40 protein-coding genes and 1 pseudogene (1 of these 41 running past the window's edge) are annotated in these 57,194 nt (G+C 59.8%); 23 read left to right on the top strand and 18 right to left on the bottom strand.

What is annotated here, in order from left to right; translation table 11 throughout:
* From CGL56_RS18245 to CGL56_RS10555, 8 genes are all read left to right on the top strand, one after another.
* Positions 1-444: hypothetical protein (locus CGL56_RS18245; protein WP_222837667.1), on the top strand; the 444-nt coding region annotated here is incomplete at its 5' end.
* Positions 445-782: 338 nt separating this feature from the next.
* Positions 783-2,099 (top strand): sulfatase, encoded by a 1,317-nt coding sequence (locus CGL56_RS10585; RefSeq protein ID WP_209280274.1) that lies wholly within the window; start codon positions 783-785, stop codon positions 2,097-2,099.
* A 10-nt stretch (positions 2,100-2,109) separates the two neighbouring features.
* Positions 2,110-3,606 (top strand): sulfatase family protein, encoded by a 1,497-nt coding sequence (locus CGL56_RS10580; protein ID WP_099106506.1) that lies wholly within the window; start codon positions 2,110-2,112, stop codon positions 3,604-3,606.
* A gap of 73 nt (positions 3,607-3,679) precedes the next feature.
* Complete coding sequence (locus CGL56_RS10575) at positions 3,680-5,425, top strand: right-handed parallel beta-helix repeat-containing protein (RefSeq protein ID WP_209280275.1); 1,746 nt, start codon at positions 3,680-3,682, stop codon at positions 5,423-5,425.
* 2 nt (positions 5,426-5,427) lie between these two features.
* Positions 5,428-6,888: a sulfatase gene (locus CGL56_RS10570; RefSeq protein ID WP_167641547.1), complete on the top strand. Its 1,461-nt coding sequence runs from the start codon at positions 5,428-5,430 to the stop codon at positions 6,886-6,888.
* 6 nt (positions 6,889-6,894) lie between these two features.
* The gene (locus CGL56_RS10565) at positions 6,895-8,466 is read left to right on the top strand and encodes a sulfatase family protein (RefSeq protein WP_099106503.1); all 1,572 of its coding nucleotides are present in this window, start codon (positions 6,895-6,897) and stop codon (positions 8,464-8,466) included.
* Positions 8,467-8,504: 38 nt separating this feature from the next.
* Positions 8,505-11,291, top strand: coding sequence for a PQQ-binding-like beta-propeller repeat protein (locus tag CGL56_RS10560; protein ID WP_099106533.1), 2,787 nt, complete (start codon positions 8,505-8,507; stop codon positions 11,289-11,291).
* A 49-nt stretch (positions 11,292-11,340) separates the two neighbouring features.
* Positions 11,341-12,939, top strand: coding sequence for a sulfatase family protein (locus CGL56_RS10555; RefSeq protein ID WP_099106532.1), 1,599 nt, complete (start codon positions 11,341-11,343; stop codon positions 12,937-12,939).
* 18 nt (positions 12,940-12,957) lie between these two features.
* On the opposite strand, the gene CGL56_RS10550 is transcribed toward CGL56_RS10555, so the two are convergent.
* From CGL56_RS10550 to CGL56_RS10525, 6 genes and pseudogenes are all read right to left on the bottom strand, one after another.
* A complete protein-coding gene (locus tag CGL56_RS10550) occupies positions 12,958-14,847 on the bottom strand; it encodes a right-handed parallel beta-helix repeat-containing protein (protein ID WP_099106502.1) in 1,890 nt (629 codons plus the stop codon).
* 16 nt (positions 14,848-14,863) lie between these two features.
* Positions 14,864-18,982 (bottom strand): hybrid sensor histidine kinase/response regulator transcription factor, encoded by a 4,119-nt coding sequence (locus CGL56_RS10545; protein WP_143470683.1) that lies wholly within the window; start codon positions 18,980-18,982, stop codon positions 14,864-14,866.
* Between the two features lie 175 nt (positions 18,983-19,157).
* A complete protein-coding gene (locus CGL56_RS10540; protein WP_099106500.1) occupies positions 19,158-20,786 on the bottom strand; it encodes a hypothetical protein in 1,629 nt (542 codons plus the stop codon).
* A gap of 79 nt (positions 20,787-20,865) precedes the next feature.
* Positions 20,866-22,614 (bottom strand): RagB/SusD family nutrient uptake outer membrane protein, encoded by a 1,749-nt coding sequence (locus tag CGL56_RS10535; RefSeq protein ID WP_167641548.1) that lies wholly within the window; start codon positions 22,612-22,614, stop codon positions 20,866-20,868.
* 21 nt (positions 22,615-22,635) lie between these two features.
* Positions 22,636-25,638, bottom strand: coding sequence for a SusC/RagA family TonB-linked outer membrane protein (locus tag CGL56_RS10530; protein ID WP_167641549.1), 3,003 nt, complete (start codon positions 25,636-25,638; stop codon positions 22,636-22,638).
* A 299-nt stretch (positions 25,639-25,937) separates the two neighbouring features.
* Positions 25,938-26,168, bottom strand: a pseudogene (locus tag CGL56_RS10525) (helix-turn-helix domain-containing protein); the annotation flags it as partial.
* A gap of 38 nt (positions 26,169-26,206) precedes the next feature.
* On the opposite strand from CGL56_RS10525, the gene CGL56_RS10520 reads away from it, so the two are divergent.
* Entirely contained in the window at positions 26,207-27,223 is a 1,017-nt protein-coding gene (locus CGL56_RS10520; RefSeq protein ID WP_099106496.1) for a hypothetical protein, read from the top strand.
* A gap of 33 nt (positions 27,224-27,256) precedes the next feature.
* On the opposite strand, the gene CGL56_RS10515 is transcribed toward CGL56_RS10520, so the two are convergent.
* The gene (locus CGL56_RS10515) at positions 27,257-28,534 is read right to left on the bottom strand and encodes a mechanosensitive ion channel (RefSeq protein WP_099106495.1); all 1,278 of its coding nucleotides are present in this window, start codon (positions 28,532-28,534) and stop codon (positions 27,257-27,259) included.
* Positions 28,535-28,869: 335 nt separating this feature from the next.
* Here CGL56_RS10515 and CGL56_RS10510 point away from each other — a divergent pair, with 335 nt between their 5' ends.
* The gene (locus CGL56_RS10510) at positions 28,870-29,484 is read left to right on the top strand and encodes an MCP four helix bundle domain-containing protein (RefSeq protein WP_099106494.1); all 615 of its coding nucleotides are present in this window, start codon (positions 28,870-28,872) and stop codon (positions 29,482-29,484) included.
* Here CGL56_RS10510 and CGL56_RS10505 read toward each other — a convergent pair.
* From CGL56_RS10505 to CGL56_RS10495, 3 genes are all read right to left on the bottom strand, one after another.
* Positions 29,475-31,064 carry a sulfatase-like hydrolase/transferase gene (locus CGL56_RS10505; protein WP_099106493.1) on the bottom strand — a complete coding sequence of 530 codons (1,590 nt, stop codon included), beginning with the start codon at positions 31,062-31,064 and terminating at the stop codon, positions 29,475-29,477. The genes CGL56_RS10510 and CGL56_RS10505 overlap by 10 nt on opposite strands.
* A gap of 141 nt (positions 31,065-31,205) precedes the next feature.
* A complete protein-coding gene (locus CGL56_RS10500) occupies positions 31,206-32,834 on the bottom strand; it encodes an alkaline phosphatase D family protein (RefSeq protein ID WP_099106492.1) in 1,629 nt (542 codons plus the stop codon).
* A 137-nt stretch (positions 32,835-32,971) separates the two neighbouring features.
* On the bottom strand, positions 32,972-33,682 hold the full coding sequence (locus tag CGL56_RS10495; protein ID WP_143470682.1) for a hypothetical protein: 711 nt from the start codon (positions 33,680-33,682) through the stop codon (positions 32,972-32,974).
* 195 nt (positions 33,683-33,877) lie between these two features.
* Between CGL56_RS10495 and CGL56_RS10490 the strand changes: the two genes are divergently transcribed.
* Complete coding sequence (locus CGL56_RS10490; protein WP_099106490.1) at positions 33,878-34,702, top strand: ZIP family metal transporter; 825 nt, start codon at positions 33,878-33,880, stop codon at positions 34,700-34,702.
* Between the two features lie 68 nt (positions 34,703-34,770).
* Here CGL56_RS10490 and CGL56_RS10485 read toward each other — a convergent pair whose 3' ends face one another.
* Together CGL56_RS10485 and CGL56_RS10480 are read right to left on the bottom strand one after the other, a co-directional pair.
* Positions 34,771-35,574, bottom strand: a complete 804-nt coding sequence (locus tag CGL56_RS10485; protein ID WP_099106489.1) for a ferritin-like domain-containing protein — start codon at positions 35,572-35,574, stop codon at positions 34,771-34,773.
* Between the two features lie 20 nt (positions 35,575-35,594).
* A complete protein-coding gene (locus CGL56_RS10480) occupies positions 35,595-36,305 on the bottom strand; it encodes a ferritin-like domain-containing protein (protein WP_099106488.1) in 711 nt (236 codons plus the stop codon).
* 179 nt (positions 36,306-36,484) lie between these two features.
* Between CGL56_RS10480 and CGL56_RS10475 the strand changes: the two genes are divergently transcribed.
* Genes CGL56_RS10475 through CGL56_RS10460 form a run of 4 tightly spaced genes read left to right on the top strand, consistent with a single transcriptional unit; the run spans position 36,485 to position 40,798 of the window.
* Positions 36,485-37,255, top strand: coding sequence for an SDR family NAD(P)-dependent oxidoreductase (locus CGL56_RS10475; RefSeq protein WP_099106487.1), 771 nt, complete (start codon positions 36,485-36,487; stop codon positions 37,253-37,255).
* Positions 37,256-37,301: 46 nt separating this feature from the next.
* A complete protein-coding gene (locus tag CGL56_RS10470) occupies positions 37,302-37,781 on the top strand; it encodes an acetyl-CoA carboxylase biotin carboxyl carrier protein subunit (protein WP_099106486.1) in 480 nt (159 codons plus the stop codon).
* Positions 37,778-39,241: an acetyl-CoA carboxylase biotin carboxylase subunit gene (locus tag CGL56_RS10465; RefSeq protein WP_099106485.1), complete on the top strand. Its 1,464-nt coding sequence runs from the start codon at positions 37,778-37,780 to the stop codon at positions 39,239-39,241. The genes CGL56_RS10470 and CGL56_RS10465 overlap by 4 nt, the downstream gene beginning before the upstream one ends.
* Positions 39,242-39,259: 18 nt before the next feature.
* Complete coding sequence (locus CGL56_RS10460; RefSeq protein ID WP_099106484.1) at positions 39,260-40,798, top strand: acyl-CoA carboxylase subunit beta; 1,539 nt, start codon at positions 39,260-39,262, stop codon at positions 40,796-40,798.
* Between the two features lie 177 nt (positions 40,799-40,975).
* On the opposite strand, the gene CGL56_RS10455 is transcribed toward CGL56_RS10460, so the two are convergent.
* Complete coding sequence (locus CGL56_RS10455) at positions 40,976-41,227, bottom strand: hypothetical protein (protein ID WP_143470681.1); 252 nt, start codon at positions 41,225-41,227, stop codon at positions 40,976-40,978.
* 47 nt (positions 41,228-41,274) lie between these two features.
* Positions 41,275-42,546 (bottom strand): PQQ-dependent sugar dehydrogenase, encoded by a 1,272-nt coding sequence (locus CGL56_RS10450; protein WP_099106482.1) that lies wholly within the window; start codon positions 42,544-42,546, stop codon positions 41,275-41,277.
* Between the two features lie 374 nt (positions 42,547-42,920).
* Here CGL56_RS10450 and CGL56_RS10445 point away from each other — a divergent pair, with 374 nt between their 5' ends.
* The 3 genes from CGL56_RS10445 (at position 42,921) to miaE (ending at position 47,211) form a co-directional block, all read left to right on the top strand.
* Positions 42,921-43,796, top strand: a complete 876-nt coding sequence (locus CGL56_RS10445; protein WP_099106481.1) for a M57 family metalloprotease — start codon at positions 42,921-42,923, stop codon at positions 43,794-43,796.
* 254 nt (positions 43,797-44,050) lie between these two features.
* Positions 44,051-46,609 carry an alpha-glucan family phosphorylase gene (glgP, locus tag CGL56_RS10440; RefSeq protein WP_099106480.1) on the top strand — a complete coding sequence of 853 codons (2,559 nt, stop codon included), beginning with the start codon at positions 44,051-44,053 and terminating at the stop codon, positions 46,607-46,609.
* Positions 46,609-47,211 (top strand): tRNA-(ms[2]io[6]A)-hydroxylase, encoded by a 603-nt coding sequence (miaE, locus tag CGL56_RS10435; RefSeq protein ID WP_099106479.1) that lies wholly within the window; start codon positions 46,609-46,611, stop codon positions 47,209-47,211. Before glgP ends, miaE begins: the two co-directional genes overlap by 1 nt.
* Here miaE and CGL56_RS10430 read toward each other — a convergent pair.
* The 3 genes from CGL56_RS10430 to CGL56_RS10420 are packed head-to-tail and all read right to left on the bottom strand — an operon-like array spanning position 47,208 to position 51,035.
* Positions 47,208-48,110, bottom strand: a complete 903-nt coding sequence (locus CGL56_RS10430) for an MBL fold metallo-hydrolase (protein WP_099106478.1) — start codon at positions 48,108-48,110, stop codon at positions 47,208-47,210. The genes miaE and CGL56_RS10430 overlap by 4 nt on opposite strands.
* 27 nt (positions 48,111-48,137) lie before the next feature.
* Positions 48,138-48,755 carry a dTMP kinase gene (gene tmk / locus CGL56_RS10425; protein WP_099106477.1) on the bottom strand — a complete coding sequence of 206 codons (618 nt, stop codon included), beginning with the start codon at positions 48,753-48,755 and terminating at the stop codon, positions 48,138-48,140.
* A gap of 3 nt (positions 48,756-48,758) precedes the next feature.
* Positions 48,759-51,035: an SDR family NAD(P)-dependent oxidoreductase gene (locus CGL56_RS10420; RefSeq protein ID WP_099106476.1), complete on the bottom strand. Its 2,277-nt coding sequence runs from the start codon at positions 51,033-51,035 to the stop codon at positions 48,759-48,761.
* A 129-nt stretch (positions 51,036-51,164) separates the two neighbouring features.
* Here CGL56_RS10420 and CGL56_RS10415 point away from each other — a divergent pair, with 129 nt between their 5' ends.
* On the top strand, positions 51,165-52,808 hold the full coding sequence (locus tag CGL56_RS10415) for a S41 family peptidase (protein ID WP_099106475.1): 1,644 nt from the start codon (positions 51,165-51,167) through the stop codon (positions 52,806-52,808).
* Positions 52,809-52,814: 6 nt separating this feature from the next.
* Here CGL56_RS10415 and CGL56_RS10410 read toward each other — a convergent pair whose 3' ends face one another.
* Complete coding sequence (locus CGL56_RS10410) at positions 52,815-53,513, bottom strand: RluA family pseudouridine synthase (RefSeq protein ID WP_099106474.1); 699 nt, start codon at positions 53,511-53,513, stop codon at positions 52,815-52,817.
* Between the two features lie 81 nt (positions 53,514-53,594).
* Here CGL56_RS10410 and CGL56_RS10405 point away from each other — a divergent pair, with 81 nt between their 5' ends.
* The 4 genes from CGL56_RS10405 to ribB form a co-directional block, all read left to right on the top strand.
* A complete protein-coding gene (locus tag CGL56_RS10405) occupies positions 53,595-54,437 on the top strand; it encodes a menaquinone biosynthesis family protein (RefSeq protein ID WP_209280277.1) in 843 nt (280 codons plus the stop codon).
* Positions 54,438-54,480: 43 nt separating this feature from the next.
* Positions 54,481-55,554: a class II fructose-bisphosphate aldolase gene (fbaA, locus tag CGL56_RS10400; RefSeq protein ID WP_099106473.1), complete on the top strand. Its 1,074-nt coding sequence runs from the start codon at positions 54,481-54,483 to the stop codon at positions 55,552-55,554.
* Positions 55,555-55,621: 67 nt separating this feature from the next.
* Positions 55,622-56,791, top strand: a complete 1,170-nt coding sequence (locus CGL56_RS10395) for a glycosyltransferase (protein ID WP_099106472.1) — start codon at positions 55,622-55,624, stop codon at positions 56,789-56,791.
* Positions 56,772-57,194, top strand: partial view of a 3,4-dihydroxy-2-butanone-4-phosphate synthase gene (ribB, locus tag CGL56_RS10390; protein ID WP_245183957.1) — the 5' end (the start) only. The gene runs 726 nt beyond the window's last position; the window shows 423 of its 1,149 coding nt (coding positions 1-423); the start codon lies at positions 56,772-56,774; its stop codon lies off the right edge, out of view. Before CGL56_RS10395 ends, ribB begins: the two co-directional genes overlap by 20 nt.

The following is a 57,194-nucleotide window of genomic DNA, read 5'->3' as shown; positions in this document are numbered from 1 at the left end:
GTACGGGCGCTCCGCCCGGTAACCGACGGAGGGGAAGAACTGCTGAAGGAAATCCTCGGGACGCTCGACGTCCGCAATGCCCCCCAACTGGCCTACCTGGCCGAACACCACGAGCGCGGTCAGCCCCTCCGCTTTGCGCTGACGCCCCGCTTCGGGTTTCTGTTCTTCGTGCGGGGAAACGAAATGCATCACTTCCTGCTGGAGCTGCTGGACAGCCACGCCACCTACGTCTGGAGCCTGCCACGCGATAGCGGTACCCTGGCCGACCACCTGCAGCGAATCACCCAGGAAGTGCAGCACCTCAATGCGCTGGGACGGAGCAACTACCGCCGTTCGAACACCTTCCCCTACCCTTTCTGGACGGTGCGCCACGAACACATTGGCTCCAGCTTCGTGGATGGCTTCCCCCGGTGGAAGGCCCGGGTGGAGGAAGGGGTACTCTGAGTGTAGTCTCCAGGATGTCTCTCTATATGTTTGGAGGCCAGCTTGTGGAAGAGCCAAGGTGATTGGCGTCCCACCATTGGGTTTCTGGTGTCAGATTGCACAGAAGTTCAAGGCCTGGGCATAGAGCATCCAGTTTTTGGTTGCCAGTTGGCCGACCCCGGGGGGGGGCACCAGGCCGGTGCGCCAGCCAGTTCTACCAAGCTTTTAACCTTATTGAATGTACGCTGGGCAACCTCCAATTGACGGAGGGGCACACCCTCGGCTACTATTAACGGCTTCTTGCATTCAGCTCGAAAGCTTACCCCCGGATGCGACAATCTCACCTACTTTTTCTGCTTATGCTGTGCGCCAAGGGCACGGTTTCCGCCCAGGAACCCGCTCCGCATATCGTTCTCTTCTTCGTGGACGATCTCGGGTGGATGGATGTCGGCTTCCGGAACGATCGCCTCCACACGCCGAACATCGACCGGCTCAGAGCCAGCGGACTTTCCTTTGAAAGAGCTTATATACCTACTCCCACCTGTAGTCCTAGTCGCGCGTCGCTACTCACTGGTAAGGAGGCCGCCAGAATGCAATTCTACCGCCACATCCCGAATACGACGAAGCACGGATTCACCCCGGAAGGCAGAACCACCGAAGCCTTCAGTAACTGGCCCGGCGACCCCGTACAACTGCCCACGCGGAACTGGCTGCCCCTTGAGGAAGTCACATATGCGGAAAAGCTGAAAGCGCACGGCTACTACAATATGTTCGTCGGCAAGTGGCACCTCGGACACGAGCCGTACCATCCTATACACCAGGGCTTCGATCGCCAGTTCGGAACCGGAAACCAGGGCCATCCGGGTAGCTACCTCGCGCCCTTTTTCCGTCACGGCAACCCCTTACCGGAAGCCACCGAAGGAGAGTACCTCACAGGAGTACTGACCGACGAGAGCGTCCGCTTCATCACCGAATACGATCGCTCAGGACCATTCATGCTCTCCCACTGGTACTATACCGTACACGGGCCCCACATCGGCCGACCGGATCTGGTGGAACGGTATACTCGCGAAGGAATGTCCGGGAAATACGCCGAATACGCCGCGATGGTGACCGCCCTGGATGAGTCCGTCGGCCGCATTCTCAAAGCCGTTGACGACAAGGGAATAACCGACAACACCGCCATAATTTTCATCTCCGATCAGGGGGGATATTTTGACAATGCCCCGCTCAGCGGCGGTAAGACCGGAGGAGACGCCCTCGGTGAAGGCGGAGCCCGCGTTCCGCTGATCATCAGCTACCCGGGCGTCACTACTCCAGGAACAAGGACCAGCGTTCCCGTGCAATCCATTGACATCTACCCTACCCTGCTGGAAATGGCCACGGGTAAATCGTTTCGGGGCGAAAATGTCCAGGGAGTGAGCCTGCTGCCCCTCCTCCGAGGAGAGAAGATGAAGCCACGCAAACTCTACTTTTTCCGCAGCTACGAAGACCAGCGCTCTGCGGTCATCGAGGGAGACTGGAAGCTCAAGCGGTACCATAGCGGAACCTACGAACTCTTTAACCTCCGGGAAGACCTCGTGGAGGAAAACAACCGCTACGCCGACTCACCGCAAGTCGCCAAAAAACTACGCCGGGCACTTCAACGCTGGGAAGAGCAGGTAGGCGTACGGTAAACGTCAAATCATGATCAGGAAAATACTCTTATTGGTCCTTATCGTCTACGGAATCGGCACGCCGGTCTCCGCTCAGTCCCCGCAACCTCCCAACATCATCTGGTTGATGGCGGAGGACATCAGCACCGACTTGGGTTGTTACGATTTCCCCGACGTCCGGACACCGAACCTGGACCAACTGGCCGCGGAGGGTATCCGCTTCGAAAACGCCTTCATCACGAATCCGATCTGCTCGCCCAGCCGCTCGGCGATGATGGTCGGGGCCCACCAGGTCAAGACCAATACCCACCACCACCGCAGCAACCGGGACGTTCCGCTCTCAGCGCCCTACCTGCCCTTCACGCAGCTGCTCCGGGAAGCGGGCTACACCACCATCCTCGGCCACCACGGGGTGATGGGAAAAGGCCGCAAGACGGACGTCAACTTCAAGCACGAACCGCTGGGAACGTGGGATGGGAAGACCAACTTCGGCCTGTTCGACAAATACGATACGTTTACGGTGGCCGACGAACCGTTCTTTGCCCAGATTCAGCTCAACGTCACCCACCGGGGCGACTGGTGGGAGGAGATCAGCCAGCAATCACCCGACCGTCACGATCCGGCAGCGGTCACCCTTCCGCCCTATTTGGCGGACCACCCGGTTGTCCGGGCCGACTGGGCCCGGTACCTCGACCAGCTCGAGTACATGGACCGGGAAGTGGGCATGATCCGCCGCGAACTCACTGACAAGGGCCTGGCCGATAACACCATCATCATCTTCATCGGCGACAATGGGCGGTGCAATATCCGTGGCAAGGGATACCTCCACGACCCGGGCTTGCACATTCCACTGATCATCTTCGATCCGCGCGATACGGAGGCGGGGCCGCGGGTGCAAAGCGAAGTGGTAAGTGCAACGGACATTACGGCCACCGTCCTCGATTACGCGGGAGCTCGGTTACCGGATTTTCTTACCGGCACGCCAATCTTTGGGGAAGGATTTGACCGGGAGGTAGTTTATGCGGCCCGCGACCTCTGGGACGAAGTCGAAGATAGATCCCGGGCCATCACCTCCGATAGGTGGAAATACATTCGCAACGACCTCCCGGAGGTACCTTTCGATGCCCACCAGGCCTATCTCGAGTTTTACCGACCGGCCGTCCACATCATGCGGGAGCTCAACGCCGGGGGCAAACTCCTCCCCCTGCAAGCACTCTTTTTCAGCGCCACCAAGCCCGCTGAAGAATTGTACAACCTGATCGAGGATCCTTACGAACTGAATAACCTGGCCGCCGACCCGCACTACGCGGAGCAGCTCCACGAGTTCCGTAGAATGACCGCACAATTTGACGAAGAAATGGAGCCGGTCGATGACACCTATCGCCCCGTATCCGCAAAAGCGGTCGAGGTGCTGCACTACATCCGCGAATTCCACCCCGAGCTCCACCGGCGCATGTTGAACGGAGAAGAGATCGGCTACAAAATGGCCGCCGGCCTGTACCATGAAAACACCCAGAAAAGTGAATAGCAATATTTATCTCCAACTGTATGCCATACTACTGCTTAGCCTCATCGGGCACTCCGGTTTATCAGCGGCATCAGTGGTCCACCTTTCTCCCTCGGCGGACGACATGACCCCGGTGGTCCGGGAAGCGCTCGCCGGAGTGGACGATAAGGAACTGACCATTATCCTGGCCCCGGGCACCTATTATTTTCTTGCCGATTATGCCTTCAACGAATATCGTTCGATAACCAACCACGATAATGGCCTGAAGAACATCATCTTCCCGCTCAAGGGATTCGATGCCGTATCCATTGAGGGGAATGGCGCGGAGCTGATCTTTCACGGACAGGTACAACCCTTTTTGTTCGAAGATTGCCGGAAGGTGACGATGAGGGACCTGACGATGGACTGGGACGTTCCCTTCCTCTTTCAGGGCGAGGTCCTGGCCAGCAATCCGGAAGAGGGCTGGTGGGATATTAAACCCTCGACGGAAGGATTCAGCTGGGAGTTGGACAAAAAGGGCGTACAGTTTCCGGGGATCGACGGATTCTACTTCGACGATTTAGGAAACACCCTCTCCTTCGACCCCGAAACCCGGCAGGTAGCCCACGGGGCCTGGGATATATCTCTCGACCCTACCCGCGTAGAGGATAAGGGGGACGGCATCCTGCGGTTTTACGAAGACATCCGCCATTACCCAAAAGTAGGGACCATCATAAGTTCCAAGGGGACCAAGGGCCAGAACCGATACGCACCAGCGGTTGAAGTGGCTGCCTCGGAAGATATTCTATTCGAGGAAGTGACCATCCACCATGCACTGGGGATGGGCTTTCTCTTCGGACGAACTGAAGGAATCACCATTCGAAACTGTGGTATCTACAGTCGCGAAGATTCTCCCCGCATGGTATCCGTCACAGCGGATGCTACTCACTTTGCCAACTGCATGGGAGACATACTCATCGAAGGCTGTCGGTTCGAAAACATGCTTGACGACGGTACGAACGTGCACGGCACCTACGTTTCGGTCGATTCAGTGCTCGGGAAGCGGAAAGTACGCGTACAGCTGGAGCATTTTCAGCAACTGGGCTTTCAGTTCGCGGGAGCGGGTGACGAGGTGTGGTTCATCTACCAACCGGATCCGGCCCGCAAGGAGACAAACAAGGTCGTCGGCGTCGAAACCGTCAATGACCGCTATACCGACCTGATCTTTGAAAACGACCTCTCCGGCGAACTCAAAGCGGGAGACATCCTGGAGAACAAGACCTGGAACCCGAATTTTACGATGCGGGGCTGTACCATCCGCAATCACCGTGCCCGGAACATCGTGCTGAAAACGCCCCTGAAGATCGTTATCGAGGACAACGATTTCTCTTCCATGATGTCGGCCATACTGTTCCGGGGAGAGACTTACTTCTGGTACGAATCCGGTGCGGTGAAGGACGTACTCATCCGTAACAACCGCTTCGAACACTGCGCGTACAGCGGGGCCGAGCACGCCGTACTCTACATCACCCCTCGACTGGGGGAAAGCTTCGATCAATCGGCCATCTACGACCGCAATATTCGCTTTGAAGACAACAGCATCGCCACCTTTGACAACCGGATCGTATGGGCCGACCGGGTCGACGGGCTCTCCATCACGGGGAACCGCATCACCAAGACCCATACCGCCGTTCAACTCCATCCGGATGCGCCGGTCTTTGAGTTATCCAACTGCCGCAACGTCACGATCGACGACAACCGCTATACGGGCGACTACAACTACGCGCTGGAGGCCGATGAACGCTCTAGGAAAACGCTTCGGATCGGCCGAAACGAGGGCATCAAGTTCAAAGTGAAATGACCATGGCGCGCATCACTCAGCTTACCGGCTGCCTACTCATTCTGTTGTCCTGCGCGGCTTCCGTGCCAACCGGTGGGACAATTGCGGCCACCGAAGTTATTACGGCGCAGATCCCCCGTGACAGCACGCCCAACGTCCTGCTGATCATGATCGATGATATGAACGACTGGGTGAAGGCGTACGGAGGTAATCCCCAGGCAATCACCCCCAACATCGACCGATTCGCCGCCCGCGCCGTACGCTTCGACAATGCTTACTGCTCGGCCCCCCTCTGCAATCCTTCCCGCACCAGCTTGCTGACCGGATACTCTCCCCTGAAGACTGGCGTCTACGGCAACAGTACGCACTTTCGGGACGTGGCGGGACTGAAAGACGTGGTGACACTACCGCAGTACTTTGCCGCAAACGGCTACGCCACCTTCGCCGCAGGCAAGATCTTTCACAGCCCCCGCGGGCCGTCCGGAAAACCCCGCCCCGGGAGTGACCCCGGTTCGTTCCAGGAGGAATGGCGGGGAGGACTCGGGGTCCCCTTCCCGGCGGAGGAGGACCGCTTCCGGGCACTCGGCAAGGGCTCGGTAAAGACTCCCAAAAATCTGGACTGGGCACCCATTGCCATCGCCGACGAGAACACCAACGACTGGCAGATCGCCGACTATGGTGCCCAGGTGCTGGCGCGTGAACACGATAAGCCTTTCTTCCTGGCTTGTGGCATCTTCCGCCCCCACCTGCCCTGGTACGCTCCCGAAAAATACTTCAACCTGTACGACGCAGATACGCTGCAGTTACCCGAAGTCATCGCCAACGACCTCGCCGACGTACCGGTGCTCGGTCAGCGCATGGCCAAGCAAGAGGCACACGAGATGATTATCAAACAGGGGAAGTGGAAGGAGGCCATGCGCGGCTACCTGGCTTCGCTTTCGTACGCCGATGCCTGCGCCGGTCACCTACTCGATGCACTGGAGAATAGCAAGTACGCCGACAATACGATCGTAGTACTGATGGGCGACCACGGCTGGAACCTGGGGGAGAAACGCCACTGGAGCAAGAACGCACTCTGGGAAGAATCCGCCAAAACGCCCCTGATTATCTTCGATCCGGCCCGTCCGGAACCCATCGTCACCGATCGGGTGGTATCGTTGCTAGACCTCTACCCCACCCTGATCGGCCTAAGTGGCCTGCCCCCCAAGGAGGATCTCGACGGTACCGACCTCTCGCGCTTCCTCCTGGATCCGACCGCCGACACGCCCGGATTCGCGTTGACCACCAAGGACGAAGGCAACCACTCCCTGCGTACCGACCGCTACCGCTACACCCGCTACCGGGACGGCGGCGAGGAACTCTACGATCACCAGTCGGATCCCATGGAGTGGAAGAACCTCGCGGATGACCCGGCTGCTGCCGAAGTGCTTGACCGGCTCCGTAAGCAGCTCGATCGCTACACGGCCACCCTGACCCCTAACTAAAAGAATATGCGATTTATCCACGTATTGACCTTTGCTATCTGCACTGTACTTTTCTCGTGCGGCCCCGCCCCAACCGACCGGACCGGGGGCGAAACAACACCAGCCGGCGAAAAGCCGAACATCGTGTTTATCTACCTGGACGATCTCGGCTACGGCGACGTCAGCGCTTACGGGCAAACCACCCTAAAGACCCCGAATATCGACGCCCTTGCCGCCGGTGGCGTTCGGTTCACCAATGGCTACGCCTCCTCCGCTACCTGCACGCCCAGCCGCTATGCCCTGCTGACGGGCGTATACCCCTGGAGAAACGAAGATGCGGCCATCCTGCCCGGCACCGCGCCGCTGATCATCGATACGAACCAAATAACGGTACCCGGAATGCTCAGAGACGTAGGGTACCATACGGGCGTGGTCGGAAAATGGCACCTGGGCCTCGGTTCGGGGAACGTGAACTGGAACGAGCGCGTGAGTCCGGGACCTAACGAAGTCGGCTTCGATTACAGCTATATAATGGCGGCCACCCAGGACCGCGTCCCGACGGTCTACCTGGAAAACGGCACGGTGGTAGGGCTCGACCCAGACGACCCCATCGAAGTCGATTACCAGAAAAATTTCCCCGGTGACCCTACGGGTTTGGATAACCCTGAATTGCTGACCATGCGGTGGCACCATGGACACAACCACAGCATCGTCAACGGCATCCCCCGCATCGGCTACATGAAGGGAGGCGAAGCGGCAAAATGGAGCGACTTCGACATGGCAGATCACTTTCTGGAGCGCGCGCAGCAGTACGTACGCGACCACAAGGACAAGCCCTTTTTCCTGTATTACGCCATGCAACAACCGCACGTGCCGCGCACGCCCCACCCGCGGTTCGTGGGTAGCTCGGGTCTCGGGCCCCGGGGCGACGTAATCGTAGAGGCCGACTGGGCCGTGGGTGAATTCATCAAGACACTGCGTGAAGCAGACCTGCTGGAGAATACCCTGATCGTTCTATCCTCCGACAATGGACCGGTGCTCAACGACGGATACTTCGACGATGCGGTAGAAAAGCTCGGAGACCACAAGCCAGCGGGACCGTTGCGGGGGGGCAAATACAGTCTTTACGAGGCTGGCACCCGCGTGCCCTTCATCGCGTATTGGAAGGGGCGGATCGATCCAACGGTTTCCGATGCCCTGATCAGTCAGTTGGACTTGTTGCCTTCCCTGGCGGAACTGGTGGGTGGTAACCTGTCGACAGCAAGCGGGGCAATGGACGGTCAAGTGCTGTTGCCGGTACTCCTTGGTGAGTCTCAAGAAGGCCGGAGGGATCTGGTCCTTGAGGCGACCTCACGTACCGCCCTGCGTCGGGACGATTGGCTGATGATTCCTCCTTACACCGGGCTGGCACTACTCGAGGAAGTCCAGATTGAAACGGGCAACAACGACAGCTACCAGCTCTACAAACTCAGTGAAGACCCCGGACAGCGGATAAACCTGGCTGAGGAACTGCCGGAAAAGCTGACCGAAATGGTAACGGCCTTCGAGAATATCAGGGGAAAGGACTACGCGAACACCAAAAAATTAAAACTGGAGTGATCCACTCGGACCCCGTCAACGTAAAACCCAAACAGCCCATGCCGCTCCTCTTTCTCACCCTCCTCACCGCCCTGCTGTATGCTGCGCCGCCGGCCCTGGTAAGTTTTGATACGCCCTACACTATATCGCTGGTTCGATCTGGGGTGCATCAGGGAGCCGCCGAAATCGTTGCCAGTAGTTACGAGGGTACCGTCCTGGCGCTTACCACCGAAGGGGAGATCCGGTGGCAAAATGAGCTGTCAGGTTACACCAACCACGACCTCTGGGTCGCTGACCTCGACGGCGACGGGAACGATGAAACGCTGGTAGCCAACGCTGACGGGAGCATTTACTGTTTGGGGCAAGACGGCGCATTGATCTGGACCTTCCAACCCAGTCAGGCGCCGATGATCAGCGTAGCGACCGTCGTGCAAGACGGAATCACATACGTTGTTGCCGGGGGGAACGATTTGTCTTTCTACTATCTCGACGGCAAGGGCAAGCTCGTGAAGAGACTGGATTCGCGCACCTACTCCCGAGAGCGAGCTGGAAATAGAAACAACAGTAAGGCGACGCCGGAAAACAACACCCACGTCGTCAATTTCCTGCGACCTTTTCTGCGGGGCGACGGACAGGTCGGCCTGGTACTACACGCGTTCAACAACCACATGCAGGGCAAGGGTTCCCTTTACCTCTTCGAGCCGCTGGCGGACGCCCCGTATGCTGTGGTGGAGCCAAAAGAGAAGGGTCCCTACGGCCACCTGATGCCGGTGGATACGGACGGAGACGGCGTGGATGAATTCCTGATGGGTACCAGCAGTATGATCCAGGTGGCAAGCCTGGCCGTTGTGAAGGCGACGGGGGAGAATTCCGAAATCTACCCGATGGACCAATACAAGTCACAGCTCGACGTGTTCGGCTACCGGGTAGCTCAGTCGGTACTGATCGAGGAGGCGGGGCAGCCCACCTACCTAACGCTGTTCGGATCGCGGATCATCCTGCAAGCCGTTGGCCAGACCCCCGGCGCGGGGGAAGTGCTGGTTTGCCGGTACTCCTTTAACGATATGTGGTTTAACAAGGCTACCAATCAACTCATCCTGGCCAGCAGCCAGAGCGGGGGAAGCGGCATACACCTTATCGACCTGAACGACGGTAACTGGAAGACCGCCTACGAGCAACTAGCACCGGAAGGTAAACTCGCTAAGCTGATCAACGTACGCAAGGTTCTCGAACGACAACTCAGTGACTTTGACCGTCCGGATTGGGAACGCTCCCCGCTCCCGGTGTACCTGCTGGCGGAAAATACCAAGGAACCGGCCGTACGCGATCTGGTCAACGCAATGCAGGCTACCTCCGATAGCCCGGTTTTCTTGGAGGGTGCCACGCCCAATGAAAAGGAGAACTGGGACCGGTCGACGCTGGGTAATGCGGTCTACGCAGCAAAGCGCGATCGCCGGATGAAGTATACCGCCGATGCCCAAGGCATCATCGACCAGATCGTGCCGGAGTACAGCAAAGGGCCGGGCCTGGCTTTCTGGGCGGGCCACGGCAACGATCCATACATGATCAGTACGCCAACCCTCAAGCGGGTGCTCGATGGTGCAAAAGGTAAACGGACCGTGTTAATCTATCCTGAGCTGGAAGCACACGACGAGAATTTTTCCTTCGTACTGAAGAACCACCTCTACCCCATCGCCGAGCACGCCCGCAAAACCAACGCGAAGATCTTCGTACGCAACAAGCACACCTTCTGGCACGCCGGGGTGTACCTGCCGCAGTGGAGCAAGCTAGTATCCGGAGAATATGCCGACGTTTTCGTTCCCGCCATGGAGGAAACCACCGACAAATCCATGGAACTCAGCCTCGCAGGTCGATTGGGTCTGTGGGCCGCAGGTTCGGTCGACGACTGGGGCACCCGATGTGCCCGCGATAATGCCAGCTACTTCCGGGCCCGCCAGCACAGTCACCAGATGGTGCCGAATCATTTTCTCCGGACGATGGTGTATCACGCCTCCCTGGGAGCGCGGTACATGCACAACTTTGCCGTTGATCAGGAATACATAAGCGTACTCTGGGAGCTGATTGCCCGCGGTGCGCTCTACGTTCCCCAAAAGAATGAGTTGCTCAGTATTTCCCCCGTACACCTGAGTATGTTGCCGCCCGACGACTACGTGCTGCAGGAAGGGAGCAACGTCAAATGGTCCACCTTTTACGACGAGAAGAGAGAGGCCGACAATAAGCTCGTCTTCAGCCGGCTAAATGGCACCTGGCCGGCCGCCCCTAATACGGAATACGACTTTTCCCGCTACGCGGCCAACGTGAAAGACCGGAAGTTGAATTTCCTGCCAAATTACCCCGCCGGAATAGTGCTGTTGACGCCCCCGCAAAACGGTCCCCTGTCTCCCCGGACAAAACAGGCACGCGGCCTGCTTGCTGACCATCTGCACCCACTTTACCGGGACATCCTTACCGAGTACTACACGGACGGGCGAGATTATTTTTCCAGCGATGGAAAGGAAAAGTTTCCGGCGGAAACCTACTATAAGAAGGTAGCTGACGACATTGACGCTAAAGCCAAACTCCTGCCCATTACCGTGACCGGTGAGGTGGCATGGGTCGTCAGCCAAACCTCACCGACTCACCTCCGGCTGACCCTGATCGATAACGGTTGGGTAAACCCGGACGACCGGATGGCCCAGCTTACCTTCAATACGATTGCGCCCGTGAAAATTACCGATTTGCTAAGCGGGGAAACGTTTACGACAAGTGACAATGAACTTTCGGTACTGATCGCTACCGGTAGTTTCCGGTTTCTGGATGTCGAATTAGGTAAGCCGCTGGAGTAGGCTACCTGGGGCAGGGAAGAACTCAAATAAATCACGCTAATTGTCCAACATGAAAAGCTTATATCCAGCCGCCGTCTTACTCTTATTCGGTCTCTTCACATCGTGCGGGGAGGGGGAAGCGGCCGGTACGACCGATACTGAATACGACCGCCCTAATATCCTGTTTGCCATCGCCGACGACGCTTCCTGGAAGCACTTCAGCGCTTACGGCTGCGACTGGGTATCCACCCCGGCCTTCGACCGGGTGGCCGCCGAGGGGCTGCTGTTCAACAACGCGTACGTGCCGAACGCGAAATGTTCGCCCTCCCGCTCTTGTATCCTGACCGGACGCAACAGTTGGCAACTGGAAGAGGCCGTAAACCATTCCCCCTACTTTCCGGAAAAGTTCATCACCTACGCCGAGGCACTGGACAGTAGCGGATACTTCGTGGGTGCGACCGGGAAAGGCTGGGCCCCCGGTGAGCAGGGCTCGCTCGACGGCCGGCCCCGGGAACTTGCCGGACAGAAGTTCGATGAATACACCCTCGATCCACCCGCCAAATTCATTAGCAAGATCGACTACGCCCGGAACTTCGAAGACTTCCTACAGAAACGTCCCGCCGGGGAACCCTTCTGTTTCTGGTACGGAGGCACCGAACCCCACCGGGCCTACGAGTACGGTGCGGGCCTGCGGCTGACCGACAAGAATCTTTCCGATATCGACGAGGTGCCTCCCTTCTGGCCGGACGTGGACAGCGTGCGAACGGATATGCTGGACTACGCCTACGAAATCGAGTATTTCGACGGTCACCTTGGCCGCATGATCGAAGCGCTGGAGGCGGCAGGGGAATTGGACAACACCATTATCGTAGTGACCGCGGATAACGGCATGCCCTTCCCCCGCATCAAGGGTCAGGTCTACGAATACTCCAATCACCTGCCGCTTGCCATCCGCTGGCCGAAGGGCATCAAGAAAGCGGGTAGGCGGATCGAAGATTTTGTCAACTTTATCGACCTGGCCCCCACCTTCATGGAGGCGAGCGGCGTGGATCCCGCCTCGACCGGGATGCAGCCCATGACCGGCCGCAGCCTTTTCGACATTTTCGGTACGGAAGAAGAAGGTACCGTTACTGAGGAGCGCAACTACGTGCTCGTGGGTAAGGAGCGGCACGACGTGGGCCGCCCGAACGATCAGGGCTACCCCGTGCGCGGCATCATCCAGGGTGACTACCTCTACCTGCGCAATTTCCATCCCGATCGCTGGCCGGTGGGGAACCCGGAAACCGGCTACCTAAACACGGATGGCAGTCCGACCAAATCCTACCTCCTGAATACCCGCAGAGCGGGCGGAGAACAAAAGTGGTGGCAGCTCAACTTCGGCAAGCGAGTAGCGGAAGAATTGTACAACATAGCCAACGACCCCTACTGTCTCAACAACCTGGCCGAGGAAACGGCGCAAGCCGATCGCAAGGACCAGATGCTCAATGACATGACCGAAAAGCTGATCGCCCAGGGCGATCCCCGTATGACCGGTAATGCCGAAGTACTGGAGACCTACCGCTACTCCGGCGATCCGGTGCGGGATTTCTACAACCGGTTTATGGCGGGTGAGAAAATGAAGACGAATTGGGTGAACGATACGGATTTCGAGAGCGAGCCGCTGGACTAGCAACTACACAAACCGGCCTTACTCGAAGGTCAGCTCGGTATCGTTGTTATCTGCATCCAAGATGACCCTGGCCCTGCCGCGGTAGTCGTTGTTCCGAAACTCGAGGTTGCGGGAAGCCCGCACCCTGATGGCTGGCTCACCCGGGTACAGGGCGGGAAAGGACCCGGAGTCGATGATCGTATTCCCGGCAAACCGGAACCCGTTTACGTTATTCACCTCTAGGAAGAGGTTGTCGAAGTGCCGGAATTCATTGTCCGAAACGTTGACGTTGAGGAAGGCGATGTTTTCGTTTTCGTCGTCGGGGATAAACCGGATCACGCCGCGGTTACGACCGCCGTAGTTGCAATTATCGAAAGTATTGTTGGTGACGGTCAGGTCGGTCACGCTACCCGCTTCGTACCATTTGCCGCTCTCCACGGGGACGAGAATCGCTTCCATTTCAGTATGAAAATAATTGCTGTCGATGACAATTTTCCGGGGGGTGGACAGCAACAGGCCGCGGGCACGGTTGCCGCTGATGGTGCAGTTCTTGACTACTAATTCGGGGTAAGCGTCCAGGTTTTCCAGTAGGTGACCCCGGGCGAGTGCCGTCGGCAAGGGCTCCCGGAACGTGAGGATGGAGTAGCGACTGTTTACTTTCTCTACGGACTCGATCGTCATCTCCGCGTAGCTAAAGAACGAGCTATCCAGGTCGACCGCCCCGATCCTTTCGCCAGGATACCCAAGTTGCGAACCCTGCTGCTGGTGGTGGCCCACGCGCATTCCGAGCGAATGAGTGGAAAGGATGTCTTCCACTACCTGGTAAGTGCCGTGTACATTCGTGGCGTCATCAAGCTGGTTGAAGAATCGGCTGTTTTTTATTGTCACTGTGCCCCGGCAACCGACGAAGTGGGTCGCGTCGGCACTGGTAGATACCATCCTGCCGTTCGAGGGGCTTACTTCGTAGTTATCCAGCGTGAGGTCTGTGGAGTTTTCCGCGATCAAGCCCATGCCCCCGGCGTGGTGAATGGTGACGTTCTCCGCGAGAAAGTCCTGGCAGTGAAAAATGCGGATGGCGGGCGCGATCCGGTTGTCCCAGGGATATCCTTTGGCGGTTAATATCAGCCCCGGTTCGGGTAATAATTTGTTGTGACCGTGGATGCGAATCAGTCCCGGAGACAGTTCCTCCGCCCGGAGCCGGCGCTCGGTTCCCCGCACGAGCAATTCTCCCGGCAGGGCATCCAGGGGATACTTTCTCGCATCCGGGAGGCCCCTGCCGTTTAGCCGTTTTGCAGTAGTCAGTGGGGTGTACGCTTCGGTGTTGTAGGCCACCCCTCTGGTTTCTGGATCGAATAAAATGGTCTGCCCGAGCGGGTGTTCGTAGTACTCCTTCAGGAAGATCAACTCACCGTTGCGGATTTCGTAGGGGTACTCCTCCCCTATCCTGAGGTCGAATGTATTTTGATTCTGGTCGTTGGCAACAACCAGGGCTTCGCTGTGAAACGGTTCCGCCCAGTCTACCGTCACGTTTTTTAACGTTATGTCGGAGCTTTCCTCCAGTAAGAAGGGAATCATTCGTCCGTGAAAGATAAAAGTCGCCCCCCCGCCGTCGATGACGAGGTTTTGAAGATCGATGATCGGAAAAGCCGTCCAGACCTGTACGTCCTTATGGTTGGAGATATAACTGAAGAATTCCGCTCCTTTTTCGGGATAGAAATGATAGGTCCCCTTCGCAAATTCCATCCTGCTGATCCCCTCCGACCGATTCCGCCTGAATTCGGCCAGCACGTGAGGCGTAGCATCATCGGCGATACTGAGGTCAAAACTGATGACCCCGGTGGGTTCAGGGGTTCTCTCTACCGTAAAGCTCAGGAGGAGGCCCGCCAGTAGCAGGCCGACGATGGATATTCCGGCTAATTGGTTAGACATGGTTGCTTACTTTTTGTTATTCGGTGTCGGTGCCCAAAGTTGCTTTGGCAGCTTCTGCCGCATATTGGCTGGGGGGCACTCCGTATTTTTTCTTGAACGCTTTACTGAAGTTTGAGCGACTTTTAAAGCCGGTAGTCGGATACACTTCGTTGACGGTCAGGCCATCCTGCACCAGCAACTCGGCTGCCCGCTTCAGCCGGTATGCCTTGAACAGTTCGTGAGGTGTCATTCCGGTTATTTCCTTCGTCTTCTGGTAGAAGTGCGTCCGGTTCAGCAGCAGTTGCTTGGCAAAAGTATCCAGGTCCGCGTCAGCATTGTCCACGTTCGCCCGCATGATCTCGTAGAGCCGCTCCAGGAATTCGTTGTTTCCTACGTTTTCCTTATTCAGTGTCAGGGGCAGGTCGACGTTGAACCGGTGGCGCAGTTTATCCCGATTCTTGAGCAGGTTTTCGATGGTGGAGATCACCACCGGTATGCTGAAGGGTTTGTTGATATAGGCGTCGGCGCCGGAGCCCATACCCTTTATCCTGCCCTCGTCGCGGCCAAAAGCGGTAAGCAGGATAACGGGAATATGACTCGTTTTGAAGTCTTCCTTAATGGCAGCGGTCAACGACAGCCCGTCAACTTTCGGCATTTGCACGTCACTCAGGACAAGGTCCGGCCACTCTTCTTCCATCGCCTGCAGACAGGCTTTCCCATTGGTAAAGGAGGTTACCTCGAAGTATTTACTCAGAAAGCCTTCGATGAATCTCCGCATGTCGGTGCTGTCTTCTATCAGGTATATCCGTTTGCCCCTGAACTCGGCAGCTACTGCAAGCTCATCTTCTCCGAGCGTTATGTTGGGCAATAACTGAGGAACCACCTCCGCATTCATTTCATCGACTGATTCTTCATCGGCCTCATACTCGTCGCGCGGGTGCAGCACGGGAAGCACGACTTCTACGGTAGTCCCGTCACCCTCGGCCGAGGTAATAGAGATCGTTCCCTGATGTAGTTCGACCAGCCGCTTCGTGAACGCCAGACCAATTCCCGAACCCGCTACCGGGTTGGTACCGCTATCTTCCGCCTGGTAGAAGCGGTCGAAGACGAAGGGCAAATCCTCCGCTTTGATTCCCGTGCCCGTATCCTTGACGACCAGCACCAGTGCATTTTCAGTTGCCGTTGCCGAAACGGTCACCACGTCACCCATATCCGTATGCTTCAGCGCGTTGGTGACCAGATTATCGATGATCTTTTCGAGCTTGTCCCGATCGGCGCACACCCGGATGTGGGGGGCGGCACAATTGACGATGACCGCTTTCCCTTCACTCTTTGCAAAGAAGGCGAGGTCCTGCGTAGCCTCTTGCAAGAACCGCGCAAAATTGAAAGGCGTCGCTTTCAGCTTGAGTAGGTTGGCGTCAGCTTTCTGAAAGTCTTGTATCTGTTCCACCAGGCGGGTCAACTTCTTGGCCTGCCGTTCGATAAGGCTCAGGTTATCGCTAATGATCTTATCCTTCGAAAATCGCCGCGCCAGCAATTGAATCGGGCCATAAATCAGACTTACCGGCGTCTTGATTTCGTGAGAAATATTGGAAAACAGGCGAAGCTTTTCCGCATTAAGCTGTTGGGCACTGCTTCGTTCCAACTGTTCGATGGCGATCGAGTGGCGCAAGGATTGAAACCGGGTAATCCAGTACACTATCGCGGCTGATACCCCGAGAAAGATCACTCCATAGAGGACATACGCCCAGGTAGATTTCCACCAGGGAGGAATAATGTCGAAGTAGATCGTACGCGGTTCGCTGCAGCCCGCTCCCGTTTTGCACGACCTTACCTCAAGTTCGTATTCTCCCGGAGGCAGGTTATTAAAATTGATGGTGCGCTGTTCCGGGGGAAGTTTCAGCCAATCCGCATTATCGGGCAACAGTCGGTAGCTCAGATAATAGCTGGCAATCGATTCAAAATGCAGGGCATCCACTCCAAATGAAAAAACGCTTTGGTTGTGGGGAAAGCGCAATCGGGATCCGTCACGCAGGCGCTCCGTCAATAATACCCTGCCGGCCACGGTATCTCCTACGTTAATAGTACGGTTGAACAACCGCAGATCTCCGAACTCGACGGCGGGAGCAACGACCGGATCGGGAATGCGGCGTGGGTCAAATAGCGTAAAGCCGTTGACCCCGGCGAACAGCATTTTACCGTTTGCCATTTTTTTGGCCTCGTAGCTGAAGTCCTCAAACGGTAGTCCATCGTCGCGGCGGTAACCGGTGATCTCCCGCGTGTCCAGACTCAGCCGGTTGAGACCCACGTTCGTACTTACCCATAGGTTATCCTGGTCATCGGCCAGCAGGTTCTTCACCACGTTGTTCGTGAGTCCATCGGCGGTAGTCACCGCTTCAAAGGATAGCTCACCTTGAGCCTCCGTTATCCGGCAAACGCCACCACGTTCGGTTCCGATCCAGAGTGCTCCCTCCCTCGTGCGTAGCATACTGGATACGAAATTACTCGGCAGCCCGTTCGCCGTAGTGTACCTGTCCACTGCGGCGTCCCGTAGCAAGTCCGCCGTTTGGTAGTCAATCCGGACCAGGCCCGATGAGCTCGTGCCCACCCACATTATCTTCCCGGCCGGGTCGGCGTAGAGGTACCTGATTCGCGACAGCGGGTCGGTCGAAATAGAGGGATGGTCGCGTAAAAATTCCCCCCGTTCGACTACGCCGAATTCGTTGATCCCCAACCGGACTACCCCCTCCTGAAAGGCCAACCACAAATTTCCTTCCGAATCTTCGGTCATGGAGTCGAACCGGTAGTCTTCCGGTATCTCGACATCCGCAAAATTCACTTCCCGAAGGGGACCATCGCTGGATTCAGCGTAGTATAAGCGATTAACCCGGGCGTCCTTGAACCAGAGTCTCCCACGGCGGTCAGCATAGACGCAGTGCATCCGACCGGCCACCCCAGCTAAGGAGGCCGGCAGAGGTTCGAACGCTTCGGACGCGGTATTAAATACGGTAGCCAGCCCATTGCTGCCTCCCAGCAAGACCCTGTTGCTGTCCACCACGGTTGCAAAGGCTATACTCTTTCGAAACTCTACCGGCCCGGAGGTCTGTAGACTGTTGAAGAAGGGATTAGAACGCAGGCTAAAGCGGAAACTGCCCCGATCAAAGCTTCCCACCCAAAAATCATCCTCGCCTGCTGGTGTCAGGCAACTGCTTCGGAGCTGACCGTCCGCTGTATTGAAGTCCAAGACATTGGCGGTACCGCCTTCCAGGAAATGCTCTAAGTTCGTGATCACTGAGATACCTTGCCCGACCGAAGCGAGCCAGAGATTACCCCGTTGGTCGGTGCGCATATCAACGGCACCCATCACGGTGGGGTAACTGCCCCCCCACTGAAATTCGGGAAGCTGTTTCCCGGTCTTTTGCAACCAACAGAGGCGGTCATCAGTCGCCACCAGCACCCGGCCGTCCTCCATCACGAGGGAAGAGAAACTCGTGCGAATCTCATCCTTCAGGACGCTCTCGAAACTGCAGTTTTGAGTATTGAACACCAGCAGCCCGGTAGAAGTAGAAAGCAGCAGGTGGTGCTCGTCGAGTGCGCTACCGAAGAGGATCTTGATCTTTCTCTCGTCCCCCAGGCCCGCCGGAATACACTGTTTCAGATACTGATAGTCCACGTCGAAAATCAACACCCCGCTCTCTTCGGTAAGCGCCACGATCGTTTTATCATCCGGCATGGGCAGGATTTTCCGGACCAGCGGACCGTTAATGCCCCTGCTGAACATTGTGTTGGAGTAGATGGTCTCGAACTTGTCCTGCCGGTAGTGGTATACGGAGACCCCATCGTCGGTACCCAGCAATAGGTTTCCCCGCTTGTCCTCCCTGATGTTTCTGATTCGGTTGCTGACCAGCATTTTACGGTCGGGCAAATTCTGATAAACGTCTACGTCGTACCCATCGTATCGGGCGAGGCCATCGAAGGTGGCCACCCACAAATAGCCCCGCGAATCCACCAGCATGGAACTGACGCCATTATGTGGCAGCCCTTCCGAAATCGTAAGCCGCTCCTTAGGCACCATATCGATCACCTGACCGTCCGACTTCCCGGGCAGGAACAGCCATAGTATACAGATGAGCAACAGGTAGCGGTAGCGGCGCAAAGTAATGTATTCTATTAATTAAGCAGAGCTAATTTCAGCAAACATTGGTCCAATGAAGGTAAGATTCCCGGCGGATGCCCGGAAAGGGATTGCTTTCGATTTTTACTTTGCACCTGCGGCCCCGCCAGGTAGTTCGGCGGGTACGCGGGTGCGATGTACACGGTGAAGCCCAAAGCTAGGGACGCAGCTCCCGCTGGACAAAGGAAATGTCGTCGAGGAAAAGGGTGGCAGAACTGCTCGTAATGTCCGCTCTGCGTATGCCGATCACGAACTTCGAACCCTGGGTATTGTCGTTGGCTTCCAGGGTCATATTTTGCGTCAGGCTTACCCACTCATCCCGTTCCGATACACTGGTCAGGTCCCACACGATGGCCTGGAACGGTTTCCCCAGGTTGGTATTCATCTTTACGATGTCGGTGCCGGACGGGATATACACCTTGATGCTGAGGGCGTAGTCACCCGCCGGGAAAACCATCGGGACCGCATCGGGCACCGTTTGGATTCTCATGTTGCCGGGTGAGGACGAAGGATCGTCTACGAAGAACTTAGCACTGGCGGCGCCGGATGCAGCTTGTTCCGTAGAGATCGACCATTGCGGCTGTTGGAAAAAGTACGCATCGGGCCCGGCCTCGAAACGGAGTGCGTCGTCGGTCAGCACGTTTGCACCTTCCGCGAATACCACCGGCTCAGGGCCGAATGCATTCAGTATTCTACCGTCGACGGACCCGATCGCGCCGCCACCATAGCTCACCTTAATGGTATCCGAAGTGTATATCGGTTCCGCCAAGACCAATTCTATAAAGGTAGGGTCCTGGGCATTCACCCGCGCCTTCTGCACGGCGATGGCCTGGTTAAAGTTAGCCTCCCCGTTTTTCACTTGTACGGTAAAGTTGGCTTCTTCCCCGGTGAAGGTTTTCGCTTCGCCACTGACCCGGAAGGAGAGCACGTCGTCGGTGCGCTCACTTAGCTCTCCGGTAAAAACGAAAGGCTGTGATGAAGGGATAACGGTAACGCGAATAGGGATCCATTTTTCCGCGTTGGCCGCAGGAACATCGGCCCCTTCGCGAATTACCCGCAGTGTACCACCAACGTGCTCCCCAAGACTGGGGTAGCTGATCGTTGCCGTGGAATCGCTGCTGGTAGCGGGTGCACCACCCGTGAGGGTCCACTGGCGACCGGTCGGGGCACCTGCGGTAGTCAGGTCCACGAACTCCAGGTCCTGCCCCACCTCCAGTGTTACCGCCGTCCAGTTGGCGGCGTTAGCCTGATCTGGCTCATCGTCCTCACTTACGGACAGAATCTCTTCTCCGTCCTTTAGCACCTTGAATGCCGGGCGAAGATCACCGAAAACATTCACCAGATAGGTGGTATCGACTACCCAGTTGTTTCCCTCCCGCACGGCGGTGGTGCCGGTAGCGGTAAAGCTCACCTGACGATCGAAAACATTGCGCAACCTTACCCGCTGCAGCCCTGCCGTCTGGAACAGGACGTAAGCCGTGGGGTCTTGGGTACTGAGCTGACCTGGGAGGATATATTGTGAGTAGGTAGTGTCTTCCGCCTTGAAATCATTTCCAAGGAGGGCGTTACCCCCCTCAATAATCCATTCGTGGCTGATGGCGCCCTGGGAAAGGTCAGCGAAAGCTAAATGGTCACCGACTTCGGCAATGTACTGGCCTAGATCATTCTGATTGCGACTGCCCACGATGGTTTTTACGTCAGTCAAATCGTTAGGGACGACGAATTTCTCCTTTTCGCAGGCGAAGATTAGAGTACAGGACAGGAGTGCCAGGAGTAGCTTATTCATGGTATATTTTTTTAGCGCACCTGCGGGAAGCAGAGTCGGGACACACTGGTAGCGAGGTGACGCACACGCATGGGCGGAATTAATTATCGATGGAACTGTTGTTCTGGACCTCACCCAGTGGGATGGGGTAATAGGCATGCACGTCCGGATTGTAGTTCTCTGCGGTAAGTTCATACTCTACGATCGGCGTACCCGACGGGGTGGCTTCCCCCTCCACCAGTAAGCTTTCCCGGTGAGTGACTGTCGATCCGTCCTCGGCCGTGTAATCGTAATCTACCACGCTGAATTTCCGCTCCGCTAACTCCCGGAACCGCTGTTGGGTAATTCCCCAGCGGCGCAAGTCGATGGCTCGGATGGCGTGGCCCTCGAAGGATAGCTCCAGGGGTTTTTCCACGTACATGAGTCGGTTCATCAGGCTGGTAGCGTCATAGGCAACGCCATCAAAGGTGCGGTCGGGGGTGGTTGACGGTCCCAATAGTATGAGCCCCCACCGTGCCCGTATCGCGTTGATGTTCGCCAGGGCGGCATCGATTTCACCGGTCTTGATCTGGCACTCGGCCAGGTTGAGGTGCACCTCGGCCAGGCGGTTGACGACTACGTTACGACCCGATTTCCACCCCGTCAGGCCCGTTTCACCTTCATCCGCCACGATATCGTGGTTCGTGTACTTCTTCAGGTAAGTAAACGTCAGGCGGGCGAAATTCGCAGCCCGGGCCGCGAACGCCTGCAGGTAGTAGGGCGTGTCAAGATCATCGACCATGGCCATCATGGCGCTGGTCCGCAGCGTTGCCGTGCGCAGGCGTGTTTGACCGTCATCGCCAACGACGTAATTCCGGTCGTCCAGGGTGTCCATCTTTTCCGTCCGGTAGGCATGCGTAAGCCAGGCAACGGGGGTAAAGGTTTCCTGTCCGCCCCCGCCCAAATTGATGGGGGCGGTGAAGCGGGCCAGTCGACTGTTGAAGCTTTCTTCGTCGAACTGGCTGTCTTCCAGTTGGAAGTCCAACGTATAATTAATCTCGAAGATGGATTCCTTGTTGAATTCACCAGCTTCCGTCCAGAGCAGATTCATATCCTCTACCAGCTCCAGACCGTAGTCCGGGTTTTCGATCACGTCCTTGTAAAGGGTCTTGGCTTCCTCGTACTCCCCTTCGTACAGATAGCTATTAGCCAGTACCGTTGCGGCGGCGGCGGCTGTTGCCCGACCTTCGTTGCCCGGAGGATAGGTTGCCGGCAGGTGGTCGTAGGCATACTTGAGATCATCACGAAAAAAGGCGATGACCTCCTCGGAAGAAGCTACCGGCTTATTGAAATCGGCCAGCGATTGGGGCACCTTGTCGCGGATAATGATGCGACCTTCGTTGAAGGTACTGTGCAGGTAGTGGTGCACCAACCCCCGCAAGAAGCGGGCCTGGGCCATTTGTAGGACCCAACGGTCCTCATCAACGCTTCCTTCCAACTTCTGCAGTGCTTCGATGACCTGATTGGCCCGGAAAGCGACTTGGTAACAGGCATCCCACTTATCGCCGATGGTTGAATTACTGCTATTAAATTGTTGATAGTAGAATGGGACACCCGCTCCCGTTATCCGCGTCCTTTCCCGGGGGAAGGCCATATCCGCCCGTAGGTTTTCCGCGGGTATATTCAGCAGGTAGGTATTAAGCATTCCCCCGTAGACGGAGGTTAGGGTTGACTCGGTTTCTTCCAGGTTTGCCCAGTAAATATCGGTTGATACTCCGTTGGGGTTGGCTTCGTTCAGAAATTCTTTTTCGCAGGAAGTCATCGCCATAAGGGCAATGAGCACGAAGCCTACGTTTTTGATAAACTGCATGATCATCGTATTTATCGTTGGTTAAAAGCTGATTTGCGTGCCGAAGAGGTACTGCGCGCCGACGGGGTAGTTTCCCCGGTCGAGTCCCCTAATGGCTACGTTGTTTCCCCCAACTTCCGGGTCGGCGCCGGTGTAGTCCGTAATCGTCAGAGGATTCTGGGCGGAGAGGTAGACGCGGCATCGTTCGATCCCCACCCTTGCCAGTACCGTGGGGGGGAGTTGGTAGCCCAGGGTGACCGTGCGCAGGCGCAAAAACGTTCCGTCCTCCAGCCACAGGTCGGTGTTGCCCGCATAGTTTGGGTGGGAGTTGCCCCGGTCCCGCCGCAGGGGGATATCCGACTCCGGATTGGCGGCCGACCACTGGTATACGAGGTCACGGTGGCGGCCGTTGCTGTAGGCAAATGCCGCACTGCCGTTGATGATTTCGTGGCCGACGGCGGCGTACCACTGGGTCGACAGATCGATACCTTTGAACGAGAAGTTAGTATTGAAGCCCGCCTCGAACTCGGGGAGAGCGCTGCCCCGGTACTCACGGTCCTGTTGGGTGATCGCTCCGTCTCCGTTGACGTCGACATAGATCAGGTCACCGAGGTTCGCTGTCGGCTCGATCTCCCGGTAGGCGGCGAGTTCTTCTTGGTCGTTGACTACCCCGTTCGTGCGGAACAGGAAGTAGGATCCGACCTCACGACCGACGGCAAGTGTCGTAACCTGGGAATTGTTCTCGCCCGGAACCGCGACCCCGTTGTCGTTGTAGATCAGCTCGGTTTCCCCATTGATGCGGGTGATCTCGTTGATGTTGCGGGTGAAGGTGAGGCCCAAGTCCATTTTTACGGCACCAAGTCTGGTCCGGTAGCGGCTCGTCACCTCGATGCCCGTATTGGTCATGTCGCCCACATTGAGGGTTAACTGCGCATTTCCCCCCGAGAGAACGCCGGCGGAAGAGGGCAACTGCACGGGGAAAAGCATGTCCTCCTTATCCGTTACGTAGTAATCGGCGGTGATGAGGACCTTGCCCTGTCCGAAGCCGATGTCGACCCCCAGGTTGCGCTGGATCGAAGTTTCCCACTGTACCAGGCTATTGGCGTAGTTGCGTTGTGCACTGCCGAAGAAGATGTTATTTCCGAAGACGTAGTCCGCCTCCTGCTCCACCACAGTGGAGAACCGGTAGGCCGGGAAGCTTTCGTTGCCGGTCTGGCCGTAGCTCGCCCGTATCTTGAAGTTATCGATCTTTTCTGCAATGCCTGCCCAAAACTTCTCGTCGGCTACATTCCAGGCCGCGGAAAAGGAGGGAAAAACGCCGTACCGGTTGACCTCGGCAAACTTAGACGATCCATCCCGGCGCACGCTGGCGCTGAACAGGTAGCGGCCTTGGTAATCATATTGCACACGCCCTATCGTGCCTACCGTCTTGATGGTGTACCCAAAGCCTGAATGGGCAAAGGGGTTAATGGTGCCGATATTGATTACCGAGATGTTGTTGTTCGACACGCCCTGACGACCGGCTTCGAACGATTCGAAGTTTCGTTCGTCTACGGAAAAAGAGGCAAGAGCCGTCAGGCGGTGATCGCCGAATCGTTTCGTGTAGTTCAGCCCGGCGTCGAACAGATAGGTATTGGCTCTTCCGCTGATGTTTTCCACCAGACTACGGGTGGGGTCATTTTCAAATTCTCCGGTGCCGACATCGAAGGTTGTAAAGCTGGGGCTGAAGTTCTTGGCGCGGGTATTGGTGATCGACCCACCTAGGTTGCTCACGAAGGAAAGGTCATTGGTGAGGTCGTACCGCAAATTGAGGCTGGCGTTTGCCCGGTCCCGATCCTGTACGGACCGGCGGCGCAGGGAGGTAGCCAGTCGCACGAGGGCAAACTCGGCGGCACCCCCGTCGACTTCCAGAATGTCCTGTCCCGAGGTAAAGAACGGTTGGTAGGGTTGGTAGCGAATCCCGTTGAGGAGGAGGTTGCCGTCCGTTTCATCCGTATTCTCCGTGGAGAAGGCCAGACTACCGGAAACGCTGAGTTTGTTCTTCCGGTACCGCGTGGAGGCACGTCCGTTATAACGTTTGAAAGAGGAATTGATTAGGGTACCCTCCTGGTCGTAGTAGCCCCCTACCAGGCTGTAGGACAGTTCATTGTTTCCGCCTGATATATCTAGGGAATAGTTTTGGGTAGCGGCGTTGTCCACCTGCACGAACTCCCGAAGATCATTGTCATTTTGCAGCCATTCGGGTCGCTGGGTGATCAGGGGTTCGAAGGATCCGGCGACGTTTTCGAAGACCGTCTGCTCGAAGTAAAGTTGCTCCTGCGTATTCATGAGCGCAACGCCGTCATTGATAGTGTTGATGCCGTAGCTCTGATCGAGGTTGATCTGCATTCTGCCCGACTGGCCGGTCTTGGTGGTGATCAGGATCACCCCGGCGGATCCCCGCGTTCCGTAAATGGCCGCCGAGGCTGCGTCCTTGAGGATGTCGATCGTCTCGATTTCATTAGGGCTGAGGCGGGGATCGCCGTCCTGCGGAATGCCGTCCACCACGTAAAGTGGAGCGTTGCTGCCGTCTAGGGAAGTGATGCCCCGGATTTGAATGTTGGCCGCGGCACCGGGAGCGCCAGAGGCTGCCGTAACGTTTACGCCCGCCACGCGACCCTGGATCGCCGTACCTATATCGGGGGTCACGAACTCTTCCAGCTCGGCTCCGCTCACCTGGGAAACCGCGCCGGTCACTTCCTTCTTCTTCACTGCCCCGTAACCGATCACCACTACCTGTTCCAGGTTTTGCACCTGCTCGTCCATCCGCACAGTGAGACTCGGCCCGTCAACCACTACTTCCCGGCTCTGCATTCCCGTGTAGGTCAGTTTCAGGGTGTCTCCCATCTCGGCCAGAAGCTCGAAGTCGCCATCCAGCCCCGTGATCGTGCCCTGGCCGGTGTCAGCGATCTGAACGGTTACGCCGATGAGCGGCTCCCCGGACTCCGAGGATGTGACGATACCGGATACCTCTAATTCCTGGGCGGAAAGTGCTCCCCCTGCCACGAGTATCAGCGCAGTAAGGAGGAGGCGGGGGCACTTAAGAACTTCAATAATTCCGATCGACTGATGATTCATCTCACTGGTACTAGATAGTGGTGTAATGGGGAACTGAACCTAATCGATCCGGCACCCGAAACTTCTGGTATCAAAGATGTGAATGCCCCTTTTCCTCCCCGTGTCCCTCGGTACAAAAGGCGTGTGTAAGCGTAAAAGGCAGCAGTTTATGGCTCGCTCAAATGACTATTTTCCGGGGGCACAAGCCGGTGAATTTAACCCCACGAGTAAATCTTAGTCACGGCCCCTCAGTTCAATTGCCGAAACCGGCTCGGCGGCATCCCCACCTTTTTCTTGAACAGGGTGCCGAACGACTGCGGGTGCCCGAAGCCCAGATCGTAGGCGATGGCACTGACCGGCTCGTCGGACGCCAGCAGAGCATTATTCGCCCGCTCGATCAGATGATAGTACATGTGTTCCTGGGTGTTCATACCCGTCTCTTTCATTAAGAGGTCGCTCAGGTAATTTGGCAAAAGGTTAACTTGCTCGGCGCAGAATTTTACCGTGGCGCAGCGGTTTGTCGGAGCTGAAAAAGTCGAGCAGTAGGGTGCGCAGCGTCACCTTCGCCCCCCTGGACCGCGAGGCCTTCTGCGCCCAACTGACCTTCTACCGCGCGGTTGCACTGCCCCTGGCCGCTCCTGACCTTCCCACTGCCGCCGAGGAATGCACGCCGCCCCCTGCCCCCGCGGAATCTCGCAGTGGGCGCAGCTATCCCCTGACCTTCCGGATCCCGATGACGGAGTTGCGGCTGGAAGACGGCCACGCCAGCGGCAGCTATACCGACTGGTTCGGTACGGTTCCTTACCGGATCGCCAATCCCTGGCTGCGCAAGGAGTTCCACCCCATCCGTACCTACTTCGCCCGTCACCTGCGGCGGTCCACCGTGGAGGTTAAGGCCGACCTCTGGTTTAACGAGGCGGATGAGCCCGTGATCCGGCGGGCCCGGTCCCCACAGATCGACCGCATCGACGATAAGACGATTGCCGTACTGCGGGCGCGGACGCTCCGGGACCTTATCCGGACCGAACCGGTGGACCAGCGTCTGTTCACCCGCGAAGACCTGATGGCGAACTACGCAGCCGACGACCCCGTACGGGCGCTCCGCCCGGTAACCGACGGAGGGGAAGAACTGCTGAAGGAAATCCTCGGGACGCTCGACGTCCGCAATGCCCCCCAACTGGCCTACCTGGCCGAACACCACGAGCGCGGCCAGCCCCTCCGCTTTGCGCTGACGCCCCGCTTCGGGTTTCTGTTCTTCGTGCGGGGAAATGAATTGCATCACTACCTGCTGGAGCTGCTGGACAGCCACGCCACCTACGTCTGGAGCCTGCCACGCGATAGCGGTACCCTGGCCGACCACCTGCAGCGGGTCACCCAGGAAGTGCAGCACCTCAATGCACTGGGACGGAGCAACTACCGCCGCTCGAACACCTTCCCCTACCTTTTCTGGACGGTACGCCACGAACACATTGGCTCCAGCTTCGTGGATGGCTTCCCCCGGTGGAAGGCCCGGGTGGAGGAAGGGCTGCTCTGAATTTCGGAGGACAAGCTAATCCAGTGTATATGCCTACACCCGCGAAGGCGGCGGCGGCGGCGGGGTCTCCGTAGGTGGCTTCGGCGTCCGGCCGGGATCGGGTTTGCCGGGGTCGCCGGAGCGGTCGATGGCTTTATCCTGGTGAAATTTCTCGAAGAATCGCTGCATCTCCTTGCCGGCGGCTTCCCGGCCGCCCAGTCCGAAGCTGAGGGCTACGGCCACGGCGACGGCGCCCAGGGTCAGGCCGAAGGCGAGGTTGACGATGTCGTCCGCGATGCCCATGGTGCGCAGGGCGATGGCCAGGAAAAGACCGAGGATCACGATGCGCGCCAGTCCGGCCAGGAAGGTGTCCGTACGCCCGCTGCTCATCGTCCGGTAGGCCAGGTTGGCCAGGTAGTTGCCCAGTACCAGGATGACGAGTCCGAAGGCGATCTGCCCGGTTACCTCGAATACCTCGCTGAGAATGTAGCTGAGGCGGTCGAATTCCAGTTGCTCCACGGCCGTGATGATCCCCAGGAACATGATGAAGAAGAAGGCCACGTTGGCCAGGAGGGCCGACAGCCGGTTGCTGCCGATCATCTGGTGTAGTTCCAGCCGGTCGGCCAACTGGTTGGCACCCATACTCTCGAGCAGGGTCTGCAGTAAACCGGTGACGAACTTACCCCCGATGTAGAACAGGGCGATGATGATGGCGGCGGCGAAGATCCGGGGAATGGCTTCCAGGAACGACCGCAGCATATCGTTAGCCGGCTCCGTGATGCTGTCCAGCCGCAGGGCGTCCAGTGCCGCGATGAGGAAGGGAATGAAGATGAGAATGAAGACCAGGGTCTGGACGATTCCCGTGAGATTGATGTCGCTGCTGAGCCCGGCCTTACGGCCCAGCCGCTCCAGGAAACCAGCCGCCATGGCCACAAGCCCGCTGACTACCTTGGCGATGACGTAACCAATGAAGCCGATGAGTACCGCTCCCACAATATTGGGGATGAAGGCCAGGAAGTCCGCCACCATATCGTTCAGGGGGCGCAGTACGGAATTGATGCCCAGCACGTCCAGGGCCGCCAGCAGCACCAGGACCATGATGATGTAGAACACCAGCTTGCCCAGGGCCCGCTCGGTGGATACGGCGGCCGAGCCGGTCCCGCGCGCCACCCGGTTGTCCAGGTCGGTCTTGCGGAGTAATCGCTCGGTGAGTCCTTGCAGCAATTTGGCCACGAAGTAGCCGATGATCAGGATGATAAGGGCGGCAATGATGTCGGGTACGGCGTTGCCGAGCCGGTCAAGCCAGAGCTCCAGGCGGTCTGAGAAATCCATAGTGCAGTTGAATGGTTGGTGTATGAAGGGTGATCCGCTAGTGATCCCTCATAAGATATGGGTTTTCAGTTATATAGCGCCACTCACTTTCTGTGTCTGCCGAAGTAGGCTACATAGGGCATCCCCGCCGGGCCACGTAGCGGTCAATCCTAAGGGGCGCGGACGCAGGTGCCATGCCATCCATCAACCGCCCGTTCACCGAGCCGTCTCCCCTCCCCTACCTCCGGCCTGGGTGCATCAGGCATGACGGGTTTCTCGGCACCTGCGGCACCTGCAATTCCAGGATTTTGATAGCTTTACTTTTATCCGCACTGTATATCATCTAGTTTTCCCGCATGACCCTTTTCAATAAGATCAAATGGATACTGGGCGTCGTCCTGGTTTTCCTGCTTGTATTGACCACCAACCTCGTTGACCGCCACCACTTCAGTGCCATGGCGGATACGGTGGAAACCATCTACGCCGACCGTTTGGTGGCCCACAGCATCATTTATGACCTGTCCGAACAGCTGTGGCAACTGGAAACCGCCTATGCGACCCGGGAAGGGGATCGGCTGAGCCGCGCCACCGCCGCTACCCACGAAGAGATCGAGGAGGCCGTGGACCGCTTCGCGGCTACCAAACTTACCGAGCGGGAAAGCCTGGTGTTCGACCGCCTCCGCCGGGGGCTGGGGGACCTTCAGGAACGGGAGGAAGCCCTGGTCAACGGGGAGGTGGGCAGTGAAGTGTTGCAGGCGGAGGCCGCTGCCGTCCGGACCATTCTGCGGGAGCTATCCGACATTCAGCTCACCGAAGGGGAAAGGCAGCTTACGCTCGGCCGCAAGGCCCTGGGGCTGGTCCACTTCTTTACCCAGGTCGAGATCGTGGGCCTGGTAGTGCTGGCCATCATCGTCCAGTTCATCATCCTGTACCCCACTGGAGAACAAAGGGATACGGACACCTACCGCTGATCCGGTCCGGGGAGTTCTTGCGGCCCACGCCCATTACCTAGGTCTCCACCACAGGCCGCCAACAGTTCAGTCGCCAGACTGTCCACGCGATCCGGATGGGCCGCCGACAGGTCTCTTTCTTCCGCGTAATCGTCGGGGAGGTAGTACAGCTGGAAGCGGTCATGGGCCGTCACGTACCGCAGTTTCCACCCGTCCTGGGTAACTACGGCAGGCCCCATTGGTGCGGAGGTGAAGGTGTAGGGCCGTGGGTGGGCCGAGCCACCGAACAGGGTGGCGGCGTAGGACCTGCCGTCCTTTTCCGGCCGGGTGGGCTGCCCCACGATCTCCGCCAGGGTATTCAGAAAGTCGTAATTGCTCACCATCTGGTGGCTGACGGATCCCGGCGCAATGCGGCCCGGGGCATACCAGAACAGGGGCACCCGGGTACCGCCCTCCCAGTTTGAGCGTTTGTGGCCCGCCATCCCGTCGTTGCCGTCGAAGACATCCCCAACCCCTGCCGTGGTATAGCGGGTGGTGAGGTTGTCGAAACGGTTGCCGGCCAGGTCGGTCCGGTTGCCCTTGGCGGTCCGCCCGGGCTGGGCGTAGTAGATTTCGTGTCCGTTATCGGAGGTGAAAACGATGATGGTGTTCTCCAGCTCCCCCATCTCCTCCAGCTTGCGGAGGATCCGGCCCACGTCGTCGTCGAGCATCTTCACCATACTCGCGTATTCTTTCTCGATCTGGGTGAGTTCGGGATGATCTTCGAAATCCGGGTGCACGGCGGGGATCATCACGGGTCCGTGGGGCAGCTGGGTAGGAAAATAGAGGAAGAAGGGACGCCCGGTGTCCCCGGGATGGTGATGATCCAAGAACCCCAGCAGCCGATCCATGATGATGTCCTCGGAGTAGACGGCCTTGCCGGTCATGTCCCACCGATCCCGGTAGGCTTCATCGGAAATCTCCTCCTTGGTTTTCGCGCAGTCAGCGTGGGTATTGCCGGGAATGACCACCTTCTCTCCGTTCTCGAAGAGAAAAGGGGGGTAAAAACCATGACAGCGTACATGGTCGTAGTACCCGAAATGGTGGTCCCAGCCGTGGCGCCGCAGCCGGTCGGCGGTGGTGGCGAAGCCCCATTCCAGTTTCCCGAACTGAGCGGTGGTGTAGCCGGCGCGGCGGGCCACCTCGGCGAGGAATACCTCATCCGCCGGGGCGGGCGCGACGGTAGCGGCGATGCGGGCCTCAATTTCTTCCTGGTCCAGGGGGTTGTCCAATCGGGTGTAGATGCCGCCCCGGGTGATGCGTTGCCAGGGTAGGTTGGCTACGTCGTGTCGCCCGGTCAGCAGGCTCATCCGGGCCGGGGCGCAGTAGGTTCCGCCGTAGGCCCGCTCAAAGCGCATGCCCCCGCTGGCCAAGCGGTCTATGTTGGGGGTGGTGATGATGCGCTGCCCGTAGGTGCCCAGCAGACCACGGCCCAGGTCATCGGCGTAGATGAGTACGATATTGGGCCGGTCGCGGATCGGCGACCCGGTGGATTGCCCCGGCAAGGCGGTGGTAAGCCAGATGAAGAGGAGGAGTAAGGGGAAGACGGGACGGGGGACCATGCGTATTGAGCTTTTCCCGGCGGGCGGGATTACCAAAGCTAAGTAGCATGCCCTCCACCTCCGGTCGAACCGGCACGGTATTCGAGCGTCTGAACGGCCCGTACTCCCCGATTGATACGCGCGGACACTTACCTGCGCTGGCTACCGCCCGCTCTCCTCGGGAAGTACCGTTACCGGCCAGCCGGGAAACTGTCGGGCTGCTTCGTCGGTCACGTCCACCTCCCGGGGCCAGCAGGCGAAGGTCACCTCTCGGCTTGTAGGCCGAAAGTAGATGACCCCGAAGCCGGCGCCGGCGGAAACGTTCTCGGGATTGGCGTAGGCAACCATGCTAATGGGGTTACCGAAGCCATCGCGGTAGTCGCCCGTCCACGGCAGCGGCGAACCCTGTACCGGGTTGTCGCCGGCACGCTCCCCGGCCGGCCACCACCAGCGCGAGTAGTAGTCGTTTACGGAAGCGGGAACCACGAAGGCCCAGGGGCCGTCGCGGAATTCGTCGATGCCGTGGTGAATGACGGTGGCCAGGTGCTGGTCGCCGGCAATGTGTACGGCCTGGGCGTCACGGATGGCGCGCAGGGCGGCATTGCGGCCGGACTGCGGCCAGCCGTTGGAATCGAGGTCGGCGTGCAGGCGGTTGGATTTGCTGCCGTGGAGGTGGGCCCCGCCACAGAAACCGGTGGCCGAAAGCACGGCCTTCATGGGGTTGCCGGCCCGGTCTTCGGCCCACTGGTCCAGGAAATCCAGTTGCCGCTGCCCGAGAAGTTCCAGGCCGGGCAGGTCGATCGAGGCCGGATCGTAGCTCGGGTCGTTGATGTGGTCCGGGCGGGGTCCAAGTTGGGGGATTTTTCCGGCCGGGCCGGACTTGAACTTGCGATCCTCAATTATGGCAAAGTCAACCCCTCCCAGGCGGTAGCTGGTATAGTATACCCCGATGCCCTGGCCGACGGGCGTGGGATCGTAGGGGTCCGGGAGGTGGGCGGTCTGACAGCGCTCGACCATTTTCACGTATTCGGGATGGTAATAATAGCCACCGTCGTTTCCGGCTTTCACCCGGGAAGCTTTGCCTCCCTCGCCCCACAGGTTGCCCTGGCCAATGTCGTGGTCGTCCGGAATGGACACCATGGGCCGGTGGCGGAAGGTTTCCCGAAACTGCAGACCGAACTTCAGCCAGGCCGCCGTGTGCTCGGTGTGGTCGTACGACTGGTCACCGGCAAAGAACATCAAGTCCGGATCCAGGGCGGCAACGTTATGGACGTACTGCTCCCGTCCGCCGCGGTCCTGGTTGCTGTTGCAGCTGAACGCGGCCACCACTACTTCCTCCTCCGGGCCTGGCAAGGCGCGGATACTGCCGGAAAACACGGCGCCGTCACCGTGGCGCATGCGGTAGGGTACGGTAGTCGTTCCGTCCCAATCCGGCACCCGAAACAGGGCCGACCATCCCAGGGGATTTACTTCCTCCTGGCCGATCATTTCCCACTCACCGCCGCGGAGGACTTCCAGGCGTACCTGCCGATCCTCGTCAGGGTATAGCGGATAGAACTGGGCGCTGAGTTTCAGGGTACCATTAGCAACGGTATAGGCTCCGAAGGCGATCACCGAGTCGCGATCCACCCGCAAGTTGATGATGGGGTTGTCCGCCCGCTTCCACCATTCGCCGGTAGCCAGGGTATCCAGGCCGGAAAAGGGCGGGTCAGGATCCTGGGCGGTTGCAACATTTGAAAACAACAGGCCCGAAAGGAGCAGAAGTCCAGCCAGCGGATGGGAAAAGGTCATGGGTTGGGGTGTTCAATTGCCCTCGGAAGGTATGATTTCTCTGCAGTTCCTCCTTCCCGACAAGCCATGGATGAATGACCGGTCCTGGCACCCGCGTTCGCGCCCGGGTATCTGGTCGGGTTAGGCCCCTCAACTGTTCAGTCGTGGTGATGGGTAAACTGCCGCTGGGTTCTGGCCCGCTGCTGTGTTTCGTAGTGGTGTTGGTGAGGAACTGTTCCGAGGTAGTCATCAACCGGCCTCCGCAGCCAGTTGCGTCCCATCAGGTACTGGTAGAGCGTCCAGAAGATGATGCCTGCCAGTTTGCTCCCGTCCTCGAGCAGAAACATCTCATCGTAGCCGACGTAGTTGGCCAGTCCCGGGGTCTGGTCGATCCCCATGGAGACGGCGAACAAGCCCAGGGCGATAACCATCAGGGGCCAGGGAGAGTGCAGGATATGGCGGGGATAAATGGTGAAATAGCCAGTGATCAGCAGGAAATAGATCGCGAAGGCCAGCCCCTCGCCCACCCCCAGGACTTCGGCGAAGAGGGTCTCGTGGATACGGAACGCATCGTCGAGGGCGAGGGTGAGGGTTACCACCATGGAGTAGCACACGAATCCCCGCGACCATCGGTAGTCGTAGGGGGCCGTGAACAGCACCAGCATCAGCGAACCGATGCCGAGCGACCACAGGATGATGCCTAGCTGGGAAAACAGACCGTGGGAGACGGGCATCTCTACTTCGGCCCCTACGTCGCGGAACAGCAGGCTGTAAGAGGTGGGTAAACTCCAGTGCACCCATACGGATGCCAGCAGGAAGAGCAGGCAGGCGACCATCCCTAATGAAATGGCCGGCAGCGTGCTGCGCACGGAGCGCAGCAGCAGTTTGGTGTAATAGTGTTTGATACGCTGGTGTAATTGGGGTTCTCAACAAAAACTAACCCAAATTTAATGTCCTGATATACATCCGTTCACACTTTAACACTAGATGGAGGCACCGGGGCGGCGGTTTCGGCGGGGGGACGCGGCAAACATTAATAAAGAATTCGCGCTTACTTTGTCGCTATGCTATCCAGTGTCACCTCCTACCTCGCCTCCATTGATCCCATCCTGGCGGCCTTTTACGCCTCCCTGTTCACCTGGATCCTGACGGCCAGCGGGGCGGCGCTGGTGTTTTTCTTCCGCGGGATGAACCGGACCCTCCTCGACGGCGCCCTGGGCTTCACCGGCGGTGTAATGGTGGCGGCCTCCTTCTGGAGCCTCCTGGCGCCCGGTATCGAGATGAGTCCGGGAGAAGGATTCGTTAAGGTATTTCCGGCCGTGATCGGCTTTGCCTCCGGTGCCTTGTTCATCTTCGGACTGGACAAGGTGCTGCCCCACCTGCACATCAACTTCAAATACAGCGAGAAAGAGGGGCTGGAGTCAACCTGGCACCGCACTACCCTGCTGGTGCTGGCCATCACCCTCCACAATATTCCGGAGGGCCTGGCAGTAGGTGTGCTGTTCGGCGGCATTGCCGCGGATATGCCGGGGGCCTCCATCGGCGGCGCGGTTGCCCTGGCCCTGGGCATCGGCATCCAGAACTTCCCCGAGGGCCTGGCCGTCTCCATGCCACTGCGGCGTCAGGGCGTCAGCCGTTTCAAGTGCTGGTGGTACGGACAGCTGTCGGCCGCCGTGGAACCTATTGCGGCCGTGGCAGGTGCGCTGGCGGTAACCTTCTTTACCCCCATTCTCCCCTACGCCCTGGCCTTCGCGGCGGGTGCCATGATCTTCGTGGTAATCGAGGAGGTGGTGCCGGAAACCCAACTGGAAAGCAACACCGACATCGCCACCCTCGGATTTGTCCTCGGCTTCATTGTAATGATGACGCTGGATGTGGGACTGGGATAAGTCCGGGGGATAAAAAAACGCGCAGCACCAATGGTACTGCGCGCGTCGATAGTGTTTGTCGGGTAGCCTTAATCCTCCAGGAAGAGAGAGGCAATTCCGAGTACTTCGGATTTGTTCAGGGGCTCATCCCAAGCTTCGGTGATGTGGTTGCGGTTGACCTGGGTAACGGTGGTCACGTTGAACCCGAGTTGCATCACGTTGTCCTCTCCGGCGTAGACCGCGTCGGCGGCACCGGCACCGGTGGTGTTCTCGGCGTTCGTGATCCAGCCCTTCGATCCGCGGATCCGACGGATCTCGGAAGCGTGGCGAGCTTCTACTGAGTGGATTTGCAGGGCGGCGGTCAGCACGTCCTTGTTTCCCATCAGGTTGGCGGCTTGTCCTTTGTAGGCACGCACGCCGGTGTCTTCGAAGGCCTGGGCGATGGCCAGGAAGATGGTCTGGTTCGAGAAGACGTTGTTGAAGTTTCCTCCGGCCGTGAAGTCGAATTCAGGCTTGTCGACGGGGGTACCGCCGGATCCGCTGATGGCGGACTTGAGGAATTCCACGTGGGCGGCTTCGTGGTCGCCAATCAGGGCAATGGTTTCCCGGATGTCGCCGGTCAGCAGGCCGTTTGCGTCGAGTCCCATGGCGTAGTACTCCGCTTCCAGGTACTCCAGGGTCAGGGCGAAGTTGAGCACGTCGATGATGCTGTCGCCGCTGGTCTGGGCGTGGACGTGGTTGGGTTTCAGGAAGGCGGCCAGAGGCAGGGCCAGGGTGGCCGCTTTACCGACCGTGCGTCCGATCTGGCCGAAGGCCTCACGGCGGGTGGTCAGCTGGGGAGCCGATCCGTTCGCCCCCCGTTCAAATTCGTTGAAGAGATGTAGCAGTTTCATGGTTGTTTCTTTTTGGGGGACTACTGGGGCAGACCGCTTGCGTCAATGGGGGTGGTGATGTAGGTACCGGCGATGCCAAGCACCTGGGAGGGCGTACGTGCGAGGTCCAGGCCGTTGGAATCCACTACCTCGCTGCTGGCGAATGCCCGCGGCGAATTGCTGTTGATGCTGCGGATGGCGGCGGCGTGGCGGGCCTCCACACTGACGATCTTGCCGGCGATCAGCAGGAAGTCGGGGTTGGTAAGGAGACGTCCGGCACCGTTGTAGGCGGAGACACCAAGGTCTTCAAAAGCCTGAGCGGTACCCAGTACGCTGGCGCGGCTGTCGAAGTCGATGCTGGAGAAGTCCACCTCCAGGGCGGGGATGGCGGTGGCCACCGAGCTGATGGCCGCCTGGAAGAATTCGGCGTGGGCCCGCTCGTGGGCTTCCAGATCGGTCATGATCTGCTTTTCCTCGGCCGAGGCGCTGGCGAAGTAGCCACCCTGGAGTACCTGGGCGTAGAAGGCTGCCTCGAGCTGCTCAAGGGCAAAGGCGTAGTTAAGTACCGCTACGTCACCGCTGCCGAGGTTCACGGTGTTGTCGAACATGATGGGGTCGTCGTCGTCTTCACATCCGGCGAGGAAGAGGCCGGCCGCGGCGAGTCCGAGACCGGACTTGCGCAGGAAGGACCGGCGGCTGTGGGGATCCCGCTCGGCGACGACGCGCGACTGGGAGAACTTTGGTGTCTTCATAAGGTCAATTGGTTTCTTGTACCTACGTAAGTTGTTACCCATTGGATCGGCGATTGAGAATTTACTTTCCTAAATGTGTCCTTGCTTGCATAAGCCATTTATTTTAGAAGTTTTCTCATATGTTGGTGAACACCGTCCCGGTCCCGACGAGTTGCTGCCCAAAATTTGTAGGTTGCGGCATGAATATTGAGAACTGTACCGCCATCATCACGGGTGGCGCCTCGGGCCTGGGGGAAGCCACGGCCCGCCTCTTCCACCAGCTTGGCGCCCGGGTTGCCATCTTCGACCGCGACCGACAGCGGGGGGAAGCAATCGTAGCCGAACTCGGCACCAACGTACGCTACCAGGAAGTCGACGTGACCGACCACGCCGCCGTACAAGCCGGGGTGGACGAGGTACTTGCCGCCTGGAGCCACATCCACATCTGCTGCAACTACGCCGGCATTGCTCCGGCCGTGAAAACCATCGGCCGCGAGGGCCCGGGGGACGCGGCCCTCTTCGCCAAGGTGATCAACATCAACCTGATCGGCACCTTCAACGTGTCGAGTATCGTAGCCTACGCCATGTCGCGCAATGAGCCCCTCGACGAGGACGGGAGCCGCGGGGTAATCATCCAGACTGCTTCGGTGGCCGCCTACGAGGGGCAGATCGGGCAGGCCGCCTACAGCGCCTCAAAGGGCGGCGTGGTGAGCATGACACTTACTATGGCCCGCGACCTCGCTCGTAACGGAATCCGGGTGAACGCCATCGCGCCGGGACTGATCCACACCCCGATGTTCGACGCCTTTCCCCAGGAGGTGTACGACTCATTGTCGAAGCAACCCCTTTTCCCCGTGCGCCTCGGTCGCGCCGAGGAGGTGGCCGGGCTGGCCCGTCACCTGGTCGAGAACAACTACATCAACGGGGCCGTCCTGCGCATGGACGCGGGCATCCGGATGCAGCCCCGTTAGGCGGCCGCGATTTGTAGGTGTCTGATAAAACAGCTAGGTTGCCCCCATGGATAAAATGACCGCCACCGTTGCGGACCAGTCGTTTGACCTCAGCGGTGAAGAACTCGCCGGCCTGGACATCGTCGGTCCCTTCCACGGTAAGTACCACCTGTTGCTGGGTGGGGAAAGTTTCGCCTGCGAACTCATCGACACCGACGCATTCGGCAAGCGGATGACAGTGTCCGTCAACCGCCGCCGCTTCACGGTGGAACTGGCCGACGCCTACGACCGCATCGTGCAGGAATTGGGATTGGCCACCACGGTAGCCAACCAGAGCAACGAGGTCACCGCCCCCATGCCGGGACTGATCCTGCAGGTGATGGCCGAGCAGGGCAGCGTGGTAGAAGCCGGCACCCCCCTGCTGGTCCTCGAGGCCATGAAGATGGAGAACGTCATCAAGGCCGAAGGCAATGGTACCGTAAAGGCGGTGAAAGTGAGCGTAGGGGAGGCCGTGGACAAGCGTCAGCTGTTAATCGAAATGGAATGAAAAAAATACTCGTCGCCAACCGAGGCGAGATCGCGCTGCGCGTGATGCGTACCGCCCGCCGCATGGGCCTGGGCACCGTTGCTGTCTACTCCGACGCCGACCGCACCTCACCCCACGTCCGCTTCGCCGACGAGGCGGTGCACCTGGGGCCGGCGCCTTCCGCCCAGTCCTACCTGGATATGGATAAGGTCATCGCCGCGGCGCGGGATACCGGAGCGGACGCCATTCACCCCGGCTACGGCTTCCTGAGTGAGAACGCCGAATTCGCCCGACGGGTGGCCGCGGCCGGCATCACCTTCATCGGTCCCCGCCCCCACGCCATCGAGGTGATGGGCAACAAACTGGCCGCCAAGGAGACGGTGAGTGCCTACGACATCCCCATGGTCCCCGGTCTGGACGAAGCCGTCGACGACCCCGATCGGGCGCGGGCGGTGGCCCGGGAAATCGGCTTTCCCATCCTGATCAAGGCCGCCGCCGGCGGCGGCGGCAAGGGCATGCGGGTGGTCGACTCCGCCGAAGAACTGGAGGAGCAGATGCACCGCGCCATCAGCGAGGCCCGCAATGCCTTCGGCGACGGCAGCGTCTTCATCGAAAAGTACATTGCCTCCCCCCACCACATTGAAATCCAGGTGCTGGCCGATACCCACGGCAACTGCGTCCACCTGTTCGAGCGCGACTGCAGCATCCAGCGCCGCCACCAGAAAGTCGTGGAGGAGGCCCCCTCGGCCGTCCTGGATCCCGCGCTCCGCCGCGAAATGGGTGCCGCCGCCGTCCGGGTCGCCCAGTCGTGTGACTACGTGGGCGCCGGTACGGTTGAATTCCTGCTCGACGCCGACCGCAATTTCTACTTCCTGGAAATGAATACCCGCCTGCAGGTGGAGCATCCCGTCACGGAGTTCATCACGGGCATCGACCTGGTGGAGCAGCAGATCCGCGTGGCCGAGGGGGAAGTCCTCAGCTTTCGCCAAGAGGACCTGACCATCAATGGCCACGCCCTGGAACTGCGGGTGTACGCCGAGGATCCCGCCAACGGCTTTCTGCCGAGTATCGGCCGGCTCACCACCTACCGTACCCCGCCGGACGCCCGGGTCGACGACGGTTTCGAGGAGGGGATGGACATTCCCATCCATTACGATCCGATGATCGCCAAGCTGGTTACCCACGGGGCCACCCGGGGCGAGGCCATCGCCAAGATGCTCACCGCCATTGCCGAGTACCACATCGAGGGCATTGAGACTACCCTGCCCTTCGGACGGTTCGTCTTTACCCACGAGGCCTTCCGCTCGGGCGATTTCGATACCCACTTCGTGGCCCACCACTTCCGGCCTGAGGCCATTGCGGAGGCCGGGGCGGAAGAAACCCGCGCCGCTGCCCTCTTCGCCGCCTTTCTATACCAACAGAATTCCCAACGGCTGACGGTACCCCGCTCCAGCTCCATCGAGTGGCTCAGCCGCCACTAACCAACCGCCCCGACCAATATGGATAAACTACAGACCCTCGACGAAAAACTGAGCAAGGCCCGGTTGGGTGGCGGTAGCTCCCGCATCGCCAAGCAACACGAAAAGGGCAAGCTTACCGCCCGCGAACGCGTCCACCTGCTGCTGGATCCCGGCACCTTCGAGGAGGTCGGCGCGCTGGTGACCCACCGGACCACCGACTTCGACATGCAGGACCAGGTCTTCTACGGCGATGGGGTGATCACCGGTTACGGCACCGTCGACGGCCGGCTGGTCTACGTCTTCGCCCAGGACTTCACGGTGTTCGGCGGCTCGCTGTCGGAAACCCACGCCGAGAAGATCTGCAAGATCATGGACATGGCGGTTAAAACCGGTGCGCCCCTGATCGGACTGAACGACAGCGGCGGGGCCCGCATCCAGGAGGGGGTCCGGTCCCTGGGGGGCTACGCCGATATCTTCTACCGCAACGTCCAGGCATCGGGCGTCATCCCCCAGCTGTCGGCCATCATGGGCCCCTGCGCCGGCGGGGCGGTCTACTCCCCCGCCATGACGGACTTCACCATCATGGTAGAGCATACGAGCTATATGTTCGTGACCGGTCCGAACGTGGTCAAGACCGTCACCAACGAAAGCGTGACCAGCGAGGAGCTGGGGGGAGCCTCCACCCACTCCACCAAGTCGGGGGTCACCCACCTGACGGCCGCCAACGACGTCCTCTGTCTGCAACAACTGCGCCGGCTGCTGAGCTATTTGCCGCAAAACTGCGAGGAGAAGCCCGCCGACCTGCCCTTTGAGCTGGGCTCGGAGATCCGTGACGAACTGGTCGGTATCGTCCCCGACAACCCGAACCAGCCCTACGACATGCGGGAAGTGATCCGGGGCATCATCGACGAAGGCAGCTTCCTGGAAATACACGAGCGGTACGCGGAGAACATTGTCGTGGGCTTCGCCCGCCTGGGGGGCAAGAGCATCGGCATCATCGCCAACCAGCCCTACAGCCTGGCGGGGGTACTGGACGTGGACAGCTCCAAAAAAGCCGCACGCTTCACCCGTACCTGTGACTGCTTCAACGTGCCCCTGCTGGTGCTGGTGGACGTGCCCGGATTTCTGCCCGGCACCGACCAGGAGTGGAACGGCATCATCACCAACGGCGCCAAGCTGCTTTACGCCCTGAGCGAAGCTACCGTGCCCCGGGTGACCGTCATTACCCGCAAGGCCTACGGCGGCGCCTACGACGTGATGAACAGCAAGCACATCGGGGCCGACTTCAACTACGCCTGGCCGGGAGCTGAGATCGCCGTGATGGGGGCCAAGGGGGCCAGCGAGATCATCTTCCGGCGGGAGATCCAGTCCGCCGACGACCCCGCCGCCAAGTTGGCCGAAAAGGAGGCCGAGTACGCGGAGAAATTTGCCAACCCCTACCGCGCCGCCCAGCGGGGATTCATCGATGAGGTGATCTATCCCCAAGAGACGCGGCGCAAACTCATCCGGGCCTTCGCTTCCCTGGAGGGGAAGGTCACCGTGCTCCCCAAGAAGAAGCACGGTAACATTCCGCTGTAGCTCGAGCTTCTCCTGGGGCGAGTTTGTATCGGGCCTGGAGGCCCCTCCACCCTGCTACACGTATCGCTTCTGAAAAACCACGGAGCCACGGAGGTACACTGAGCCGCTAGACCGCCCCCTCCGTGCCCCTCTGTGATTCCGTGGTACCCCAATGATCGGGCCGGGAGGCCCTCCACCCTACTTACGCATCTTGCTACCCACGATGCCGAGGTCAAGGAGTACGGCGATGATCAGGCCAACGGTCTGAACGCTTTCAAAGTAGGTTTCCGAGATGCCGTACCATAGGGTGGTCAACGGCAAGAAGATGAAGCCGAGCAGCGGCAGGATGAAGCCATCAAAGGCCGCCCGGAACCAGCCGGTGAAGAAGTACAGCAGGACGATGACGAGCCGGGGGAAGAAGAAGCCCAGCAACAAAATGAGTAGTGGCATAGTGAGGAAGTGTATACTCCGGGAACCTCCCCGGGCATGACCGGAAGTTAGGGATAAGCCACGCGCCAGAGAATACCCGCATCGTCGTCGGCGACCAGCAGGCTGCCGTCCGGCAGTACCGATACGCCAACGGGCCGGCCCCATACCTTGCCCGCGTCAGCGTCGGCGATGAAACCGGTCAGGAAATCCTCCGGGGGCTGGGGCTTGCCACTCGCATCGAAGGGCACAAAGACCACTTTGTAGCCGCTGAAGTCGGATCGGTTCCAGCTGCCGTGCTGCCCGACAAAAGCCCCGTTACGGTAGCGCTCGGGGAACTGATCGGCGGTGTAGAAGGCCAATCCCAGGGATGCGGTATGGGAACCCAGGGGCACGTCCGGTACGATGGCCTGCTCCACCAGCTCAGGGTGGGGATCGTCGGCCCAGCGGGGGTCATTGATCTGACCGTAGTAGCTGTACGGCCAACCGTAGAATCCGCCTTCCCGCACGCTGGTGATGTAATCGGGCACCAGGTGATCGCCGAGCTTGTCGCGCTCGTTTACCGCCGTCCACAGTTCCCCGGTGGCGGGGTTCCAGTCCATGCCTACCGGATTGCGCAGGCCGGTAGCGTATTCCCGCATCCCGCTGCCGTCGGGGTTGATCTCCAGGATGGTGGCGCGGTTCTCTTCGGCCTCCATACCGTTCTCCCCCACGTTGCTGCCCGAGCCTACCGAGACGTAAACTTTGCTGCCGTCGGGGGCGGCCAGCAGGTTGCGGGTCCAGTGGTTGTTGTACCCGCGGGGCGGGGTGGCGAGGATTTGTTCTCCCTGGCTGGGGTCGAGCTTGTCCTGTCCGGTTTGGTAGGGATAGCGATAGGTAGCGTCGGTATTGGCTACGTAGAAGTAGCCGTCCAGAATCAGCATACCGAAGGGCTGGTTCAGGTCGGTGGCGAAGACTTTGCGCTCGTCTACCTGGCCGTCCCCATCGGTATCCACCAGTTTCTGGATTCGGTTGGCACTGTTGCGGGTGTTGCTCTCCACCACGAAGATCTCACCCTCCGGGGAGACGTAGGTGCTGCGGGGGTGTTGCAGCCCGTCCGCGAACCGGTTGACGGTAAAACCCGCGGGAGCTTCCGGAGTCCGACCGGCGGGCCAGTCGACGACTTCACTCAGTTTTACGGCGGATTCGGTGCTGTAGGGGCTGGGAAGTTCCAGGGGGCCAATGGCCGTCTCCACGGTAACGGGAGGCTCGCTGGCCAGGGCGGCCTTTTGCTCATTGGAGACCTGGGAGGCGCAGGATCCCACGGTGAGGAGGGCGGCGGTGGTAAGGCATATAATTCTCATGTGAGTAAAACAGGCACCCCGGGGGGCGGGGTTCGCGGCGGGTGGGGTATTCCCTTGCGAATACACCGGTAGCCGGAGCTACTTATTGTAAATTCTACATTATGTAGGCTGCCACCATCCAATCTTTTACTGTATTTCCCAGGGGTGAAATTTTATTGTGCTGGAGGTTGGATTTATTAACGGGATTGTTACCTTGGGCTCGACCTAAAACACCATCACCCTCGCACGTCCCCGGGTTTTTTCCGGCGTGTTGGCGGCGATCGTAACTGATAATGCCAATTCTTTTCACACGTGGTCCGGTTGTCCGGATCCGAACGGTAGCCTGCTGCCGCTTCCTTTCCCTTGCCCTGACCACACCAATCCAAATCCTTCCAATGAAGCCATTTGTACACCTCTTCCCCTTTCTCATTTTCGCCCTCCTAACCGCCTGTGCCGAGGATGGCACGTTGCCCGCCGAGGACCTTACCCCTTCCACCACCTTTCTGGTCGACCACAATGAGGACGGCCACGTGGCCATGCCCGAACTGGGGCTCCAGCAGCCCATTCAGCAGCACGTGGACGGCCATTCCGCCCATTTCGGCTCGGCGACCCCCATCACCAACCGCCGCCCCGACGGTACCGTGGAAACCCTTTACCTGGTGGACGACGACATTGCCCTGACCAAGGATCAACTGCGGGAGTTGCGGGCCATGGACGCGGCCCTGGAGAAGCAGTACCGCACCAACAACCTGGTCACCGACAACTACATTACCGTGGAGGGCTACACTGGCAGCGGTTACGCGCTTACCTCGAAGATGCAGACCGCCCTGCAATGGGCCGTGGCCAACTACAACGCCCTGAACACCGACAAACAGTTTGTCCTCACCTTCGGAGCTACCACCAACGCCGATATCGTGGTCTATCGCGACGTGTCGAACAACGGCGCGGGCGGTCAGGCCGGTTTCCCCAGCGGCGGCCAACCCTACAAGTGGGTGGTGATCTACAACGGAATGGAGAACTACGACACCAACGTGAACGAGCACGTGATGACCCACGAGATCGGCCACTCCATGGGCCTGCGGCACACCGACTGGTTCAGCCGGGAATCCTGCGGACAGACCGGAGAATCGGCCGGCTCTACCGGGGCGGTACACATCCCCGGAACGCCTACCGGATTTGATGCCAACTCCGTCATGCTGTCCTGCTTCAGCAGCGGAGAAGATGGGGAGTTCGGTTACTACGACCGGGTAGCCCTCGAGTACCTCTACTGATCGGGCAAATTGCTGCCTGCCGGGACCCGCTTTTCGCCGAAGGAAAGCGGGTCCTTTTTGTTATTAGCATAATTAGTCGCATTTTTGGGACCCGCCGCGGCATGCACTTTCAGTCTGCACTAGGCAACCGGCCCCGCTATAGGGGGGCCGAGTTGTGCTTCCATTCTGAACTACCCCCCCCAGCCGTTCCGCGCGATCATCGCACCCGCGTCCCCGCAGGATGGTGCGAAATTCCCCAACACGACCAATTAGACATGACTATCACCCCAACGAATACGGAGATGAAGCTCAAGCGCATCTTTATTCAGAACCAACTGCCCGAAGCTCTCGCCCCCCTCCACCGCATGAGCCACAATATCCTGTGGTCGTGGATGCCCCAGGTGGCGAACCTCTTCATGGCCATCGACCCCAAGCTGTTCGTCGAACTGAACCACAACCCGGTTGCCCTGCTGGAAAACCTGCCCCCCGCCCGCCTCAAGGAGCTGGCCGCCGACAAGGATTTCCTGAAGGAGGTCAAGAGTGCCGAAAAGGCCTTTGACGCCTACCTGGCCGAACCCCAGAAGCCGAACCTGCCCCGCATCGCCTACTTCAGCATGGAGTATGGCCTCCACATCAGCCTGAAGCTCTACAGCGGTGGCCTGGGCGTACTGGCCGGCGACTACTTGAAGGAAGCCAGCGACAGCAACGTCGACCTCTTCGGCGTCGGACTGCTCTACCGCTACGGTTACTTCAACCAGGGCCTGAGCCTCAACGGCGACCAGGTCCACCACTACCCCGCCCAGAAATTTACCCAGCTGCCCGTACAGCCCGTGCGCCGCGAAGACGGCAACTGGCTCAAGATCACCGTGGGTATCCAGGGCCGGCTCGTGCAGGTCAAGGTATGGAGCCTGGCCATCGGCCGGATCAAGCTCTACCTGCTGGATACCGACCACGAAGACAACAGCCCTGAGGACCGTGCCCTTACCCACCAGCTCTACGGCGGCGACAATGAGCACCGCCTCAAACAGGAAATCCTCCTCGGCATCGGTGGCGTCCGCGCCATCGAGGAAATGGGTCTGCAGCCTGACATCTACCACCTCAACGAGGGACACGCCGGCTTCCTTTCGCTGGAACGACTGAAGAACTACGTAGACCAGGGACTTTCCTTCCCCGAAGCGCGGGAGATGGTGCGGGCCTCGAGCCTCTACACCACCCACACCCCGGTACCCGCCGGTCACGACCACTTCCCCGAGTACCTCATGCGGTCGTACCTCTACAACTACGCCGGTGAACTGGGCATCGACTGGTCAGAATTCATGGCCCTCGGACGCCTGAACCCGGCCGACGATCACGAGGATTTCAACATGTCCAAGCTCAGCATCCGCCTCAGCCAGCGCGTCAATGGCGTGTCCCGGCTCCACGGCCACGTCAGCCAGGAGATGTTCACCAACCTCTACCCCGGCTACACGGCCGAGGAGGTCCACATCGGCTACGTGACCAACTCGGTGCACTACCCCACCTGGATTGCCGACAGCATCCATGAGCTGTTCAGTACCAAATTCGGCAAGGATTGGGTGCGCGACCAGAGCAACAAGGACATCTGGCGCAAGGTCCACCAGATCGACGACGAAACCCTGTTCCAGACCCGTCACGCGCTCAAGGTGCGGTTGCTGGACTACGTGAAGCACAAGCTGGAAGTCGACATGCGGCGCCGCGGCGAGAGCCCCCGGACCACCTTCGACATCCTCAGCAAGATCAACGACAAGGCGCTCGTCCTCGGATTCGCCCGTCGCTTTGCCACCTACAAGCGCGCCACCCTGCTGTTCACCAACCGTGACCGCCTGCGGGAGCTGGTGAATCGCGCCGGGCAACCCGTCATCTTCCTCTTCGCCGGCAAGGCCCACCCCGCCGACCAGGGCGGTCAGGACCTCATCCGCCAGATCGTGCACATCAGCAAGGACCCGGACTTCGCCGGCAAGATCATCTTCCTGGAAGACTACAACATGGAGATGGCCAAGCTGCTGACCCAGGGCGTCGACATCTGGCTGAACACCCCCACCCGCCCGCTGGAAGCTTCCGGCACCTCGGGCATGAAGGCCGCCCTGAACGGCTCGGTGAACTTCTCCGTACTCGACGGTTGGTGGGCCGAGGGCTACCGTCCGGACGCCGGCTGGGCCCTGCCCCTGGAGCGGACCTACGAGGACCAGCACCTGCAAAACGAGCTCGATGCGGAAACGATGTACCGCATCCTCGAGGAGGAGATCATTCCCACCTACTACGACCGCGACGACAGCGGCATCAGCAAGAAGTGGATGGGCTACGTCAAGCAGATCATCGCCGAAGTGGCTCCCACCTTCACCATGAAGCGGATGATGGACGACTACTACGAGCGCTACTACCTGCCCCTGGGCAAGAGTGCCGCCGCCGTTCGCCAGAACGATATGCAGGCCGGCAAGGACTACGCCGCCTGGAAGGAGGACGTAAGCCAGCGCTGGGAAGGACTGGAGACCGTCGAGAACAACAGCTTCGACTCCATCAACCATCCCCTGCCCGTCGGTGAAGCCTTCACGGCGGAAGTGGTGATCGCCACCAACGGCATCGCCCCCGAGCACCTGGTGCTCGAGGCGCTCTTCTACCAGCGCATCGACGAGGAAAAGATCGTCCTGCGCCGCAGCCAGCCCTTCGAGCGGGTGGCCAGCACCGAGGGAACGGCCACCTTCCGGATCCAGCTCGACCCCAGCCTGGCCGGGGTCTACGAGTACGGCTTCCGCCTGCGCCCGACCCACGAGCTGATGCCCCACGCCCAGGACCTCAACCTCGTATACTGGGTATGATGGAACCGGCCACTGTACAGATGCTGAATCTCCGCCTGCCCACCGACCCGCGGTGGGTAAACCTGGCGGAGATGGACCTGGAAGAAATCCTGACCGACCACGCCTACTGCGAGCAGAAGGCCGCCACGAGTTGCATCTCCCTCATCCAGGGCTACCCGGACCGGGAGGAACTCGTGCGGGAGCTGGCGCCCATCGTCACCGAGGAGTGGGGCCACTTCCGGGCGGTGCTCGCCGAACTCGACCGGCGCGGACTCAAACTGGGTCGCCAGCGGAAGGACGAGTACGTCAATGCCCTGATGGACTTTTCGAAAAAGGGCGGCGGTCGCGACGCCGCCCTGCTCGAACGCCTGCTGATCTTCGCCCTCATCGAGGCGCGCAGCTGCGAACGCTTCCGGCTGATGAGCCTCTACGTCTCCGATGAAGAGCTGCGCAAGTGGTACCACAAGTTCATGGTGGCCGAAGCCGGCCACTACGTGCTGTTCATCGAACTGGCCAGGAAGTACTTTCCCCGGGACGTAGTAGACCAGCGCTGGAAGGAATACCTCGCCTTTGAGGCGGACCTGATGACGAAACTGGAAGTGCGCGGCGACCGGATGCACTAGGCATCCGCCGCCGCCCGCTCATCACGAATGCGCAGCCAGCGCAGCAGACCCGTTACGCTCATGTAGGGCGGATTGGCCGCCAGGTAGGATTCGAGGTCGGCCTCGGAAACCCCCGCCTCCCGCAGCTCCCCGCTGTAGAACTGCTTGAACAGCGGTTCTACGGTTTCGGCGCGGGCACCATCCCGGTAGTAGGGCTCCATCCACTGGAGGTAGCTGTCCAGGCGATCACCCAGTTCATTGAGGTGATCGTTTACGTCGGTGATTTCTCCGTAGTGGGTGAGGTAGAACCGGGCGGCATCGAGGGATCGCAGTCGGGCGATGGATTCGTGCCACGCTTCGGAATCAATGTCCGGTGGCGGGCAAGGGGGAACCACGGGTCCGCCGTTGATCCGGCAACCACCTACGTCGCCGGTAAATACCGCATCGTCCAGTTGCCAGGCAATGTGGTGGCTGGCGTGCCCCGGGGTGTGGTGGGCCGTCCATCGGCGTCCGCCCCGCTCCACCACCTGCCGGTCGTCCACGGCCGTCAGTCGCTCCGGTGCGATGGCCTCCATTTTGCCCCACAACTCCTCCATCCGACTGCCGTAGATCTGCCGGGCGGAGTTGTACAGCCGGGTAGGATCCAGCATATGCTTGTGGCCCCGCGGGTGTACGTACACCTGGGTGCCCTGCCTTGCCCACCACCAGGCGGCCCCGGCGTGGTCGAAGTGAATGTGGCTCAGCAGCAGGGTATGCACCTGCTGCGGTTCAATGTCGTGTTCGGCCAATCCCCTCAGCAGCGTATCGTGGGTAGAATATGGACCGCATTCCACCAGGGTGTAGCCGGCCTCGTCGGCCACCGCGAAGGCGGCAATGGATTTTGGCTTCTCCAGAAAGTTAAGGTCAATTGTCTTTACCATTGTCAGGAAATTCTGGATGAGTAATAATTACAAAGCTTCCACCTGGTCGATGATGGCGTCCGCCACCTCCACCGGGTGTTGGGCGGCGTTGATGACCTGGATGTTTTCTCCTTCCCCAAACACGCTGAAGGCGGCGTGGAAGCTGTCGCGCACGTGGGTGAGCTTTTCCAGGGTTTCGTAGAGCTCGTCGTCGCCGGTACGCGCCGTGATACGCTCCATGCTGGTTTCGGGGTCAAGGTCCAGAAAAACTGTCAGGTCGGCGGGGAGGGCGGTTTTGGCCTGACGGTTCAGGGCGGCAATCCAGCCCGGATCGACGAACTCGCTCTGGTAGGCCAAGCTGCTGAAGTAGTAGCGGCTTGCGATCACGTGGCGGCCCGCGGCCAGGTGGGCCAGGATGCCTTCTTCGGGATGGAAGATGTGCTCCACCCGATCAGCGGCGAACAGGGCGGCAAGGGTACGGGGGTCTACCCTAAACTCTTTCTGCAGGATGCTCCGGATGAGACGCCCGGTGGGCAGATCGGTCGGTTCGGCCGTCAGGTGACAGGCTTCGCCGCGGGCCTGGAAATAGTCGCGCAGCATTTCCACCTGGGTGGTTTTGCCGCTGCCGTCCAGGCCTTCGATCACGATAAAGAGGGGTCGGGTCATGGGCTATTCTTCTTCCTGGGGGGCGTACCTGGCCCGGCCGCTGCGGTCGACCACGGTGGAGCTGGCCTGCTGGGTGCCCTGGAGCACGACGTCCAGGATGTTCACGTGGGGTGGCTGGCTGACCATGAAGTAAATCGTTTCGGCCACGTCACGGGAACGCAGGGGCTGAAAGTCCTCGTAAATCCGGGCGCGTTCGCGGTCGCCATCGAAGCGGACCACGGCGAACTCCGTCTCCTCCACGTGGGCGGGACAGATTTGCCCTACCCGAATGCCGTGCTTGACCAGGTCGAGGCGCATGGCGTGGGTGAGGGCATCCACGGCGTGTTTCGTGGCGCAGTAGACGTTGCCGTTGGGGTAGACTTCCTTACCGGCGGTACTGGCCACGTTGATCACCATCCCCTGGCCACGTTTCACCATGCCGGGAGTAACGGCCCGCGTCAGGTAAAGCAGGCCGCGCAGGTTGACGTCGATCATCTCATCCCAGTGGTCAAGGTCGCCCGTGTGGATGGGATCGAATCCCTTGGCCTTGCCGGCGTTATTGATGAGGATATCGATGGTGGTCCATTCGGAGGGCAAGGCCGCGATGGCCTGCCCTACCCCATCCCGCTGGGAGACGTCCAGCGTCACCGTGTGGACCTCCGTACCGTGTGTTTCGTGGAGTTCCCGGGAAATGTTCTCCAGCCTTTCCCGGCGGCGGGCGGCGAGGATTAGGCGGTAGCCTTCCGCGGCAAGACGGCGGGCGGTGGCCAGTCCGATGCCGCTGGTGGCCCCCGAGAGGAAGACCGTTTTACCGCTTCCGGGGCGGGCGGCGGGCGCGGGTTCCGGGCGACTCTGTTCCGCCAGCATGGCCTCCAGGTCGGCGATGTTCTGCTTCAGGGCAAGGAGGGCGTCGTTGGCCACCGAACTTCCGGCGGATGCCCCGGTGGCGGGACCGGATTTGGTAGCGGCCTGGAAGGCCCGCCGGTTGGCGGGGGTATCGTAGGCGGGCTCCAGGCTCACGGCCAGGAGGTAATTCTTGCGGGCCTGTTGTAGGTCTCCCTCGTCGAACTGGGCCACCGCCAGGCGGTAGTGGGCCGGAGCATGTTCCGGGTCCCGCTGGATGGCCTTTTCCAGCTGCTTCATGGCCTTTTTCTCGCGGCCGGGCATCCGGCTCAGCACCTCGGCGTAGCGGTAGAACAGTTCGCCACTGGCCTCGGGATCGCGGGTCGCCCGCCGCAGGTAGGCCTCTGCCTCCGCTACTTCGGCGGGAAAGTGATCGGCCAGCAGGTAACCCAGTCGCTGGTTCACCTCCGGGTAGGCGGGCTGGATGTCGGCCAGCCGTTCCCACTCGTCGCGGGCCAGCTGGTACTCTCCGGCGGCGCTGTATAGTTCACCGCTCAGGAACAGGGCGTCGGGATAGTGGGGGTCATTGTCCAGCAGGGCGTCGAGCTCACTGCGGGCGGCCGGCAGGCGGTTCGCGGCCAGGGCCAGCATCAGGGCGTACTGGTAGTGGAGCTCCAGCTCCTCCGGGTGGTTTTCCAGGCTCAGGTGCAGCAGTTCGAGGCCGCCGGCCGTATCGCCGGCGTCGGACATCCGCCAGGCGCGGTTGACCCAGCCCTGTACTTGCTCCTCAATGGATTCTTCGGTCAGGATATCGTTCATTTCTTCTTCGGGTTCCGGCTCCGGCTCCATCTCCGCAGTCGGGGGGGCGGGCTCCTCGCGAGGAGTGGGGACCGTGGCGCCGGCTAGGGCGTACACCCGGGCGTAGTTGGTATCCCGCAGGTAGCCATCCCGGACGGGTTCGAGGCCCAAGATGATTTCGAGGACTTCCTCCACGCCTACGCTCGTCTCGCGGATCTTGCGCAGGTAGTTGTTAAACGCGTGCTGGCCCACGGCGTCGGTATAGTGTTCTCCGCCCCGGCGCAGCTCGATGTAGCGGTCCTGCCAGAGGCTCAGGTAGCGGGTCACGTCCGACCGGTCCTCCAGGCGGGTTTCCTCGGTGATCACTTCATCCGCATCGGGGTCGTAACGGTGGCCGTCAATGACAATGGGCAGAATCTCTTTCTCCTGGGTAAGCCACTCCCCCGCCCGCAGCAGGCAGTTCGGATTGGTAAGAAAATTGTGGCTCACCAGCAGTACCAGCGGCAGCTGGTTCTTGCGGAGGATGTCGACGAGCAATTCCCCCTCGTTGGCCCTTCCGGCGCTGTAGTGTTCAAATTCTACGACGGGGTCCACCGCTTCGGCGATGCGCTGGGCGGTGGAGAGGTCTTCGTGACTGTAGGCAATGGCCAGTAAGGGCATAAACGGGTAAAAGGGTGGGCGGCAAAATAGGAAAAAGCACCCAGTAGCTGGGGTGGCGACCGACACCGGGGGCAAACAAATTGAGCGACCGGAAAACTAATATTTACCTTTACCCTTTCAGTTTGGGTTATGCGCAACAACACTAACAATCACATCTGGACGCCCCTGGCCTACAGCCTGATCCTCGGCGTCGGATTACTTACCGGCTTCCTGCTCCGGACCGAAGCCCCCCTGATCTCCTTCGGATCGGGCAGCAATTCCGGCCTGGCCGGGGGTCGCGTCGAGCAGCTGATGGGCTACATAGAAGCCCGCTACGTCGACGAACCCGACCAGGAAAGGCTCTACGAAGCGGCCATCAACGCCGTCCTGGAAGAACTAGACCCCCACAGCAGCTACATCCCCAAGGATGAGATGCAGGCCCTGACCGAATCCATGGAAGGCAACTTCGAAGGCATCGGCATCGAGTACCTGGTAGTAGACGATACCATCACCGTGGTAAGCGCCCTGCCCGACGGGCCCTCGGCCGAGGCCGGCCTCCTGCCGGGCGATCAGATCATCTACGTGGAAGACAGCCTGGTCACCGAAGTGGAAGAACGCGGCATCGACCCCGCCTCCCTGATGCGCGGCGAAGGGGGTACCGACGTGAAGTTGCGCGTCCGCCGCCCCGGACAGCCCAAACTGATGGCCTTCACCATCACCCGCGCCCCGATCCCGGTGTACAGCGTCGACGCCGCCTACACCATCGATGAGGAGACGGCCTACGTGAAGATCAACCGCTTCAGCCAGAACACCTATGCGGAGTTCATGCAGGCCCTGGAAGAACACCTCGAAAAGCCGGGAGCGAAGAACCTCATCATCGACCTGCGCGGCAACCCCGGCGGTTACCTCCAGGAAGCCACCAAACTCCTCAGCGAACTCTTCGTGCAGCGCGGCGTCCTGCTGGTCTACACCGAAGGCCGCAACAGCAGCCGCCAGCCCTACAAGTCCAGCGGCCGCGCCCGCTACAACATCCAGAAAGTGGCCATCCTGGTCGACGGCGGTTCCGCCAGCGCCAGTGAGATCGTGGCCGGGGCCGTACAGGACCACGACCGCGGCATTATCGTAGGTCGCCGCACCTTCGGCAAGGGCCTGGTGCAGGAGCAGTATCCCCTCGCCGACAGCTCAGCGCTGCGGCTTACCGTAGCCCGCTACTACACTCCCAGCGACCGCAGCATCCAGCGCAAATACGACGGGGAAGAAGATTACCGCGGCGACCTCAGCCGCCGCTTCGAGAGTGGCGAGCTCACCGGTCGGACCGACGTACAGGTCGACAGCTCCCTGGTGTACTACACCGATAACGGTTATCCCGTCTACGGCGGTGGTGGTATCACCCCTGATTATTACGTACCCCTGGACAGCAGCCTGAACAACGAGAACTTCCTGCGGCTGCGGCAGCAGATCGCCCCCTATGTCTTCGGCTACCTGCGCACCCACCCCGAGGTGAAGGAATTCAAGGACCTTGCCGCCTTCCGCCGCGGCTTCCGCCCGGATATGGCGGCAGTGACCGCCGAGCTGGCCACCCTGGCCCGCCGCGACTACGAGGACGTAACCACCGACCTGCCCCCCCGCCTCCGCGATGAACTTGAACTGCAGTTCACGGCCCGCCTGGCGCGTCACCTGTTTGGCGCGGGTTCCTACTACCAGATCTACAACCAGCGGGACGAAACCGTGCAGGAAGCCCTCCGGCTCCTGCGCAACGCCGACCCTCTGGCCGCGGCCCGCGGTAATAAGTAATTTACCCTATTCGATGCCGGCGAAGAGCTGCCACATCTGATCCTGGCGGGGCGGCTCGGCCACGATGCGGACGTGCTCCTTCTTTACCGGGTGGAGGAACTCCAGGCTGCGGCTGTGGAGGTTGATGTTGCCATCCTCGTTTGCCTGCCGAAAGCCGTATTTCAGGTCCCCGCGGATGGGGCTGTCCAGTTGCTGAGCCAGCTGCACCCGGATCTGGTGGGGCCGCCCGGTTTCGGGCTTTACCTCCAGCAGGACGTTGGAACCAACCCGGCCGAGCAGGCGGTAATCCAGCACGGCCTTCTTGGCGCCCTGGTGGCGGTTGGAGTTGGCCTTGGGCAGCACCTTGCTGAGGTTCTTCTGGGGGTCCTTGTAGATATAGCCTTCCAGCCGGCCCTCGATCGGGCTGGGCTGCTCAGCCACGATGGCCCAGTAGGTCTTGGTCACCTTGCGTTCGCGGAACAGCTCCGTCATCCGGGTCAGCCCTTTCGAGGTACGGGCAAACAGGATTACGCCGGAAACCGGCCGGTCCAGACGGTGAATGGATCCCAGGAAGACGTCGCCCGGCTTGCCGTAGCGTACCTTGATGTATTCCTTGACCAGGTCCATGACGGTTACGTCGCCCGTGGCGTCGCTCTGGCTCAGGTAACCGGCGGGCTTGTTGACCGCGATAAGGTGATTGTCTTCGTATAAAACTTGGAGTTGCATGCAGCTGTCTTTTTCTTGCCGGTTCGGCGAAGTAACGCCACCGGCCGCGGAACGTTAAGGTCCGCCCTAAAATATCTCCCCTTGGAAGAAATAACCCTCAGCCTGGGATTCAGTCCCTGCCCCAACGATACCTTCATTTTCGACGCCCTTATTCACGGCAAGATCGATACGGAAGGCCTGCGCTTCGAGCCCGTACTCGAGGACGTGGAAGCCCTGAACCAACGGGCCCTGCGGCGGGAGCTGGAGGTGACCAAACTCAGCTTCAATGCCTTCGGCCACCTCACGGCCACCTACCGCCTGCTGAACGCGGGCAGCGCCCTCGGGCGCGGGGTGGGCCCCCTGCTGGTCCGTAAAAAAGGGGAGGCGGCTCCCGGACCGGATTACGTGCCGTCCACCGTGGCCATCCCCGGCCACTACACCACCGCCAATTATTTGCTGGACCTGGTCTACCCCACCCTGCTGGACAAGACGGAGATGGTCTTCAGTGACATTGAGGACGCGGTGCTGTCCGGCCGCTGCGAGGCCGGATTGTTGATTCACGAAAATCGCTTCACCTACGCCGACCGGGGACTGGAGAAGATTGCCGACCTCGGAGAGGTATGGGAGCAGCGTACCGGCCTGCCCATCCCGCTCGGGGGAATCGCCGTCTCACGCGCCCTGCCGGTCGACGTGCAGCAGCGGATCGACCGGGTCCTGCGGCGGTCGGTGCAGTTCGCCCTGGATTACCCCCGGGAGAGCAGTGCCTACGTGAAGCAGCACGCCCAGGCGATGGATCCGGCGGTGATGCAGGCGCACATTGAGCTGTACGTAAACCAGTACACGGTCGACCTCGGAGAGGAAGGGCGGGCGGCGGTTCGCCACTTTTTGAACGACGGGCGGGTAAAGGGGGTGATTCCCCCTGGCCTGGACGACTACATTCTCTAGATTTACGTTTCTTTGCCAACGTACCAAAATAATCTAGTCCAGCATGGCCAAGCAATCTTTCCGTCCCGGCGTCCTCCACGGCGATGAAGTCACCGAGGTGTTCAACTACGCCCAGGCGAACCAGTTCGCCCTGCCCGCCGTCAACGTGACGAGCAGCAGCACCGTCAACGCCGTCCTCGAAACCGCCCGCGACGTCAATAGCCCCGTCATTATCCAGTTCAGCAACGGGGGTGCCCAGTTCTTCGCCGGCAAGGGACTGAGCAACGAAGGAGAAAAGGCCGCCATCGCCGGCGGCCTGAGCGGCGCCATGCACGTACACACCATGGCCGAGGCCTACGGGGTGCCCGTCATCCTGCACACCGACCACTGCGCCCACAAGCTGCTGCCCTGGGTCGACGGCCTGCTCGACGCCGGCGAGAAGTTCTACGCCAAGCGCGGCTTCCCCCTCTACTCCAGCCACATGCTCGACCTGAGTGAAGAAGAGCTGGACGTGAACCTCGACACCTGCAAGCGCTACTTCGAGCGGATGTCGAAGATCGGCATGACCATCGAGATCGAACTCGGCGTCACCGGCGGCGAAGAAGACGGCGTGGACAATACCGGAGTGGACAGCAGCCGCCTCTACACCCAGCCCGAGGAGGTGTTCCAGAGTTACCAGACGCTGAACGCGGTCAGCAACCGCTTCACCATCGCGGCCGCCTTCGGTAACGTACACGGGGTGTACAAGCCCGGCAACGTTGAACTGCGCCCCATCATCCTGAAGAACAGCCAGGACTACGTCAAGGAAAAGCTCAACCTGAAGGAGGACCCCATCCACTTCGTCTTCCACGGCGGTTCGGGCTCCAGCCAGGAAGAGATCCGCGAGGCCATCAGCTACGGCGCCGTGAAGATGAACATCGATACCGACCTGCAGTGGGCCTACTGGGACGGGGTGCGCAACTTCGAGTCCGCCAACCGCGACTACCTCCAGGCCCAGATCGGCAACCCCGAGGGCGACGGCAAACCCAATAAGAAGTACTACGATCCCCGCAACTGGATCCGCAAGGCCGAGCTCTCCTTCAAGGACCGCCTCAAGCAGGCCTTCGAGGACCTGAACTGCATCGACCGACTCGGCTAATCCCCCCGTCGCTCCTCTATCGACCGCCGCCGGAAGCCTCGCTCCCGGCGGCGGTTATCTTTACACCGTGATCATTCTCTTGCTGCTTCTGCTCTGCCTCTGCGCCCTGGCCGTGGTACACACTTACCTGTGGTACCCCTGGTGGGTCATCCGGACGGCGGAGCGCAGGAGCCGCGAACCGGTTGGAAAGCCCGCCACCCCACGAACGTGGCCACCCGTAGCCGTACTGATGGCCGTCCACAACGAGGAACGGGTGCTGCCCCGCAAGCTGGAGACCCTGGCCGCCCAGGATTATGCCGGGACGGTCTTCTACCTCTTTGGCTCCGACCAAAGCACCGACGCCACCGACCGCCTGCTGGAAGACTTTGCGGCCCGCCAGCCCGCGGGACGTTGTCAGATTCTTAGAAATAGTCACCGGCGGGGCAAGCCAGCCACCGTAAATGCCCTCTATGAGCAGTTACCGGCCGGGGTGGAAATCCTCATCCTCACCGACGCCAGCGTAATGCTGCTTCCGGATACCATTACGGAACTCGTGCGTCCCATGCTCGATGACCCCGCCGTAGGCGTCACCGACGCCCGCGTCCGGCATACGGGCATCGATACCGGGGAGATAAGTCACCTGGAGGATCAATACATCCGCGGGGAAGTGGCGCTCAAACAAGCCGAAAGCACCGTATTCGGCCGCTTTGTTGGTCCCTTCGGCGGCTGCTGGGGATTGCGGGCCGACCTGTACACTCCTGTTCCCGACCGCTTCCTGGTGGACGACTTTTTCCTCTGCCTGTCGGCGTACGACCGGGGCAGCCTGGGCTACAGCAGTCCGCGGGCCTGCGTGGAGGAAGGCGTGGGGCAACGATTGGAGGACGAGTTCCGCCGCAAACGACGCATCGGGGCGGGTAACTGGCAAAACCTACTCCATTTCCGCCGGATGTGGTGGCCGCCCTTCCGCTCCGGCTTCGCTTTCGCCTTCTTCAGCCACAAGGTATTGCGGTGGATGACCCCCGTTTTTTTACTGCTGGGGGCCGTTTGCCTCCTGGCCCTGGGTGTAGTGTCGGGCAACTATTGGGGTAGCCTGGCGTTTGTGCTGCTGTTGACCTTGCTTTGCACCCGCGTCCGCGCCCTGCGGTATTTCGTGGCCATGAACGCGGCGCTGCTCCTGGGAATGATCGATTATGCAAATGGAATACGAACGAATGTCTGGCAACCTTCTCACCGACCAAATGAAGACGGAACAAACTGAAATCCGCGGAAAACTGAATACCATCGAGGAGGCCGTGGCCGACATCCGCGCCGGCAAAGTAGTCATCGTCGTCGACGACGAGGACCGGGAAAATGAAGGAGACTTCGTCTGCGCCGCCGAGCGCGTAACCCCCGAGATTATCACCTTCATGGCCACCCACGGCCGTGGGTTGATCTGCACCCCGATCGAGGAAAGTCTGGCCGACGAGCTCGACCTGCCGCGGATGGTCAACACCAATACCGACATCCACGAGACGGCATTCACCGTGAGCATCGACCTGATCGGCCACGGCTGCACCACCGGCATCAGCAGCTACGACCGCGCCACCTGTATGCGGCGGCTCACAGAACGCAGCGCCCGCCCCTCCGATTTTGCACGCCCCGGCCACGTATTCCCCCTCCGC

It is taken from the genome of Neolewinella marina, from assembly GCF_002631205.1.
Lineage (GTDB): Bacteria > Bacteroidota > Bacteroidia > Chitinophagales > Saprospiraceae > Neolewinella > Neolewinella marina.
Note: the sequence above shows the minus strand (reverse complement) of the source record. Positions and strands in the feature narration are given on the sequence as shown.

Coding starts and splice junctions, on each gene's coding strand:
- CGL56_RS10585 (WP_209280274.1), top strand. CDS start 783: ATGCTGTGCGCCAAGGGCACGGTTTCCGCCCAGGAACCCGCTCCGCAT.
- CGL56_RS10580 (WP_099106506.1), top strand. CDS start 2,110: ATGATCAGGAAAATACTCTTATTGGTCCTTATCGTCTACGGAATCGGC.
- CGL56_RS10570 (WP_167641547.1), top strand. CDS start 5,428: ATGGCGCGCATCACTCAGCTTACCGGCTGCCTACTCATTCTGTTGTCC.
- CGL56_RS10565 (WP_099106503.1), top strand. CDS start 6,895: ATGCGATTTATCCACGTATTGACCTTTGCTATCTGCACTGTACTTTTC.
- CGL56_RS10560 (WP_099106533.1), top strand. CDS start 8,505: ATGCCGCTCCTCTTTCTCACCCTCCTCACCGCCCTGCTGTATGCTGCG.
- CGL56_RS10555 (WP_099106532.1), top strand. CDS start 11,341: ATGAAAAGCTTATATCCAGCCGCCGTCTTACTCTTATTCGGTCTCTTC.
- CGL56_RS10550 (WP_099106502.1), bottom strand. CDS start 14,847: ATGTCTAACCAATTAGCCGGAATATCCATCGTCGGCCTGCTACTGGCG.
- CGL56_RS10540 (WP_099106500.1), bottom strand. CDS start 20,786: ATGAATAAGCTACTCCTGGCACTCCTGTCCTGTACTCTAATCTTCGCC.
- CGL56_RS10535 (WP_167641548.1), bottom strand. CDS start 22,614: ATGCAGTTTATCAAAAACGTAGGCTTCGTGCTCATTGCCCTTATGGCG.
- CGL56_RS10515 (WP_099106495.1), bottom strand. CDS start 28,534: ATGGATTTCTCAGACCGCCTGGAGCTCTGGCTTGACCGGCTCGGCAAC.
- CGL56_RS10510 (WP_099106494.1), top strand. CDS start 28,870: ATGACCCTTTTCAATAAGATCAAATGGATACTGGGCGTCGTCCTGGTT.
- CGL56_RS10505 (WP_099106493.1), bottom strand. CDS start 31,064: ATGGTCCCCCGTCCCGTCTTCCCCTTACTCCTCCTCTTCATCTGGCTT.
- CGL56_RS10500 (WP_099106492.1), bottom strand. CDS start 32,834: ATGACCTTTTCCCATCCGCTGGCTGGACTTCTGCTCCTTTCGGGCCTG.
- CGL56_RS10490 (WP_099106490.1), top strand. CDS start 33,878: ATGCTATCCAGTGTCACCTCCTACCTCGCCTCCATTGATCCCATCCTG.
- CGL56_RS10485 (WP_099106489.1), bottom strand. CDS start 35,574: ATGAAACTGCTACATCTCTTCAACGAATTTGAACGGGGGGCGAACGGA.
- CGL56_RS10480 (WP_099106488.1), bottom strand. CDS start 36,305: ATGAAGACACCAAAGTTCTCCCAGTCGCGCGTCGTCGCCGAGCGGGAT.
- CGL56_RS10475 (WP_099106487.1), top strand. CDS start 36,485: ATGAATATTGAGAACTGTACCGCCATCATCACGGGTGGCGCCTCGGGC.
- CGL56_RS10470 (WP_099106486.1), top strand. CDS start 37,302: ATGGATAAAATGACCGCCACCGTTGCGGACCAGTCGTTTGACCTCAGC.
- CGL56_RS10465 (WP_099106485.1), top strand. CDS start 37,778: ATGAAAAAAATACTCGTCGCCAACCGAGGCGAGATCGCGCTGCGCGTG.
- CGL56_RS10460 (WP_099106484.1), top strand. CDS start 39,260: ATGGATAAACTACAGACCCTCGACGAAAAACTGAGCAAGGCCCGGTTG.
- CGL56_RS10455 (WP_143470681.1), bottom strand. CDS start 41,227: ATGCCACTACTCATTTTGTTGCTGGGCTTCTTCTTCCCCCGGCTCGTC.
- CGL56_RS10450 (WP_099106482.1), bottom strand. CDS start 42,546: ATGAGAATTATATGCCTTACCACCGCCGCCCTCCTCACCGTGGGATCC.
- CGL56_RS10445 (WP_099106481.1), top strand. CDS start 42,921: ATGAAGCCATTTGTACACCTCTTCCCCTTTCTCATTTTCGCCCTCCTA.
- glgP (WP_099106480.1), top strand. CDS start 44,051: ATGACTATCACCCCAACGAATACGGAGATGAAGCTCAAGCGCATCTTT.
- miaE (WP_099106479.1), top strand. CDS start 46,609: ATGGAACCGGCCACTGTACAGATGCTGAATCTCCGCCTGCCCACCGAC.
- CGL56_RS10430 (WP_099106478.1), bottom strand. CDS start 48,110: ATGGTAAAGACAATTGACCTTAACTTTCTGGAGAAGCCAAAATCCATT.
- tmk (WP_099106477.1), bottom strand. CDS start 48,755: ATGACCCGACCCCTCTTTATCGTGATCGAAGGCCTGGACGGCAGCGGC.
- CGL56_RS10420 (WP_099106476.1), bottom strand. CDS start 51,035: ATGCCCTTACTGGCCATTGCCTACAGTCACGAAGACCTCTCCACCGCC.
- CGL56_RS10415 (WP_099106475.1), top strand. CDS start 51,165: ATGCGCAACAACACTAACAATCACATCTGGACGCCCCTGGCCTACAGC.
- CGL56_RS10410 (WP_099106474.1), bottom strand. CDS start 53,513: ATGCAACTCCAAGTTTTATACGAAGACAATCACCTTATCGCGGTCAAC.
- fbaA (WP_099106473.1), top strand. CDS start 54,481: ATGGCCAAGCAATCTTTCCGTCCCGGCGTCCTCCACGGCGATGAAGTC.